Source organism: Zhongshania antarctica (assembly GCF_014202945.1).
Lineage (GTDB): Bacteria > Pseudomonadota > Gammaproteobacteria > Pseudomonadales > Spongiibacteraceae > Spongiibacter > Spongiibacter antarcticus.
In genome coordinates this window covers 115344-171899 of record NZ_JACHHW010000006.1, presented here as the reverse complement: position 1 = coordinate 171899, position 56556 = coordinate 115344, and the positions used below count along the sequence as shown (strand labels likewise).

Below are 56556 nucleotides of genomic sequence, written 5' to 3'. Positions count from 1 at the left end.
GTGCAGCGCTGCAAACGCTCAAGGTAAGCGTGGTGGCAAGCGCGGCTTTAAATAGGGTCATAATGGCCTTTAACCTGATCAAGGAGTTCAACACGTTCATTTTTCATGCTGGCTTTCATGCCTAGCGAGTGGGTTTTGCCATTGCGCAATGACAGGGTCAAGGGCTGGTCAGTGCTCACTTCGCTGCTCTCTAGATTTATTCGCAGTAATTCGGTCGTTATTTGCGCCTGCCGGATTAAATCTTTTACTAGTACGGTGTCGAGCAGGGTTAATTGTTCGCCGTCTTGGGATAGCTTGCCGGTCTTAGCGCTGGCCGTCCACGGTCGCTGGTCTGCGATATTGCCGATATAAAAGGGGTCTTGCAATGAAATTGAGCCATCTGATATTAATCGCTCCGCGCTGCTTGCTCGCCATTTATAGGCGATTTCGCCATCGCGGCTGTATTTGATGCCGTCGACTTGGGTGAGGTGAGAGTCGGCATCGGGAACCGCCTCAAAACGCTCAACAATGCTCAGCTTACCGCTTTCACTGAATTGCGTTAGGTAGACAATAATACCGGCCATGGCGGTGATGGCCGACAGCACGGAGAAGACAGTGAATTTGATTTGCTTCATGTCAGAGGTATTGTTCCAACGCGCTATTGAGCTTGCCTTGAGCGGTAAGGATTAGCTCGCAGACTTCGCGAATAGCGCCGCTGCCGCCGGCGGCGCGGGTTTGCCAGTCGGCGTGGCGAGCGACAAACTCGTGGCCATTGGCAACAGTAATCCCTAGTCCAGCTTTGCGGATAGCAGAAAGATCGGGTAGATCGTCACCAACGTAGGCAATTTCACTCATTTCAAGCCCGAGATCAGCGCGCAGCTCCTCTAAAGCGACGAGTTTGTCCTCGCGGCCTTGATAAATTAGCTCTATTTTGAGTTCACCGGCGCGACGCTTAACCAGTTCTGAGCAGCGGCCAGTGATAATGGCGGGTCTAATACCCGCATCGCGGAGTAATTTAATGCCGAGACCGTCAAGAATGCTAAATGCTTTCATCTCCTCGCCACTATTGCCAAAGTACAGGCTGCCGTTGGTCAACACGCCATCGACATCCATGGCCAAGAGTTTGATGGTTTTTGCTTTCTCAATAACGCTGTTCATGGTGTTGCGGGTTCCTAAGCAACGCCTGCTTTGAGCAGGTCGTGAGTGTGGATGACGCCGACGGGTTGGCCGTCTTCATTGACGGCGACCAATACCGTAATTTTATTGTCTTCCATGATGCGCAGCGCTTCAGCGGCCATGGTGCCGGGTTTAATGGTGCGGCAATTGCGGGTCATAATGTCATCGATGGGACACTTATGTATATCAATACCGCGATCAATGGCCCTGCGCAGGTCGCCGTCGGTGAAGATGCCGGCGAGTACACCAGCTTGGTCAACCACGGTGGTCATGCCTAGTGTTTTACTGCTCATTTCCAGTAGTGCGCCACTGAGTGCACTGCCTAAGCTAATTTTGGGGATGCTGTCGCCGGTGTGCATAATACTGTCGATTTTTAGGATCAGTCTGCGGCCCAGTGCGCCACCGGGGTGAGATAGGGCGAAGTCATTGGCGGTAAAGCCTCTCGCTTCTAATAGGGCTATCGCGAGCGCATCCCCCATCACCAAGGTGACGGTGGTGCTGGAGGTCGGTGCGAGATTTAATGGGCAGGCCTCTTCTGCCACGCCGACGTTTAAATGCACGTCCGCGGTGGTGGCGAGTTCTGAGTTCGGATTACCGGTTAAGGCAATCACGGGGACGGCCAGTAACTTAAGCAGTGGCAGAATAGTGATTAATTCGCCGGTGGTGCCGGAGTTGGAGAGCGCAATCACGACATCGCCAGCGGTGATCATACCCAAATCGCCGTGACTCGCTTCGCCGGGGTGAACAAAAAAGGCCGGCGTTCCGGTGCTGGCAAGAGTGGCTGCAATTTTATTGCCGATGTGCCCCGACTTGCCCATGCCGGTAACCACGACGCGGCCTTTACAGCCCATTAAAATGTCGCAGGCTTGGCTGAAGCTCTCGTCTATGCGGTCGGCGAGGATGGCAACGGCATCGCGTTCCATGCGGATAACGCGCAGCGCTGAGCTGGTATATGATGTGCTTTTGGTCACGAGGGATTACCTGAATTATTGAAATTGCCCGTTAAGCGGGGGCTAATGTTAGCTATGATAATTTCCAATGTGACAAAATAACAGGATTAGCTGACCTCCGATGCGGGAGACATTTCCGTAAAAGAGGGTCGAAGCTAGCAGTTAGCAGTGTTGTGCCGTGTTTGTGCGGTTAAAAATTATTGAGGGAATGATATGTTTAAGCGAATTTTACTGGCGGCATTTATGGCTGTTAGTCTGTCAGCGCAGGTATCTGCGGCGCAGAAGGGCCCCTACGAAGTGGTGGCTGATACTACGCAAGAGTTGGTTAAAGTTATCGAAGGGGCGCGCAGCTATGTCGATAAAGATCCTGAGCGTTTTACGGGTGAAGTGCGCCGGATAATGGATGACGTTGTGGATTTTCAGAGCTTCGCGCGGGGCATTATGGGTAAATATGGCAGCCGCGGTTATTACGAGAGCCTGAAAACCGATGCTGAGCGGGCTAAATTTCGTGACCGGGTGATGCGTTTTACCAATAACTTTAAAGACGGCTTAATAAATACCTACGCTAAAGGCCTGCTTGGTTTTAATGGCAATCGTATCGAAGTGCTGCCGCTAGCCGACGACGCCGATTTGTCGGGTAGCGTTGGTGTTCGCCAAAACATTTATGGTGAGCGCGCCAAGCCCTATCAAGTTATGTATACCCTTCGCCAAGGCTCTGACGGCAGTTGGAAGCTGCGCAATGTGGTTATAGAAGGCTTGAACTTAGGTCGCATTTATCAGAATCAGTTTGATGCTGCGGTTAAGCAGTATAATGGTGATATTGATAAGGTTATTGCCAATTGGACGGTTGCCCCGCAAGCGGTGATGGAAGAGCAGGCGGCAAAATAATTTGGTGTCTTAATGGCGACGGATGAATGCGCGTTTAGGTATTCGTCTCGCCATGTTGACCGCAATTGCGTACAATTCCGCGCTTGATATCGCAAGTGAAGAATACAGGTAGAATTGTCATGCAAACAGACCATATCGAACAGCGCCTTTCAGAGCACTTTCCCGAGAGTGACGTGGCTGTTAGCGGCGACGGCAGTCATTTTGATGTTCGGGTTGTGAGTGCCGCATTTGCTGGCTTGCGCGCTGTTAAGCGCCAGCAATTGGTTTATGCTGCAGTCAACGATTGGATACGCGACGGTTCACTCCACGCCATTAATATTAAAGCTATTACCCCCGAGGAAGCCCAAGCCTGAGGCTGACGGGACTTTCCAGGAGATTTCATGGATAAGTTGCTTATACGCGGCTGCGGCCCTTTGGCCGGAGAGATTCGCGTGTCCGGTTCTAAAAATGCGGCGCTGCCGATTCTTGCCGCCACCTTGCTGTCCAGTGAGCCGGTATTGATCCGCAATCTCCCGCACTTGCACGACGTAACCACCATGATTGCGCTGCTGCGCAGCATGGGTACCGAACTCATTGTTGATGAGCGGCTGGGCGTTGAAATCAATGGTTCTACGACCACTAAAACTACCGCACCCTATGAGCTCGTGAAAACTATGCGGGCATCGATATTGGTGCTGGGGCCTTTATTGGCGCACTTCGGTCACGCCAAGGTGTCTTTTCCCGGTGGTTGCGCGATTGGTAGCCGGCCAGTCGACCAGCATTTGCGTGGCTTTGAGGCGATGGGCGCTATCATCGATATCGACGAAGGTTACATCACTGCGCGGGCACCTGAGGGCGGTTTGAAAGGCGCTCATGTTCTGTTTGATATGGTTACCGTTGGTGGTACTGAGAACGTGATGATGGCGGCGGCGCTGGCTAAGGGCCGCACCGTGCTAGAAAACGCCGCGCGCGAGCCGGAAATTGTCGATTTGGCACATTGTCTGATCGCCATGGGTGCCAAGATAACTGGTCATGGCACGGCGACCATTACTATCGATGGTGTCGAACGTCTTAACGGCTGTACCTACTCCGTGATGCCTGACCGTATTGAAGCGGGAACCTATTTGGTGGCGGCAGCGGCGAGTCGCGGTTCGATCCGGCTGCGAGATATTGGTCCCGAAACGCTGGAAGCGGTATTGGTTAAATTGGAAGAAGCGGGTGCTAAGATCGAAAGCGGCGCCGATTGGATTACACTTGATATGGAAGGTCGCCAGCCCAAGGCAGTGAATATAAAGACGATGCCATATCCGGGGTTTCCTACCGATATGCAGGCTCAGTTCACCGCGATGAATACCGTGGCTGACGGGGTGTCTCATGTTACTGAGACAATTTTTGAAAATCGCTTAATTCAAACCCATGAAATGAACCGTATGGGCGCGAAAATCACCATTGAAGGTAATACCGCGATGATTAAAGGTATTGACCGCCTCAAGGGTGCACCGGTGATGGCCAGTGATTTGCGCGCCTCGGCGAGCCTTGTTATTGCTGGTTTGGTGGCAGATGGCGAAACCTTAGTCGATCGTATTTATCATATTGATCGCGGCTATGAATGTATTGAGGAGAAATTCCTCGCCCTCGGCGCCGATATTCGCCGGGTTGCTAACTAGAATTTATCAGTTCCTGGAGTTTACCTGTGGATCAGCCGGTTACTATCGCCCTTACCAAAGGGCGTATTCTTAAAGAAACCCTGCCCCTGCTTGCCGAAGCCGGCATTGTGCCGCTTGAGGATATTAGCAGCAGTCGCAAGCTGATTTTTGAAACCAATCACGCCCATATTCAGCTTATTGTGATTCGTGGCACCGACGTGCCGACCTACGTGAAATTGGGCTCGGCAGATATCGGTGTGGCTGGTAAAGATATGTTGCTGGAGCTGGGCGCGGTGGATATGTACGAGCCGCTAGACTTAAACATCGCCCGCTGCCGCTTAATGACAGCGGGTCGGGTTGGCGAAGTGCTGCCCCATGGTCGGGTGCGGGTCGCCACTAAATTTGTGAATGTCGCCCGTCGCCACTTTGCGGAGCGTGGTGTCCAGGTAGAGCTGATTAAGCTTTATGGTGCTATGGAGTTGGCGCCCCTGATGAATCTGGCTGATTTAATTGTCGATATTGTTGATACCGGTAATACCTTGCGGGCTAATGGCATGGAGCCGCGGGATATGATTGCCGATGTTAGCTCGCGCTTGGTGGTTAATAAGGCCGCAATGAAGCGGAAGCACCACAGTATTCAGGATATCATCGGCAAATTAACTGCGGCTGTGGAGGCTCGTCAAGCTGCATCGGAGACTGTGTAATGGCAGATATTATTCGGCGCATGAAGTCTGCTGATGCGGGGTTTGATGCTGCGCTGACCGCATTGCTCAACTGGGAAGCCACCACAAACCCTACCGTTTCAAATACGGTGGCGGGGGTTTTGGCGGCTATTCGCCGTGACGGCGATACTGCGTTGCTCGGCTATACCAAGCAGTTTGACGGCGTAAATGCAGATACAGCTGCCGAGCTGGAAATTCCTCAGGCGCGATTGCAGGCGGCTTTGCTTTCGATACCCACCGAGGTGCGTGAGGCTTTAGAAAAAGCCGCCGAGCGCATTCGCAGCTATCACCAGCACCAGCGTCAGGAGTCGTGGTCTTATACCGAGGCTGATGGCACCGTGCTGGGTCAGCAAATCACCCCACTTGAGCGAGTTGGTCTCTACGTGCCGGGTGGAAAAGCGACCTATCCTTCATCAGTATTAATGAATGCGATTCCCGCCAAAGTGGCGGGGGTGGATGAGTTGATTATGGTGTCGCCCACCCCCAAGGGCTTTGTTAACGACATGGTTTTGGCGGCTGCTGCGATTGCCGGTGTTGATCGGGTATTTACCATTGGTGGGGCGCAAGCCGTTGGCGCGTTAGCCTATGGCACTGAGACCATCCCAAAAGTCGATAAAATTGTCGGTCCCGGCAATATCTATGTGGCCACCGCAAAGCGCCAAGTATTTGGCAGTGTTGGGCTGGATATGATTGCAGGCCCCTCGGAAATACTCGTGATCTGCGACGGTAAAACCGACCCCGACTGGATCGCCATGGATTTGTTTTCTCAGGCGGAGCACGACGAAGATGCGCAATCTATATTATTAAGTCCTGACGCCGACTTTTTGGACGCGGTTGAAGCGAGTATTGCTAAGTTGTTGCCGACCTCAGCGCGGGCCGACATTATTCGCCAATCCCTCTCTGCGCGGGGTGCCTTGGTTTTGGTAAAAGACCTTGATGAGGCTATTGCACTTAGTAATCGAATTGCGCCGGAACACTTGGAGTTGTCCTTTGATAATGCTCAGGATTGCTTGCCCAAAATTCGTCACGCGGGCGCGATTTTTATGGGCCGCTATACGCCTGAAGCGCTAGGTGATTACTGCGCAGGCCCCAATCACGTTTTGCCAACCTCAGGCACGGCACGATTTTCGTCGCCGCTGGGGGTTTATGACTTCCAAAAGCGCTCATCTATTATTGGCTGTTCAGCGGCGGGCGCTGCAGAGCTTGCCAAAGTGGCCTCGGTGCTGGCGAGAGGGGAATCCTTGACAGCCCATGCCCGCAGTGCGGAATACCGTTTTTTACCAGCGAATGACGCTGGCCAGGAGTCTGTATGAGCCGGTTTTGGAGTCCTTTTGTTAAGGACTTGGTGCCTTATGTTCCTGGCGAGCAGCCCAAGCTACAAAAGCTGACCAAGCTCAATACCAATGAGAACCCCTATGGGCCGTCGCCACAGGCCTTGGCTGCGATACAACAGGGGCTTAACGACGATTTACGCCGCTACCCTGATCCCAATAGCGATCAGCTTAAGGCGGCAATTGCCGACTATCATGGCGTTGATAGCGCGCAAGTGTTTGTTGGTAATGGCTCGGATGAAGTGCTCGCGCATATTTTTCACGGCTTATTTCAGCATGGCAAACCGCTGCTGTTTCCAGATATTACCTACAGCTTTTACCCGGTTTACTGCGGTTTATACGGCATTCCTTTTGAGGCGATTCCACTCGACGCGTCTTTTCAAATTAGGGTTAGTGATTACACTGGTATGAAGGGGGGGATTATTTTCCCCAACCCCAATGCCCCTACCGGGTGTTTCTTACCACTGGCGGAAATAGAGCGGCTATTGGCAGTGAATACCGAAACTGTGGTGGTGATTGATGAAGCCTATGTGGATTTCGGTGGCGAATCGGCCATTAGTTTAGTGAATCACTATCCGAATTTACTGGTTACTCAGACCCTGTCGAAGTCGCGCTCATTGGCGGGATTGCGAGTGGGCTTTGCGGTAGGTCACCCTGATTTGATTGAAGCCTTAGATCGGATTAAAAATAGCTTTAACTCTTATCCCCTCGATCGCCTAGCTCAGCTTGGCGCGACGGCGTCTTTTGCCGATCAGGCCTATTTTGAGCAGTGTCAGCAGGCGGTAATCACCGAGCGCGAAAATCTGGTGCAGCATTTGGCCGCCTTAGATTTTGAGGTGCTGCCGTCTCTCGCTAATTTTGTGTTTTGTCGGCACCGCAGCCGCGATGCCGCGGAGCTGGCGGCAGGGCTGCGCGAAGATGGTGTTATTGTTCGTCATTTTAAGCAGACCCGCGTAGCGCAATATTTGCGTATTACCGTGGGTCGCCCCGAAGAGAGTGCGGTGTTATTTGAATCGCTCCAACGGGTTCTCGGTACGACGCGCTAAGCATCACGTAATTAGCTTAGCTGCCGAGAAGTGCTTTAACTATTGGGGCGTTCGGCGACTTGGGTCACTATCGTGAGCAGCTCCTCGCCCCGCAATAAGCCGATCCGCACTTGCTGGCCGGGGCGGGTATAGGTGATTAGCTTCATTCCAGCGTGGCCATCGCCAACTTGTTCGCCATTAATTTCAGTGAGAATATCGCCGACTTTTAAGCCGGCTTTTTCGGCTGGGCCGCTACTCGCTAAGGCCGTGATAATGACGCCATTGGTGCCAAGCCCGACTGGCTGCACTTCTATTCCCAGCCAGCCCCGCAGCGGGCGGCCGTAAGTAATTAAGTCGCTCATGGTGCGTAGGGCGAGGTCGGTGGGGATGGCCAGGCCTATGCCGGTGGAGCCGCCGCTCTGAGTGTAAATGGCGGTATTGATACCCAGTAAGCGTCCTTTGGTGTCAATGAGGGCGCCGCCAGAGTTGCCGGGGTTGATGGCGGCATCGGTCTGAATATAGTTTTCGAACTGACTCAGGCCAAGCCCGTAGCGTCCGGTGGCACTGACAATGCCTTGGGTAACGGTTTGGCCGAAACCGTAGGGGTTGCCGATGGCGAGAACGATATTGCCGACCCGGATTTTGCTGGGGTCGCCAATCGTGATGCTGGTGAGATTGCCGAGGTCTATTTTGAGCACGGCGAGGTCAGTGTCGGCGTCACTGCCGATTACGCTGGCGAGCGCTTGGCGGCCGTCGTGGAGCAGGACTAAAATTTCATCAGCGCCGTTAATGACGTGGTAGTTTGTTAGTAGGTAACCGGCATCACTGACAATAACGCCGGAACCCAAACTGCGCTCTAGCTGTTGTTTGGCTTTGCCGTTGCGTTTAAAAAAATGTTTGAATAGTGGGTCGTTGGCTAGCGGGTGGCGTTGTTGCACGACCTTGGTGGTGTAGATGTTGGCTACCGCTGGCGCGGCATGCTCTACCGCATACACATAATCGCGGTCGCGTTGACTGGGCAGGTAGGCGAGTATGCACAGGCCCAGTAATACCCCGCAAAGCGTTGGCCAGATCAGGGTTTTGGGGTTGGGCAGATTCAAAAGCTGATCCTCGCGATGCACTAAATTGGCCGTTTTGGCTAGGCTAAACTGCTGGCGTGCTAGCCTAGCATGATTTACGCCGTTTTCGAATTTCTGGGAGCTTGTATGAGTGTTTCATTGTCTGCTTTGCTTGCCGCTGCAGATGGCCTGTTGGCGCCGCACAATTTTAATGATTATTGCCCCAATGGCCTGCAGGTGGCGGGGCGCCCTGAGGTACACCGTATTGTGTCGGGGGTGACAGCGTCCCAAGCCTTGATTGAAGCAGCGATTGAGGCGCGGGCGGATGCCATTATTGTGCATCACGGCTATTTTTGGCGGGGTGAAGATCCCTGCGTGGTCGGTATGAAGCGCCGTCGCCTTGGCTTGTTGTTGACACATGATATCAGCTTGATTGCTTACCACTTGCCGTTAGATGCGCATCCCGAATTGGGGAATAATGTTCAGCTGGCTAATCAGCTGGGTATTACGGTTGAGGGCGGCCTGGAGCCGGGTAATCCTCGCTCGGTCGGTAATGTTGGCGTGTTGGCGGCGCCGCAATCAGCGCAGGATTTTGCCGACCACGTTGCTAGGGTATTGGGGCGGCGTCCACTATTGGAGTTGGGTCATGATCGGCCGATTCAGCGCATCGGCTGGTGTACCGGCGCGGCACAATCTTATATTGAAAAAGCGGCGGCGCTGGGGCTGGATGCTTTTCTCAGTGGCGAGGTGTCGGAACCGACGATTTTAGCGGCGCGGGAGCTGGGTATTACCTATATTGGTGCCGGTCACCACGCGACCGAGCGGTATGGTGTGCAGGCTTTGGCTGGGGCGCTGGCTGCGCAATTCAATTTGCAGCACGAGTTTATCGATATTGATAATCCCGCTTAGCGGGTGCGCGCTGGTTTGTCTGTGGGGGCAGCGGTGACCCCAGCGTTGTTGCTGGGGCGCGGCGTGCTAGAGGTGCGGTGCGAGTGGCGGGTCGATATGATCTTTGGGTTTTTTCTCAGAGTCCATGCCGAACTCTTCGTGAAGCGCGCCTTTTTTGCCGGGTTGGCGTGGTGCGTAGTCCAGCGGTGGAGCTGAAGGCGTGGCCTTGGTGGATTTGCTCTCTAGTACTGGACGGCCTTCAGGGAGCGCTTGTAGCGGGCTGATACCGGATGCGTGTAAGTTTTGAGCGCCTTCTACGATATGGTTATGGACGCTGCGGTAGCTTTCAGCGAGTTCATTTAGGAGTTCACCCGTGCGGTCAAAATGGGTGCTGACCTGCTGTTGATACTCTTGCTGCTGCTGCTGCATTTCGCCGAACTGCTTTTCTAGCGCCGCGCGATTTTGCTGCTCAGGCTTTAATCGCCCTAGGATGAAGTAGCCGATGGCGGCGCCACTGAGTAGGCAGATGATGGCAACGGTGATCAGGGTGCTTAGGTCTTGCACAGAAACTCCTCCGGTGAGTCGACGTGTATGTCACTCTTGTAGCCCCAAGTATAACTGCTCAGGCGATTGGGTTCAGTATGCCCAGATAAAAAATTGCCAATTCGTGGTTGGGTCGGTAAAGTTGCGCCGACTTAACGAGGGCCTTTATATGGCTACCCCATTACAGCGATATCGACGAGATCTTGAACAGGCTGATTTTTCCTACGATCCAGCTCAAGAGCACGCTGTTACATGTTTGCAGCGTTTGTATGATGACTTGCTTGCCCAGCCTGCGCCTGGCGCGGCGGGGCTGTGGGCGCGCTTGACACGGCGCCCCCCAGTCGTTGCAGAGATAAAAGGTTTGTATTTTTGGGGTGGTGTGGGTCGTGGTAAGACCTATTTGATGGATACCTTTTTCGACACTCTGCCTTTTGAGAATAAACTGCGAGCGCATTTTCACCGCTTTATGCAGCGGGTTCATAAAGAATTGAAATCCCTTTCGGGTGAAAAGAATCCCTTGGTGATTGTGGCTGATCGTATCGCCGATGAAGCGCGGGTAATTTGCTTTGACGAATTTTTTGTCTCAGATATTACCGATGCAATGATTTTGGCGGGATTGTTTGAACGCCTGTTCGAGCGCGGCGTGGTCTTGGTGGCCACGTCGAATATTATCCCTGATGGTTTGTATAAAGACGGTTTGCAGCGCGCGCGCTTCTTGCCCGCCATTGCGCTTATTAATACGCGTACTGAAATTGTTAACGTCGATGGTGGTGTCGATTACCGCCTGCGGGCCTTGGAGCAAGCTGAGTTGTATTACCAGCCATTAGGTGATGCGGCTGAGCAGAGTTTGATGCGCAGCTTTCAGCGTTTGGCGCCAGAGGCGGCGACCGCTGATCAGGGGCTGGATATTGAAGGGCGCCAGATACAGGCCCGCTATGTTGCGGACGACGTGGCGTGGTTTGATTTTGATGAGCTCTGTGACGGCCCTCGCAGCCAATATGATTATATTGAATTGGCGAGGGTGTTTCATGCGGTGGTGATTAGCAATGTGCCGCAAATGGGCGCGGGCCGTGACGATCAGGCGCGGCGCTTCATTAATTTGATTGATGAATTTTACGATCGCAACGTTAAATTGGTTTTGTCGGCTGCAGTATCGCTAGAGAATCTGTATACTGGCGGCCGGTTGGATTTTGAGTTTGAGCGGACTCAGAGTCGGCTTCTGGAAATGCAGTCTGAGGATTACCTCGGGCAAGAGCACCGTCCATGACGGTGTTTGGCGCTATTCATTCAGAAAAGCAAACATTCCGCTTGAAAAACCTGTGGCGCTTATGTAGTATTCGCGCTCTTTGTTCGGTACGGGCCCTATAGGCGAGACACATGAAAACCTTAAGCGCAAAACCCAGTGACGTAATACATGACTGGTACGTAGTAGACGCCGCCGAAAAAACATTGGGTCGTTTGGCCAGTGAAATTGCGCATCGTTTGCGCGGTAAGCATAAGCCTGAATACACGCCTCATGTTGATACTGGCGATTATATCGTTGTTGTTAATGCGGAAAAGATTCGCGTTACCGGCAATAAAGCAAGTGGTAAGATCTATCATCACCACACCGGTTATCCGGGTGGATTGAAGTCGATGAGCTTCGAGAAGTTGATCGAGAAAGCCCCCGAGCGCGTGATCCAGGGAGCGGTAAAGGGTATGTTGCCCAAAAACCCGCTGGGTCGTGCTATGTTTAAAAAATTGAAAGTCTACGCTGGTACTGAGCATCCACATACCGCTCAGCAGCCAGTTGAACTGAATATCTAACGGAAGCGTAATATGTCAGCCACCCAGTATTACGGTACAGGTCGCCGTAAAACCTCGTCAGCCCGTGTATTCCTGAAAGCAGGAACCGGCGCTATTTCAGTAAACGATCGCACTCTTGACCAGTACTTTGGTCGTGAAGTGGCGCGTATGATCGTTCGTCAGCCGTTAGAGCTGGTCGAAATGTCTGAAAAGTTTGATATTTTGGTGACCGTCGCAGGTGGTGGTAGTTTCGGCCAAGCCGGTGCGATTCGCCATGGCATCACGCGCGCTCTGATGGAATACGACGAAGGTCTACGCGGCAGTCTGCGTAAAGCAGGTTTCGTAACCCGCGACTCACGCGAAGTTGAGCGTAAGAAAGTCGGTCTGCGTAAAGCTCGTAAGAAGCCACAATTCTCCAAGCGTTAACCGCTACGGCCTCTGGCCTGTGGAGACTGCCCATTGCGGCTTTCGGAAAACGCCCACGAGCTGCGATGTGGGCGTTTTTTTTTGCCTGAACAAAGTTCTGTACCCAGATCTTTGTAGAGCATAATTATTGTCAGAATGGGTCAAGTTCATTAGTATTTGGCCCATTTGGAATTTTAGAGTGGGTTCTGCTCATCTAGCGGGGCCAGCCTGACTTTTCGTATGTTATGGGGGAATCGTCATGAGTAATGACGGCGTAAATACAGGGCGTCGACGTTTCCTGACGGCCGCAACTTCTGTTGTTGGTGCCGCCGGGGCCGTTGGTATAGCAACGCCATTTGTGGGTTCTTGGAATCCAAGTGCTAAAGCTAAGGCTGCTGGTGCGCCAGTAAAGGCCGATATCAGTAAGCTTGAGCCAGGTCAGATGGTTGTTGTGGAGTGGCGTGGTAAGCCTGTGTATGTGGTGCGTCGCACCCAAGAGCAGATTACGGGCCTGAAAGAGCTTGGCCAATACCTAAAAGATCCTGAGTCTAGCGGTTCCGATCAGCCTGAATATGTCGACGTTGCGACCCGCTCAATTCGACCAGAATATATGGTTCTCGTTGGCTTGTGTACGCATCTCGGTTGCGCGCCAAAGCATCACCCTGAAGTGGGCGTGCCAGATCTCGGCGGCAAATCTTGGTTGGGCGGCTTCTTTTGCCCCTGTCACGGTTCGCGTTTCGACTTGGCTGGCCGTGTCTATCAGGGTTCACCTGCGTCTCAAAACCTCATTGTTCCTCCTTATTCCTTTGAAGGCGACAGTGTGCTTGTTATCGGTATTGATCAGGGGGCTGCGTAATGGTCAAAATGTTAGTGGGTTTGCGCGACTGGGTTGATGCCCGTCTGCCAATCATGCGTGCGTGGGATACCCATATGGGTAAATACTACGCGCCAAAAAACTTTAATTTCTGGTATTTCTTTGGTGTCTTGTCGCTGGTCGTGCTGGTTAATCAGCTGCTGACCGGTGTATGGCTAACCATGAGCTTTACCCCCAGCTCTGAAGAAGCCTTCAACTCCGTTGAATACATCATGCGTGATGTCGACTTCGGGTGGATGATCCGCTATATGCACTCCACTGGCGCCTCGGCGTTTTTTGTCGTGGTCTACCTGCATATGTTCCGCGGCCTGATCTACGGTTCTTACCAAAAGCCCCGTGAATTGATCTGGGTTTTCGGCATGTTCATCTTCCTCGCGTTGATGGCTGAAGCGTTTGTTGGATACGTACTGCCTTGGGGGCAAATGTCCTATTGGGGCGCGCAGGTTATTATTTCACTATTTGGTGCAATTCCAGTAGTGGGTGAAGACATTGTGCAGTGGGTTCGCGGCGACTTCCTGATTTCCGGCGTCACCCTAAACCGCTTCTTTGCGCTGCATGTTGTGGCATTGCCGATTATCTTAATCGCGCTGGTTGTTTTGCACTTGTTGGCCTTGCACGAAGTGGGTTCAAACAACCCAGACGGTGTTGAGATCAAGAAGAACAAAGATGCTAACGGTGTACCTTTAGACGGTGTGGCTTTCCACCCTTATTACACTGTGCATGATTTGACGGCGATTGCGGTCTTCTTGTTTGTGTTCTGTGGCATTGTGTTCTTTATGCCAGAGATGGGCGGCTATTTCCTTGAGCACGCTAACTTTGAAATCGCCAATGGTTTGAAAACCCCTGAGCACATTGCGCCAGTTTGGTATTTCACACCTTTCTATTCAGTGCTGCGCGCAGTGCCGGATAAACTGCTGGGCTTTATGGCCTTCGGCGCTTCGGTAGCTATTTTGTTCCTGTTGCCTTGGCTGGATCGCAGTAAGGTGAAGTCGATTCGCTACAAGGGTAATATCAGTAAAGCGGCCATCCTGATTTTTGTGGCTTCTTTCTTGATCCTTGGTGTGCTTGGTGTCAAGGCGCCTACTGAGGCGCGGACCTTATTGGCCCGGATCTGTTCGGTGCTCTACTTCGCTTTCTTCTTGCTGATGCCGTTCTGGACCAAGTGGGAAGCCACTAAGCCAGAGCCAACCCGCACCACCGACGGTGGCATGGGCTTTTGGAAGAGCATGCTAGTGCTGTTGGCTGTAATTCTGTTAACCGTATTGCCGCTTAAAGCTGCTGGTTCGGAGTCGGCGTTTGATTGCGGCACGATGGCCTGTGATCAAATCGACACTGACGTTACTGATTTGCCGTCGCTGCAAAGCGGCGCAGCCACCTATATGAACTACTGCATGGGCTGCCATTCACTGAGCTATGCGCGCTATCAGCGTACTGCTGACGACCTTGGGATTCCGCTAGAATTGTTTGAGGAAAACCTCAAGTTTGATAGCGACGCCAAGATTGGCTCGCTCATGCATAACTCAATGGCCGCTGCCGATGCAAAAAAGTGGTTTGGCGCTGCACCACCGAATTTGACATTGGTGGCGCGCGCTCGTAGTCCCGAGTGGCTATACACTTATTTGCGTACCTTTTATGCAGACCCTTCACGCCCTTATGGGGTGAACAACAAAGTCTTTAAAGATGTGGGTATGCCTCATGTTATGGCCGAGTTGCAGGGGATGCCCGAGTGCGCACCAGGCCCGGTTCATGCTCACAACGGCGGCATATTACGCGACCCGCTAACCGGCGAAAATATTCTGTTTGGTGATGATGGTAAAGCTTTGAACCCCTGCGGTTCATTTAGCTACCAGACTGAGGGCGCCCTGAGCCCTGCTGAGTATGATAAAGTCGTGTATGACTTGGTTAATTTTTTGGAATACGTCGGTGAACCATCGGCTGCGAAAAGCAGACGGATTGGCGTGTATGTTCTGTTATTTATTGCTGTGTTCTTTGTATTTGCCTTCTTGTTGAATCGCGAATATTGGAAAGACGTGCATTAAACCCCTTTGGCTCGCGCGACGTGTCGTGTGAGTTGGAAAGAGTCAGCGGGCGGTTCTATTTGGAGCTGCCCGTTTCTTGTTTTTAGTTTGATAATTTGAGGTGAGATCAATGGGCGTTGTTGCCAAGCGTTCTACCATGACCTTCTTCTCCGACGCAGCAAGTCATTACTGCCATCGGGTGAGAATTGTATTGGCCGAAAAAGGCGTGACTGTTGATATCGTCGATGTGAAGCCGGGCACTCTGCCGGAAGAGGTCGCCGAGCTGAACCCGTATAATTCGCTGCCTACTTTGGTTGATCGCGACTTAGCATTATACGAATCAAAAGTAATGATGGAGTATCTTGACGAGCGCTTTCCGCATCCGCCGCTATTGCCTGTTTATCCAGTAGCCCGTGGTGAGAGTCGTCAGTATATCTACCGTATTGAGCGTGACTGGTGCCGTTTGGTTGATGAGCTGCTGGTCGGTGGCAATCAAAAGAATGCTGAAAAGGCGCGTAAGGAATTGCGGGACAGTTTATTAACTGTAGCCCCTATTTTTGCTGAGAAGCCGTTCTTTATGAGTGATGAATTCACGCTAGTAGACTGCTGCCTGGCGCCGATTCTGTGGCGTTTGCCTCAGCTGGGTGTGGTTATTCCGCAAACCCGCCAATCTAAGCCTTTGTTCGATTATATGGCGAGATTGTTTGAGCGACCTTCTTTTCAGGAAAGTCTGACTGAAAAAGAGCGTGAAAATCGTAGCGAGGCGTCAGTAGCCTAAACCACTGGCTGTATATTATGGCAATGACATCGAGTCGTCCCTATATGATTAGGGCAATTTACGAATGGGTGGTCGACAATGGTTGTACGCCTTACATTCTCGTGAATGCACTTCATGACAGCGTGTTCGTGCCTCAGCAGTATGTGCAAGACGGTCAGATTGTGCTCAATATTTCGCCGTCTGCGGTGGTGGGGTTGCACGTTGGTAATGATTTTCTGACGTTTAGCGGCCGCTTTGGTGGTGTGCCACAGGAAGTGAGTGCGCCAATCTCGGCAATACTGGGTGTCTACGCTAAAGAGAACGGTCAGGGCATGCTCTTTGATGCTGAAGAGCCGGATGTGCCACCCAAGCCGCCGGGGCCTCGGCCGAGTGCAAGTCTCAGTAAGCTGCCGACCGCTAAGGGCAAGCCGAGTTTGAAAGTGGTTAAGTAATATTGAAAAGCCGGCCGGATGTGAATCCAGGCCGGTTTTTTTATGCCTCAATAATACTCAAATACCCGCACAACTTTCTGTACGCCGCTCGTCTCGCTGACGATTTTTGTTGCGACGTCAGACTCCGATTTTGATACTAGCCCCATTAAATAGACAACGCCGTTTTCAGTGACAACCTTGATTTTTGACGCATCAAGTTTGTCGTCGAGGGAGAGTCGGCTTTTGACTTTGGTGCTGATCCAGGCGTCATTGCTGCGCGCTAACATGCTGACGTCAGCACCAATGGCTAGCTCGTTATGAACTTTGCGAACTTTTTTTACTTCATTGGCCACGTCGCCCGCAACGCCGCTCAATCTGCTGTTGGGTACATTGCCTGTTAATAACACGATACCGTTATGGCTGGTCACTGCAATGCGTGCGCTTTGCAGTGCCGGATCAGTTTTTCGGATATTAACAAGTGCCTTTGTTTCAATGATCTCGTCGTCTAAGTAGCTGCCTAGACTCCGGCTGCCAGGATCTTCGGCGATCGGGGTGTCGGTGGTTGCGGTGAGTATCTGAGTGCAGCCGCTGAGCACGCCGATAAGGAGCAGCGGTAGGGCATAGCGTTGAAATTGGATCATGCGTGAGGGTTTCCAAACAGTTGGCTGTCAATGAGTTCACAGATGCTGTGAACGGCGATTAATTGCATTTCTGTGACTCTGGCGCGGTCTTCTACCGGAAAAGCGAGTTCGACATCTTCTGGCGAGAGTAGTGAGCTGGCATCGCCGCCGCTGAGATTACACAGTGACACGACCCGCATGCCACGCTCGTGCGCGGCCTGAATGGCGCGTAAGGTCGCTGTTGAGCCGTTGCCGTAATAGCAAAGTACCAGGCAGTCGCCCGCTTGGCCTAGCGCGCGAATTTGATTGGCATAAATGTCATTGTAACTGGAGTCTACTGCTATTGCGGTAGCGGCGTCCGCGCTGAGCACCATTGCTGGCAGTGCTGGGCGTTCTTGTTGAAAGCTAGTGAGGAGATTGGTGGCCAGGTGGTGGGCGATGAGTCCGCTAGTTCCTTCGCCACAGCAAATAATCTTATGCTCATGCAACATGCTTTCAGCTAGGCATTCACTGGCTTGAACGATCATGTCGCCGAGCGACTCCATAGTGTACATGCAGCTTTCAATGTGGCGATGAAACAGATCTAGTACTTGCTCGGTATTATCCACGGTGTATGTTTCTCACTCCTGAAAAGCGTTGGGAAGCCAATTTAACTGCAGCTCACCACTGTTGCCAGGGCTTGCTTCAATGACATCAAAGCGGCATGGAAGTTCACTGTACTGCTTGGCACCGGCGTTGCAACTAAGGTAGTGGCGGGCGGTGAGAATAATGCGTTGCTGCTTGGCAAAATTTACGGTTTCAGCAGCGCTGCCGTAGTGTGCCGTGCGGCGGTAGCGAACCTCAACAAATACCAGGTGCTGGTCGCTTAGGCAAACAATGTCGATCTCGCCGAAGCGGCAGCTGTAGTTTTTAGCGATGATTTTTAATTTATGCTTTTGCAAATACCGGCATGCTGCCTGTTCGGCGCGCTTGCCGGTATTGGTGGGTCCAAGTTTGGGCCACATTAGGGCAGCTCAGTTTCCGTGGCTGTAATAGGGTTTACCACGGCGATGCCGTTTTGAATTTCGGCTAGTGAGAGTTCTCGCTCTATTTGGCCAAGCATATTTAAGCTCAGGGTGCCGGTTTCGCCGAATACCTGGTTGCGATCGCCATTGCGCAGCTGTTTAAGGCGCAGGTGTAATCGGAAACTGTCTACGCCGAGGGCGTACATCCGTTGGTAGCCGGGGCTGGACGGTATGCCGTTATTAATCGCTTGGCGAATTTCAAGTTCTTCGTTAAAAATCCAAGGAATATCAATAAATCGCACGCCATTGATGTCCTGGTCTTTGGTTGGGGCCTTGCTGCCGCGGTAAATATGCGAGGTAGCATAGACTGGGATGTCCCCTGCGTAGTGGTAGGCCAGTAGTGGCTTTATCGCGCGGCCTTCATTGGGGCGCGCCAGTAAAAAGATAAAGTCGAGGTCGGTGCGCCGGTAGGGCTCGTAGTTAGGTCTAATGCCAATGATTTGTTGCAGGCGTTGTAAGCGCTGTTGGCTTTTGTCGATGTTTAAAATACTTTTAATTTGCTTAGAGTAATTGTTTTTATTTGAGTCGAAGGTTTGGCTGGCGACAATTTGGCCACCTAATTTCTGCCAGCGATCAGTAAAGGCTACGGCCACCTTGTGCCCCCAAGAGCCTTCTGGGGTAATTACCAGTGCGCGCTTGTAACCCTTGGCTAGTGCGATATCGGCAATTTGCGCCGCCTCGTCCTCGGGGTTAAGGCCAAACTGATACAGCCCACTTGGGAAACGCTCGCCGTCTATGCGGTTGAGTGCCAGAGTGGGCAGCGACATTGCTTGAGGGTGGCTGGCAGTTAGCGCGCTAACATGCTCTTTTTCCAGTGGGCCTATGACGAGCTTGTTGCCATCGTTTATTGTCTGTTGATACAGGGCGTTAATGTCGCCACTATTGCTGTCGTACAGCCGAATTTTAGGAACGCCGCCGCCTTGATTTAAGGTCTCGTAATAGGCGGCAAAAAAACCGTCGCGAATGGCTTTGCCGTACGCGGCGAGGCGGCCGGTCACTGGTAAAATAAGGGCGACTTGGTCTGGTCGCTCGACAATCAAGTCGTCTAATTTATCGAGGCCGCCGGGGAGCGAATAGCGTGCCGGGTGCTGGGGCCAGCGCGCTAGCCACGCGTCGCGTTGGCGAACCTGGGCTTCGATATCGCCTTGATTGTCTTTGGCCACGGACGCGAGTTCCAGCCAGCCAAGATAATCCCTATTTCCGGTGCTGCCAATGTGTTCAATCAGGGTCGCGGTGGGAATTTGCATCAGCGACTGCCAAATCGACTCGCGGTTGGCGCCCTGTTGACTGGGGTTGAGCAGTGGATCGATGAAAATCCACTCTCTCGCGGCGGCGAGGTGATCGCCCTCTATTTGAAAGAGGGATGCCCGCAATTGGCTGTATTGCAGTTGCCGGCGTATAGGCGCGTCAATCACCGCGGCTTCGATGAGGGGGTCAGACAGCTCTGCTAGAGCAGCCGAGAACTCGGCGTGGCCTCGGTGCACCCGCGCGCGAATAATGGCAAGGCGCAAGGCTTGCTCCGCGCTTAATTCCGGCGCAATTAACTCGCCAACCACATCATCTGCACGGGCCAGCTCGCCTTCGCGCAGCAGTACTTCGGCCGCGCGGAGCAGTAAATCTGACGCTTCGTCACTATCGAGTGTCGCGGCGTCAAGCAACCATTGCTCCACTAGTTCGGCGTCGGCTGTTGCAGGATTGAATTCGCCACTTTGCTGAGGCGTTGGCCGCGCTGGTACTTGCGGCTGTCGCGCCTCAGGACGGTTGTAAACTGAGATTGGGGGTGGGTTAGATGCACAGCTAGCCAAGAGGCCGCAAGTGAGTGCAAAAGCAAAAGTTCTTGTCTTCATTGATCAGCCATTGTTAGTCTGCGCGGTCATGCATTGTCAATGAGGCCGCTGTTGTGGAAATTAGCCCCACCCTTTACGTTGTTGCAACGCCAATAGGGAATTTGGCCGATATGGTACCCCGAGCCATAGAGGTCCTACAAACGGTTGCGCTCATTGCGGCGGAAGATACTCGCCACAGTCGTACATTACTGAGCCATTTTGACATTGATACACCCTTAGTGGCTTATCATGATCACAGTAATAATGCCGCTCTGGAGCGCTTGCTCGGGCATTTGCGCAACGGTAAGGATTTAGCGCTTATTTCCGATGCCGGAACCCCGCTAGTATCGGATCCTGGCTATAAATTGGTCGATCTCGCGCTGCGCGAGGGCTTTAAAGTGGTTCCGATCCCCGGCGCCTGTGCGGTGATTGCTGCGTTGAGTGTGGCTGGTTTACCCTCAGATCGCTTTATGTTCGAGGGCTTTTTGCCCGCCAAACAACATGCGCGGCAGGGGGTGTTCAAAGCCCTGCTGCGAGAGCGCCGAACCATGATTTTTTACGAGGCGCCCCACCGCATAAAAGACTGTGTGGCTGACGTCCTTGCCGTCATGGGGCCCGAGCGAGTGGTCGTTCTGGCGAGAGAAATCACCAAAATGTTTGAGACGGTCAAGCGCCTCCCTGCTGCCGAGATGCTGGAGTTTATAAGCGCAGACAGTAATCAGCAGCGTGGTGAATGTGTGTTGTTAATTGCGGGCTTTGCGGGTGACGAGGGTCTGCCTGTCGAAGTCATCGAAATGTTGGATATACTGCGAGAAGACCTTCCGCTTAAGCAGGCGGCGGCGCTGTGCGCAAAAATTAGCGGCATTAAGAAGAATCAGTTATACCAGTATGGAATTGAGCACCCATTGTAAAGGTCTGTGGAAATAGCACTTGCGCCGCCGTTAACTACTGGTTATTCTTACAGGTGAGTCGGCCAGACGATCGCTCGGCAGTTCGCTGCAGGGAGGAAAGTCCGGGCTCCGCAGGGCAAGGCGCCAGGTAACTCCTGGGAGGTGCGAGCCTACGGAAAGTGCAACAGAAAATACACCGCCTACGTAGCGCAAGCTGCCGGTAAGGTTGAAATGGTGCGGTAAGAGCGCACCGCGCGACTGGCAACAGTTCGTGGCATGGTAAACCCCGCCTGGAGCAAGGCCAAATAGGAATCCAATGCTGTGGCCCACAGTGGATTCGGGTAGGCTGCTAGAGGTCTGCGGTGACGCAGATCCCAGATGAATGGTCGTCCAAGACAGAACCCGGCTTATCGGCCGACTCACTTTTTATTCCCCTTCTATTGCATAAAAAAGCCAGAACTTAATGTAGTGCATTAAGTTGGTGCTCTATCCTTTTGTTTCCTCAAATTAAGCTCCTCAAAACCCATCCTCGTTAGCGCGTTTTAGCCGCAAGTTACTGACATTTTTAAGAAAAATCCCTCTATTTAGGTCCCAGTCTCGCTTGACACTAGGGCTTGCAAGTTCCTATAGTGTCGTTTAGTGGGTAGAAGTGGTTTTTTGTGGTGTTTTGGGGTTTTTGAAGCGAAGAAGGTGGGTTTTGTGTTCCTAGGTAGTCATGCAATCACAATGGACAGTAAGGGGCGTTTGGCGATTCCAGCCAAAATACGCGATGCCCTTGTGTCTGCTTGTGATGGCCGCTTGGTGATCACCGCGCATACCGAAGAGCGCTGTCTGTTGGTTTATCCCGAGCCCCAGTGGTTGGATTTACTGCCCAAGATTGAGGCCTTGCCGAATATACATCGCAAGGCGCGGCTGGCTCAGCGGCTGTTGCTGGGTTATGCCACCCCTTTAGAAATGGATGCCAATGGTCGGGTGCTGTTGCCGCCGCCATTACGCGATTACGCTGATCTTGAAAAGAAATTACTACTAGTGGGTCAGGGTAAAAAATTAGAGCTGTGGAGTGAGTCAGGTTGGTTCGACTGGCTCGGTGCAGCGGGAGAGGGTGACGATATGCCGGACGAGATGTTGTCACTGTCACTGTAGAGAGTGAGTCATTTGGAACAGCATTTAACAGTATTGCTCGAGGAGGCCGTTGCGGCACTGGTAACCGATACCAGTGGGCTTTATATCGACGGCACTTTTGGCCGTGGTGGCCACAGTCGGCAGATACTGGAAGGCTTGAGCGCTGAAGGCCGTTTACTCGGGATCGATAAAGACGCCCAAGCATTTTCTGAAGGTCTTGAATTAGCGCAGGCGGATCAGCGCTTCCACATTGCACGAGGTTCCTTCGCTGATTTTGCCGAGCTGGCCGCGTCGAGTGGCTTGGCTGCGCCGTTTACTGGTGTGCTATTGGACTTGGGCGTTTCATCGCCACAGTTGGATCAGGCGGAGCGCGGCTTTAGTTTTATGCGCGACGGCGATTTAGATATGCGCATGGACGTCGATCGCGGCATGAGTGCGGCGCAGTGGATTGCAGTGGCCGACGAAGCAGAGATTACCAAAGTGCTGCGGGATTACGGCGAAGAGCGTTTCGCCAAACGTATTGCTAGAGCGATTATTGCCGCGCGTGAAGAAGAGCCGATTACGCGCACTTTGCAGTTGGCCAAAATAGTTACTGAGGCTAATCCCGCGTGGGAAAAGCATAAGCATCCGGCAACGCGTAGTTTTCAAGCGATTCGAATTTTTATCAATGACGAGTTAACAGATTTAGAAAAGCTGCTGAGCAAGGTTGTTGATAGTTTGGATGTGGGTGGGCGCTTGGTCGTCATCAGCTTTCACTCCTTAGAAGACCGCATAGTAAAGCGTTTTATGCGCCGCCAAGCAGAAGGTGAGCAGGTGCCCGCTTATATACCGGTTACCGAAAGTCAGCGCAATCGCAAGCTGAAGCTGATTGGTAAGGCGGTAAAGGCAAGCGATCATGAAGTCGCTTTGAACCCCCGGTCGCGCAGCGCGGTAATGCGCGTGGCGGAAAAACTCGCGTATGACGAGTGTGCCTAAGGGTGATTTATGTTGGAAGGAAAACAGCGCAATAGCATGAGAAATGCGGTGTCGACGCCGGCACCGTTGGGTGGCGTGTTAGCCCCAGCCTTGCTCATTCTGGTGGTTTTGTCATGTATTGCGGTGATTCAGAGTTCACATAAAAGCCGAAAATTATTTGGTGAGCTACAGGACCTGCGCCGCGATGCAATGTCTCTGGAAGAAGAGTGGGGACGTTTATTGCTAGAGCAGAGTACGTGGGCGTCACCGGATCGCGTGCAAGATGTGGCAATACAAAAATTGAAAATGCAGGCGCCCAAAATGAGGGAAGTCAAAATGGTTCGGGGTTATGGTAAAGCAGGCTAAAGTTCAAATATCGCCCTGGCGCTTCCGAATCGTGGTCGGCAGTCTGCTGCTGCTCGCCTTATTATTGGCGTGGCGAGCGCTAAGTTTGCAGGTCTTGGATGTCGATCGCGGCTACCAATTCTTGCAGGGCCAAGGCAATGCGCGGACCAATCGCACCGAAGTAATCCCTGCTCATCGTGGAATCATTGCCGATCGTAATGGCGAGCCCCTCGCTGTCAGTACGCCCGTGGCGTCTATTTGGGCCAATCCTCAGGAATTGCAGAGTGCGAAAGGCGACTGGGCACGCTTGGCGACGGCGCTCGAGATGTCGTCGAGCGAATTGTCGCGGCGAGTAGAGCGCTATCGCGACAGCCAATTCATGTATTTGCGCCGTCACGTTGCGCCAGCCGCAGCACAAACACTTATGCAAATGAAAATTCCCGGTGTGTATTTGCAGCGGGAATATCGTCGCTTTTACCCCGCCGGTGAGGTCACCGCACATTTGCTGGGCTTTACCGATATCGATGATCGTGGTCAGGAAGGTCTGGAGCTGACCTACGATGAATGGCTTAACGGAACCCCCGGACGCAAGCGGGTGTTAAAGGATTTGTACGGCAATATTATCAGGGAGATCGACGCCGGGGAGGCGGCCAGCCCCGGCAAAGATGTCCAACTGAGTATTGATCTGCGCTTGCAGTATCTCGCTTACCGCGAATTGAAAGCAGCAATAAATCGAACCGGCGCTAAAGCCGGTTCGATCGTTATTATTGACAGTGAAACAGGTGAAGTTTTGGCGCTGGTTAACCAGCCCTCATTTAACCCAAATAATCGCAGCCAGTTAAGCCCGGATGCGCTGCGCAACCGCGCGGTTATCGATATGTTTGAGCCAGGCTCCACCGTAAAGCCTTTGACCATGGTGGCGGCTCTGGAAAGTGGTAAGTACCAGCCCGACACCACCATCAATACTAATCCTGGGTATATCAAAGTCGGTCGGAAAGTTTTAGAAGATCACCGTAATTACGGTGTGCTTACCGTGGCAGAAGTGTTGAAAAAATCCAGCCAAGTCGGTACCACAAAAATTGCGCTCTCCCTTAACGAACATGACGTTTGGGGCGTGTTTGATCGCTTTGGCTTGGGGCGCAGTACTAGCTCAGGGTTTCCTGGTGAAAGCAACGGCATGCTGCCAAATCGGCCTAATTGGCGTGCTATCGAGCGCGCAACGTTTGCCTTTGGCTACGGTATTACGGTTACCAATTTACAGTTAGCCCAAGCTTATTCGGTGTTTGCTAATCGCGGTATTTTTCAGCAAGTATCTTTGCTGAAGCGCACTGAAAAGCCAACTCAGCAGCAAGTTATTTCAGCAAAAATTGCGCGTCAGGTCGTTGATATGTTGGAGGAAGTGACTGAGCTGGGTGGCACGGCTACGCGGGCGCAGGTAGACGCCTATCGCATTGCCGGCAAAACCGGAACGTCGCACAAGGCGATTGCTGGCGGCTATGCCGAAGACCGCTATTTTGCCATTTTCGCCGGTGTAGCGCCGGCCAGTAATCCCAGGATTGTGGCGGTAGTGACCATCGATGAACCTAAGGGTGATTATTATGGTGGTTTGGTTGCTGCGCCGGTCTTTTCCAAGGTGGTATCTGATGCCCTGCGCCTGTTAAATATCGCGCCGGACAATATCGAGGCAGCCGAGCCTAAACCCAAAACTAAGGGAGATGCGGCAGCGTGATGGTAGACCAGCAGAACTACACATTACCGAGATTGTTAGGCGATTTACTACCTGACTTAAGTCAGGAAGTTGCCGCGTTGCCCGTCACTGGTTTGGCAATAGATAGTCGCAAGGTTCAAGCTGGCGATGTCTTTTTGGCGATCAAGGGGCACGAAGTCGATGGCCGTGATTATATTCACGCCGCCATTACGGCGGGTGCTGTTGCCGTTATCGCGGATGCGCCCTTCGATGCCGCGCAATGGTCGCTGCCGGTAGTCGTCATTGAACGTTTAGAAACGCATATCAGTGAAATCGCTGGGCGCTTTTATGGTTTGCCTTCACGGCAACTGCAGCTCATCGGTATCACGGGTACCAATGGTAAAACCTCATGTGCGTGGATGGTGGCGCAATTACTGGAAGCCATTGGTCAGCCCTGTGGGCTCATTGGCACTCTTGGTAATGGTCGCTTTGGTCGCCTAAATAGCGGCAATAACACCACGCCAGATGCCGTGTCAGTGCAGGCATTGCTCAGTGAGTGGCGTGATGGCGGCGCAAATTGGGCGGCAATGGAAGTTTCGTCCCACGGTTTGGCTCAGCATCGGGTGGCAGCATTAAATTTCTCTGCTGCGGTATTTACGAATCTTAGCCAAGACCACCTTGACTACCATGGTTCGATGGAAGCGTACGGCGCGGAAAAAGCGCGCCTGTTGAACTGGCCTAATCTGCCGCTGGCCGTTATCAATCGCGATGATGAATTTGGTCGTAAGCTCATGGCTGAATCCACGGCCGAACTATTAATTGATTTTAGTATTATTGATTCGCAGGCCAAGGTGTATGCCGAAAATACCGTCTGCGATATGCAGGGGATCGCGGCACAAATCTGCAGTCCTTGGGGAAATTTTCAATTGCAGTCACCCCTGTTGGGCGAATTTAATTTGTCCAACCTGGTGGCCGCCGCCGCGGTGTTATTGGGATTGGGTGTCACTGTCGATGCGATAGCCGAGGCGATACCAAAATTAAAACCTGTGCCGGGCCGTATGGAATGCCTGCGCTCCACCGATGGCGTGTTGGCGGTTATTGATTACGCGCATACGCCAGATGCGCTGGAAAAGGTGCTCAAATCCTTGCGGCCAATTACCGCCGGTAAATTGCGTTGTGTAATGGGTTGTGGCGGTGACCGAGATCGTAGTAAGCGGCCACTGATGGGCGCGATCGCCGAAAAATTTTCCGATGCGGTGGTGGTGACCAACGACAATCCCCGCTCGGAATCGGCGACCGCTATTATCGCGGAAATTTGTGCGGGTATGCGCGGTGCTCCACTGGTGGTTGCTGAGCGCGATGCCGCAATCGCGAACGCAATCGCTGCGGCTAAACCGGGCGACGTTGTATTAATTGCTGGCAAAGGTCACGAAGAATATCAAGAAATCGCTGGGCGTCGTTTGCCCTTTAGCGATATTCAGTGTGCTCGGCTGGCACTGGCAGCGAGGTCGGGCTTATGATCGGCGCGCTAAATTTACAGACTATTGCGACGGTTACTGGTGGCGTGCTCACGGGTACAGATACCTCTGTTGAGGTGGTTTGTACTGACAGCCGCAAAGTTCAGGCTGGTGATTTATTCATTGCCTTAAGCGGCGATAATTTTGATGGTAATCAATTTGTTGGCGTAGCGAAGGATGCTGGTGCCGTTGCCAGTGTTGTTAGCGACGCAACGGATCTTCTGCCTAATATTCGGGTCTCAGATACCCGTCGTGCGCTGGGCTTGATTGCTCGCGAAAATCGTCGTCGTTTTACTGGTCCACTTGTTGCCATTACCGGTAGCAGCGGAAAAACCAGTACTAAAGAAATGTTGGCTGCAATTTTTGCTCAGTGTGGTGAGGTTTATGCCACTGTCGGCAATTTAAATAACGAGATCGGTGTGCCGCTTAGTCTGCTGGCGATCTCTGCGCAACACCAGTTTGCGGTGATTGAAATGGGCGCCGCAAAACAGGGTGATATCCACTACCTCTGCGAGTTTGCTGAACCTACTATTGCGGTGCTAACCAATGCTCAGCACGCGCATATTGAAGGTTTCGGTTCGCTGACGGCAGTGGCAGAAACCAAGGGCGGGATATTTCGCGGTTTAGCGAAGGGCGGCCTCGCCATTATCAACGCTGATGATGCGCACTGTTCACTGTGGCAGTCCTATGCCAGCCATGTGCAGCAGCGCCTATTCAGCCTGGTACGGGAGGATGTCGATGTGTTTGCGCGTGATATTGATCTGAGTGAGCCGGGCAAAGTCCGTTTTGAGTTGGTGAGTTTTGCCGGCAGTGCCAAGGTGTGCATGCCCTTGTCCGGGCGGCATATGGTGGCCAATGCCTTAGCGGCCGCTGCAGCGGCTCTTTCGGCGGGTGCGAGTTTAGGCGAAGTGGTGAGTGGCCTAGAGTCGGTACGCGGCGTGAGCGGCCGTCTACTGCGCCGCAATGTCGCCGGAATTGAACTGATCGATGATAGTTACAACGCGAACCCTGGTTCGGTGCGAGCGGCAATTGACGTGCTGGCATCGAGTCATGGCCGAAAAGTTCTCGCCCTTGGTCACATGGCGGAGCTGGGTGCAGAGGCCGCTCAGCAGCATCGGGAAATAGCGGCTTATGCCAGAGAAAATCGACTTGATGCCGTTTTCTTTGCGGGTGAATACGCCAGCATAATGGCGACTGAGTTTGGTCGGAATGCATACGCATTTGACAATAAGCCGGATTTAATCGCGGCATTAAAAAATTATTTAGAAGTAGGGGATACGGTTTTGGTTAAGGGTTCGCGCAGCGCGGAAATGGAAGTGGTTGTCGACGCATTGGCGACCGATTTAGTGCAGAGGGGCAACTGATATGTTGCTGCTACTTGCTGAATATTTAACTCAATACGTTAGCGCATTTGCGGTTTTCCAGTACTTGAGTATTCGCGGCATACTTGGCGTGTTAACGGCGCTGGCCATATCCCTAATGATCGGCCCAGTGATGATCCGCAAGCTTAATTTTCATCAAATAGGGCAATCTGTACGCGATGACGGTCCGCAATCGCACCTCAGTAAATCAGGCACACCGACAATGGGCGGCGCTTTGATATTGGTTGCGATTTTTATTAGCACCTTGTTGTGGTCAGATCTGAAGAACCATTATGTGTGGACTGTATTGATTGTCACCGCGATTTTTGGCGCGGTGGGCTGGGTAGACGATTATCGTAAGGTGATTGAGCGCAATCCGCGTGGATTGCCCGCTCGGTGGAAATATTTTTGGCAAAGTGTGGCCGGACTAGGCGCTGCAATATATTTATACATGACTGCAGACAGCGCCGTAAGCACGCAGTTGTTCTTACCCTTTTTGAAGAATGTTAGCTGGCAAATGGGCCCACTGTTTATTCTGCTGACTTATTTTGTGATTGTCGGTGCCAGCAACGCGGTGAATTTAACGGATGGTCTTGATGGCTTGGCTATTTTACCAACGGTAATGGTGGGTGCTGCGCTCGGCTTGATTGCCTACCTTACCGGCAACGTGAAATTTGCAGAGTATTTGCATATTCCCTATGTGGCGGGCGCGGGTGAACTCATTGTTATTTGTGGTGCCCTAGCGGGCGCGGGGCTTGGCTTTCTGTGGTTTAACACCTATCCGGCGCAAGTGTTTATGGGCGATGTTGGCGCCTTGGCTTTGGGAGCAACGCTGGGAACCATTGCCGTAATTACCCGCCATGAAATTGTATTTTTTATTATGGGCGGCATTTTTGTGTTGGAAACCGTGTCGGTTATTTTGCAAGTTGCGTCTTTTAAATTAACCGGCCGCCGTATTTTCCGTATGGCGCCGATCCATCATCATTTTGAATTAAAGGGTTGGCCAGAGCCACGGGTTATTGTGCGGTTTTGGATTATTACGGTGATGCTGGTGCTATTTGGTCTAGCGACATTAAAACTACGCTAAGAAAAAGGGAGTTATACGTAAGGTGAGTTTGATCGCATCCGACAATAGGCGGGTCATTATCGGTGTAGGTAAAACCGGGCTTTCGATCGCCCGTTATTTTACCCGCCGTGGTCTGTCTTTTGCGATTGCCGACAGCCGCGATGCGCCGCCGGAGCTGGAGTTGTTTCGCGCGGAATTTCCCAATGTAACGCCAATTCTTGGGGCGTTTACCACCGATCAATTTTTATCGGCAACCGAGCTTGTTATCAGTCCGGGTATTTCTTTGGCGGAGCCAGCAATTGCGACGGCGAAAGCCGCTGGTGTTGCAATTACTGGCGATATTGAATGGTTCTGTCGTGAAGCCAAAGCGCCAATCGTCGCCATTACCGGTTCAAACGGCAAGAGTACCGTGACCACGCTCGTGGCTGAAATGGCTGTTAATGCTGGGTGGCGTTGCGCGGTAGGCGGCAATCTTGGCACGCCTGCGCTGGAGTTGTTGGACGATCGAGCCGAGCTCTATGTGCTTGAATTGTCGTCATTCCAATTGGAACGCTGCGCATTTATCGGCGCCGAAGTGGCAACAGTACTGAATGTCAGTGAAGATCATTTAGATCATCACGGCAGTATGATCGCCTACCACCAAGCCAAACACCGTATATTTCGTGATTGTAAAAAAGTCGTTGTTAATCGTGACGACGCATTAAGTACGCCGCTGGTTCCAGATGCTGTTGAAAAATGGAGCTTTGGTTTAGGGCGCTCCGATTTCCGTGCCTTTGGGCTAATGGATGAAGACGGCGAGCAATACCTCGCGTTGGCGAGAGAAGCTTTATTGCCTGTATCGGCGCTGAAAGTTGCGGGCAGCCACAATATTAGCAATGCCATGGCGGCGCTGGCCTTGGGTGCGGCGGCGGGCCTGCCTATGAGCGCAATGCTCAGTACGCTGACAGAATTTACGGGTTTGTCTCATCGCTGTCAGTTTGTTGCGCAGTGGCAAGGCTTGCGATTTTATAACGACTCCAAAGGCACCAATGTTGGCGCGGCAGTGTCTGCGCTACGGGGATTAAGCGGCGAAAGCAAAGTCGTCTTAATTGCCGGCGGTGTCGGCAAGGGCGCAGATTTTAAACCGCTGATTGAAACCCTGCTGAGCGTCGGGCGGGCAGTGGTCTTTATTGGTGAAGCTGGACCCGCCATGCACGCGCTGCTCGATGGCCGCTTGCCTGCACAGTTATGCGCAGATATGCCAGCCGCAGTTCGTGCGGCAACGGCCTATGCTGAGGCCGGTGATGTGGTGTTGCTGTCACCAGCTTGTGCGAGCTTTGACATGTTTAGCAATTACGAGCATCGCGGTGAGGTTTTCGCTGAGTCGGTACTGGCGCTGACCGGGGGGCTGCAATGAGCGGCTACCTTCAGCAGCGCTGGGAAGAATTGGGGCGATTTGATCGGCATTTACAATTGTTGCTGCTCGCGCTGTTGGCGATTGGTTTTGTCGCCATGACATCGGCTTCGGTTGAGCATGCGGCGAGTCGGTATGACGACGCCTTCTTTTTCGCAAAGCGCTATTTTTTCCATTTTAGTTTGGCATTTGTCCTTAGCGTGGTCATGTATTTGACGCCGGTCGATCTCTGGGAGCGCACTGGTTGGCTCTGGCTATTGTTGGGTTTTGTCTTGTTAGCGCTGGTGCTGATTCCCGGTGTAGGCAAAGAAGTTAACGGCAGTCGTCGGTGGTTGGGTGTGGGGCCGCTAACCCTGCAGGCGTCTGAGTTCGTAAAGCTGTGTGTCATTTTTTATCTCGCCGGATATTTAGTGCGGCGTCGCGACGAAGTGCGCCAGAGTTGGTCCGGTTTTGTAAAACCCATGGCTTTACTATTTGCGGTGACCTTACTGCTCATGCTCGAGCCGGATTTCGGCGCGACGGTTGTTACCGCGGGCACAGCTTTTGTGATGATTTTTTTGGGCGGGGTAAAACTCGGTCAATTTTTGCTGGTTATTTTGAGTTGTGTCGCGGGTGCGGTGGCCATGGTCATCTTTGAACCTTATCGCATGAAGCGCTTAACCGCGTTCACCGACCCCTGGGCAGATCAATTCAATACCGGTTATCAGCTCACTCAGTCGCTTATTGCCTTTGGTCGTGGGCAAATAAGCGGCGTGGGTCTGGGGAATAGCGTACAGAAATTATTTTATTTGCCCGAGGCGCACACCGATTTTGTGTACGCCATTTTTGCGGAAGAATTCGGGATTATTGGTAGCTTGTTGGTATTGGTGTTGTTCGCGGGATTAGTTGGCAGAATTTTATTTATTGGTCGCTATGCGGAAATGATGGGCAAGCAATTCCACGCCTTTGTGGCCTATGGCATTGCGGTCATGATTAGCGGGCAGGCCTTTATCAATATGGGTGTAAATACCGGCTTGTTACCAACTAAGGGCTTAACACTGCCGTTTTTTAGTTACGGCGGCAGCAGCTTAATAGTGTGTATGGCAATGGTGTCTCTGGTGGCGCGAATCGAACTGGAATGTCGGAGGCAAGATGGCCGCTGATCAGACCGTACTAATGATGGCCGGTGGTACCGGCGGGCATGTGTTCCCCGCATTGGCGGTTGCTTCGGCACTGGCCGAACGCAATGTCAGCGTGCATTGGCTGGGCACCGCGGCAGGTATTGAGGCGCGCTTAGTACCGGCAGCCGGTCTGCCGCTGCACTGTTTAAATATGGCGGGCGTACGAGGCAAAAACCCCTTGTTTCGTGTACTGGCAATTGCCAAAGCTATGCTCGCGGTTGTGCAGAGCATGCGCTTGATTTGGAAGTTAAAACCATTTTGCGTGGTGGGCATGGGTGGTTATGCCTCTGGTCCTGGTGGTTTGGCGGCAAAGCTGCTGGGCGTGCCGGTATTGATTCAAGAGCAAAACGCGGTAGCGGGCACAACCAATCGTTTATTGGCAAAAATTGCCCGGCTTTGCCTGACTGGCTACCCCATCGCCTTGGGTGGTGAGCGCAATCGTTATATTGGCAATCCGGTGCGTCGCGAGATTGCCGAGCTTGCGCTGCCAGCGACTCGCTGGGCAGAGCGCAGCGACAATTTGCGGGTGTTAGTTTTAGGCGGCAGTTTAGGCGCCAAGCCAATAAATGATGTGGTGCTAGCTACGTGGCAGAAGCTTGGCGAGGCGCAGCGGCCGACCTTATGGCATCAGACTGGCCGCGCCCACGAAGAACAAGTACAGCAGGCGTATCAGAACGCCGGAATAGCGGTTCGCGCCGAAGCGTTTATTGAGGATATGGCGGCCGCTTATAGCTGGGCCGATGTGGTTATTTGTCGTGCAGGGGCATTGACGGTAGCCGAACTCGCGGCGGCAGGCGTGCCAGCACTGTTAGTGCCGTTGCCCCATGCCATTGACGATCATCAGCGCGCAAATGCGCAGTGGTTTGTGGATGGCGGCGCCGGTGAAATTATTGATCAGTCAGTTTTTAATGCTGACGTTTTATGTAAATGGTTGGAAAGCGATAGTGCGAATCGGGAGTCATTGTTGAATAGCGCGGAGGCCGCAAGACGGCTCGCCAAAATAGATGCCGCTGACGTTGCCGCAAATTATTGTATGGAGTTTGCCAATGAGTCCTAAGCACCCCTTTGTGGTTCCAGAAATGCGCAGAGTCAAACGCATACATTTCGTTGGTATTGGCGGTGCCGGTATGTGCGGTATTGCCGAGGTGCTACTGAACCTGGGTTATGTGGTTTCAGGTTCTGATCTAAAAGCTTCGCCCAGTACTGCGCGGTTGCAGCAATTGGGCGCGCGAGTTGCTTTTGGCCATCGCGGCGAGAATATTGGCGACTCCGATGTAGTGGTGGTGTCCAGTGCGGTTAATGAGAGTAACCCAGAAGTGGCCGCTGCCCGCCAGTTGCGGGTGCCTATTGTGCGTCGCGCTGAAATGCTGGCTGAGCTAATGCGTTATCGTCACGGCATTGCGGTGGCTGGCACCCATGGTAAAACCACCACGACTAGTTTGATTACGGCTATTTTTGCGGAGGCGGGTCTTGATCCTACCTTTGTTATCGGCGGCCTGGTTAACAGCGCAGGCACCAATGCGGCATTAGGCGAGAGTCGCTACTTGGTGGCGGAGGCCGACGAGAGCGATGCTTCCTTCTTGCATTTGCAACCCATGGTGTCGGTGATTACCAATATTGAAGCCGATCATATGGCGACCTATGACGGTGATTTTAGCAAGTTGAAACGTACCTTTATCGAGTTTCTGCACAACTTACCTTTTTACGGTATGGCGGTGGTTTGTGTGGATGACCCAGTGGTGCGCGACATTATGCCGGACATTGGCCGCCCCACATTGACCTATGGCTTTAGTGAAGACGCGGATTTTCGTATTCACTCGCTGCAAAAACTGGGTATGCAGAGCCGCTTTAATGTAATGCGGCCAGATGGCAGTGATATTGAGTTGAGTATTCAGCAGCCCGGTGTGCATAACGTACTTAATGCGACTGCAGCTGTGGCGGTGGCCACCGACGAGGGCTTGCCGGTAGAGGCTATTTGCAATGGCATTGCCAATTTTCAGGGTGTCGGTCGTCGCTTTCAGCGCTATGGCGAACTGCCATTGGCCGACGGCGAATTTATGTTGGTGGATGACTATGGTCACCACCCGACTGAAGTGGCGGCAACCATATCGGCGGCGCGCCAAGCCTGGCCAGATCGTCGCCTAGTGATGCTGTATCAGCCGCATCGTTATAGTCGCACCAAAGATTTATACGAGGATTTTGTTCGGGTGCTGTCTACCGTCGACAGCCTGTTGCTGTTGGATGTGTATTCGGCTGGTGAAGAGCCGGTGCCGGGCGCCGACAGCCGCAGCCTGTGTCGGAGTATTCGTTTGCAGGGCAATTTGGAGCCGGTATTTGTTGAAAATACTGAGGCCGCCTTTGAAATATTAAAACCCCGTATTCGCCCCGGTGATGTTTTGCTCACTCAAGGCGCGGGCAATATCGGCGCGGTAGCGTTGCAATTAGCTAATCAGGATTGGGTGTAGGTCGCGGCAATGAGTGACATGACGGTAGCAAACATAAATCAGGCGATTGGCGGCAAGCTAGCTGTGCTGTTGGGCGGCCGCTCGGCAGAGCGTGCAATTTCCCTGAAAAGCGGCGCAGCAGTGATGGCGGCATTTGAGCGTCAAGGCATTAGGGTTGAAGGCATCGATGTGGCCGATGCCGATTGGATGCAGCGTCTCAATGGCGAGTTTCGTCAGGTGTTTATTGCACTGCATGGCCCTGGCGGCGAAGACGGCACCGTGCAAGGCGCACTGGAATGCATGGGCATTGGCTATACCGGCAGCGGTGTAATGGCCTCGGCACTGGCGATGGATAAATTCCGCTGCAAGCTGCTGTGGTTGGGCTTGGGTTTGTCGACTCCGCGCTTTGCCGAGTTAACGGCGAATAGCGATTGGCAGGGCATTATTGATGACTTCGGTCCGGTCATTGTTAAGCCTGCCTGCGAAGGGTCGAGTATTGGTATGGCCCGCGCGCAGAGTGCGGCAGAGTTGGCTGCCGCGTGGCAAAACGCCCAGGCCTATGGCCGCGTGTTCGCTGAGCAGTGGATTAGCGGCAGCGAATACACCGTTGCGATATTAAATGGCAAGGCCTTGCCCGCCATTAAATTGGAAACCGATGCCGCGTTTTACGATTTTAACGCCAAGTATATTTCTGATGAGACCCGCTATTTATGTCCCTGTGGCTTGAGTGCGGCGGAAGAGCAAGAGCTGAGCGAATTGGCATTGGCGGCGTTTACTAGTCTGGGCTGTGCGGGTTGGGGGCGGGTCGATGTTATGCGCGATGCGGCAGGTAAGTTCTACTTATTAGAAGTGAATACCGTGCCTGGCATGACCGACCACAGTTTGGTGCCGATGGCGGCCAAGCAAGCAGGCTTGGATTTTGAGCATTTGGTGGTAGAAATTTTGGCGGGCAGTATCACGGCGGATGCTAACTGAGATGCAATTAATGAGCGGCAAGCAAAATCGCCTCAAAACGCGCAAGTCGGCGGCCCCAAAAGGGCCGCAGGCGCAGCGCGAATGGGGTCGTATTTTGAACCGCTTGGTGTTGATCGCGGTTGTCATCGCTTTTGTTTATGGCGTTGAGCAGTTAGGGCGTCAACTGGATGCCATACCCGTCGATCGCGTGGTGTTTGCCGGTGATTTGCAGCACGTTAGTCGCAATGTCTTGGTCGACCGCGTGACCGGTCATTTGGCAGTGGGTTATGTCGGTTTGGATCTGGAAGCGATCCAAAGTGAATTAGAACAAGAGCCTTGGGTTTATCGGGCGATAGTAGAGCGGGTTTGGCCTCGGGAATTGAAAATCACCATTGTTGAAGAGGCGCCTATTGCTGCGTGGGGCAGCGGTGGATTGCTAAACCATCGCGGCAAAATATTTTTGCCAGCGAAGGGCGTGGCCGACGACGCCGGTTTACCGCTGCTGAGTGGGCCTGATGGTAGCGCCATAGAAATAATGCGCCAGTACCGCTTGATGAGTCAGTTGCTTGGTGATGAAGAATTAATTTTACAGCGCCTTGAAATGAATGATCGCGGGGCGTGGACGGCGACCTTAAATGGCGGCGCGGTATTGGTATTGGGCCGCTACGAGCCGCTGGAGAAGCTGCGGCGCTTTATGTGGGTGTATCGCCATCAATTGGCGGCGGATTTTGATCGCGTTAAGCGTGTGGATACACGTTATATCAATGGTCTAGCGGTGGCGTGGGATGAAACAAAAGGTGCAAAAGGTAATGGCTAAGGAAATTGCTCTGGCAATGGAGTTGCCGCAGCACAATAGATCGCAAACTTGGGAGAAGCAAAGCAATGGCTAGTTCACACGCAAGCCGGATGATTGTCGGCCTTGATATCGGCACCTCAAAAGTGGTGGCTATCGTTGGCTCGAGCAACGAAGACGGCAAGCTGGAAATTATAGGCATTGGCTCGCACCCGTCTCGCGGTCTGAAAAAAGGGGTGGTGGTCAATATTGAATCCACTGTGCACTCCATTCAGCGCGCGATAGAAGAAGCTGAATTGATGGCTGGCTGCGAAATCCACAGCGTGTATGTGGGTATTGCGGGCAATCACATTCGCAGTCTTAACTCCCACGGCATTGTCGCAATTCGCGATCGCGAAGTGTTTCAGTTGGATTTGGACCGGGTTATCGACGCCGCCCAAGCGGTAGCGATACCTGCCGACCAAAAAGTACTGCACATCTTGCCGCAAGAATTTGTGATCGACGAGCAAGAGGGCATTAAAGAGCCGCTAGGCATGTCTGGGGTCCGCCTAGAAGCCAAGGTGCATTTAGTGACCTGCGCAGTAAATGCGGTGCAAAACATCGAGAAATGCATTCGCCGCTGCGGCCTGGAAGTCGAGGACGTCATTTTGGAACAGCTGGCCTCGAGCTACGCGGTATTGACTGAAGACGAGAAAGAGCTGGGTGTGTGCATGGTGGATATCGGCGGTGGCACCACCGATATCGCGATCTTTACCGACGGTGCGATTCGCCACACCGGCGTGATCCCGATTGCCGGCGATCAGGTCACCAATGACATTGCCATGGCGCTGCGCACCCCGACTCAGTACGCAGAAGAGATCAAAATTAAATACGCCTGCGCGCTGACCCAGCTCGCGGGTGAAGGCGAAATGATTAAGGTGCCCAGTGTTGGCGAGCGCGCCCCGCGGGAATTGTCTCGCCAAGCGCTGGCGGAAGTGGTGGAGCCTCGCTACGACGAATTATTCACGCTAATCCAAGCCGAATTGCGCCGCAGTGGCTACGAAGATTTGTGCGCGGCAGGTATTGTCCTGACCGGCGGCACCTCGAAGATGGAAGGTGTTGTTGAATTGGCAGAAGAGATTTTCCATATGCCGGTGCGAATCGGTGTACCGCAGGATGCACGGGGTTTAACCGATATCGTGCGCAATCCAATTTATTCAACCGGCGTAGGCTTGCTGCATTACGGCATTAAGCATCAAGCGGAGCACGGCGGCCGTGGGCGAGTGAAGCGCAACGGCTTCTTGGCCAGTATGAAACAATGGGTTCAAAACAATTTTTAAGGTGTAAGGCGGCCGTGCCGGCAGCACGGTCAAATATGCAAAAGGGAGAAAACCAATGTTCGAACTAGTAGATAACGTTCCTCAGAACGCAGTAATTAAAGTGGTGGGTGTCGGTGGTGGCGGCGGTAACGCTGTTAAGCACATGATCGCCTGTAATGTTGATGGTGTTGATTTTATCTGCGCCAATACTGACGCTCAGGCGCTGACCAATGTCGCGTCTAAGACGGTATTGCAGCTGGGCACCACTATTACCAAGGGCTTGGGCGCAGGTGCAAACCCTGAAATCGGTCGCCAGTCGGCGATGGAAGATCGCGATCGCATTGCTGAAGCACTGCAGGGCGCCGATATGGTGTTCATTACCGCCGGTATGGGCGGCGGCACCGGCACCGGAGCAGCACCTGTTGTGGCTCAGGTCGCCAAAGAGCTGGGTATTTTAACCGTAGCGGTAGTCACCAAGCCTTTCCCTTTCGAGGGTAAAAAGCGTATGGCTGTGGCGCTAGAGGGCATGAAAGAGTTGCGTCAGCATGTTGACTCGCTGATCACCATCCCCAATGAAAAGTTGCTACCTGTCTTGGGTAAAAACACCAGTTTACTCGATGCCTTTAAAGCGGCTAACGATGTATTGTTAGGTGCAGTACAGGGTATTGCCGATCTAATTATTCGTCCGGGTATGATAAACGTCGATTTCGCCGACGTGCGTACCGTGATGTCAGAGATGGGCATGGCGATGATGGGCAGTGGTGTGGCTACCGGTGAAAACCGCGCTCGCGAAGCTGCAGAGGCGGCCATTCGCAGCCCCCTCCTTGAAGATGTGAATTTGCAAGGGGCGCGCGGGATTTTGGTTAATATTACCGCAGGTCTGGATCTGTCCCTAGGCGAGTTTAACGATGTCGGTGATACTATCGAGGAATTCGCTTCCGAGAACGCAACAGTTGTTGTCGGAACGGTAATTGACCCCGATATGGTCGACGAATTGCGCGTCACAGTGGTTGCCACCGGCCTAGATGGTATTGGTGCAGATATACCGCTGAAAGTTGTTGAATCACGGCCCATAGAGCCGCGTTCCAACGATTACCGCAAGCTCGATCGGCCAACCGTTATGCGCAATAGTGCCAGCCAAGCGGCGGTTGCGCGAGAAGTGGCGCCGGCGCCAATGGCAGATAAAGATATGGAATATTTGGATATTCCTGCGTTTCTGCGGCGTCAGGCTGATTAATTAGTAGTAGCCGGTACAGCAACGGGCGGCGTGTCAGTAATTTGCTGGCACGAAGATAAGTACGCCCTTGTAAATGTAGCCGTCCGGCCCATAGAGTGAGTGTGAAGATGATTAAACAACGTACCTTGCGCAACACTATCCGTGCTACGGGCATTGGTTTGCATACAGGGGAAAAGGTCTACCTGACGCTGAAGCCAGCGCCAGCGGATACCGGTGTGATTTTCCGTCGCACCGATTTAAATCCGGTTGTTGAAATCCACGCTCGTGCGGAAAATGTGGGTGATACCACTTTGTCGACCACGCTGATGAATGGCGATGTAAGGGTATCAACGGTTGAACATTTATTGTCGGCAATGGCGGGTCTGGGTATTGATAATGCCTATGTCGAAGTCAGCTCATCGGAAGTGCCGATTATGGATGGCAGCGCCGGTCCGTTTGTTTTTCTTATTCAGTCTGCCGGGATTGAAGAACAAAATGCACCGAAAAAGTTCATCCGTATTAAGCGTCCGGTGACGGTAAAAGATGGTGATAAAGTCGCGAGTTTCCTCCCTTTTGACGGCTTTAAAGTGTCTTTTACTATCGACTTTGACCACCCGGTTTTTAAAGACCGGGTTGGCCATGCCGAGTTGGATTTTTCCAGTACCTCCTTTGTAAAAGAAGTGAGTCGGGCGCGGACCTTTGGGTTTATGCACGAAATCGAATACCTGCGCTCCAAGGGCTTGGCCCAGGGTGGTAGTGTCGATAATGCGATTGTGGTTGATGAATACCGTATTCTTAACGAAGAAGGTCTTCGTTATGAAGATGAGTTTGTTAAGCACAAGGTACTCGACGCGATTGGCGATTTGTATTTGCTGGGCACCAGCTTGATCGGCGAATTCAAAGCCTTTAAGTCTGGTCACGGTCTCAACAATGCGTCCTTGCGGACCTTGATTAAAGACACTGACGCGTGGGAATGGGTAACGTTTGACGACGCAGCTGACGCGCCAATTAATTACGCTGCTGCTGTAGCGGCAGTCTGATTATCTCTTCCTACCATGCTTGGCCGAGATTCGTCTAAGCATGGTAATATCCCCCTATCTATGCGATATTGCGCCTCGGTGTTACGGTATTGCCCACGTCTTGCCATTAGGTAAAAGTACGGCATTTTCGGGATCATTCTCCGCAGTGATTACCCGGCCGTCATCAGAATTTCATTCGTACAATGTAGCTTGGTGCGGCTTTAGAGCCTTCATTGATTAGGGACTTTTGCTCCCGGGAACAGTAACGAATTAATCATGATTAGAGCAGTAGTTAAAAAAGTCTTCGGCAGTAAAAACGATCGCGAATTAAAGCGCATGCGCAAAGTCGCGAGCAAGATCAACAGTTTGGAAGAGGCTATGGCGGCGCTCGACGATGCCGCCCTCAGTGCCAAAACTGGTGAGTTTCGCGAGCGAATTGCAGCGGGAGAAAGCCTCGATCAGCTGCTGCCAGAAGCCTTTGCTGTGTGCCGCGAGGCCAGTCGCCGCGTTATGGGCATGCGCCATTTTGACGTGCAGCTTATCGGTGGTATTAGCCTGCACGAGGGCACCATTGCTGAAATGCGCACAGGTGAAGGTAAAACGCTCGTTGCGACTTTGGCTGTGTACCTCAACGCGTTGCCTGGCAACGGCGTATTTGTTGTTACGGTTAACGATTACCTCGCCGCGCGCGATGCTAATTGGATGCGCCCCCTCTATGAGTTTCTCGGTCTGAGCGTGGGTGTTATCCGTTCCGGTCAAGATTCTGAGGAGAAGCGTGCCGCTTACGAGTCGGATATCACCTACGGCACCAATAATGAATTCGGTTTTGATTATTTGCGTGACAATATGGCCTTTGCCATTGAAGAGCGCTATCAACGTAGCTTGAATTTCGCGATCATCGATGAGGTGGATTCCATCCTGATTGATGAGGCCCGTACGCCACTGGTTATCTCCGGTCCAGCCGAAGACAGCTCTAAGTTGTACAAGCAAATCAATTTGTTTATTCCTTCGCTAAAAGAAGCGCAAGTTGACGAAGCAGGGCAGCTCATCGAAGCCGATGACGAGGGACAAGCCGTCGCTGAGCAAGGCCACTACACTATTGATGAAAAAATGCGACAGGTCGAATTGACTGAGTATGGGCACCAGCAAGTTGAAGATATGCTTATTCAGTCTGGTTTGCTAACGGAAGGCGACAGCCTGTATTCCGCTGGTAATTTGAACCTGCTGCACCACGTGAATTCTGCGCTGCGCGCTCATATTTTGTTCCATAACAATGTCGAATACATTGTTCAGAATGACCAAGTGGTCTTGATAGATGAACACACTGGTCGGACCATGGCGGGTCGGCGTCTGTCAGAAGGCCTGCATCAGGCCATCGAAGCCAAAGAGGGCGTGACGGTTCAGGCAGAAAGCCAGACCCTGGCCTCAACCACCTTCCAGAACTATTTTCGTCAGTTTGAGAAATTGGCGGGCATGACCGGTACGGCCGATACCGAGGCCTTTGAATTCCGCCAGATCTACGGCTTAGACGTGGTAGTTATTCCGACCAATAAGCCCAGCGCTCGCCGCGACGCCAATGACCTCGTATACCTGACCAAGGAAGAGAAATACGACGCCATCGTTGAGGACGTTAAAGCCATTATGGAAAGTGGCGCGCCGATACTGGTGGGTACTGCCTCGATTGAAACCTCCGAGGAAATGTCTTCACGTTTCAAGGCCGCGGGCATTCCCCATAAGGTACTCAACGCCAAATACCACGAGCAAGAAGCAGAAATTATTGCTCAGGCCGGTAGCCCCGGTGTAGTGACCATCGCTACCAATATGGCGGGCCGCGGTACTGACATCGTGCTGGGTGGTAATGTCGACGTTGAAATTGCCAAACATGAAAACCCCTCCGACGCATTAATAAACGAATTGCGGGACGCGTGGAAAGTGCGCCACGAAACAGTTATGCAGGCCGGCGGTTTGCATATTGTGGGTACCGAGCGCCACGAGTCGCGTCGCATTGATAACCAGTTGCGTGGCCGAGCTGGTCGTCAGGGTGACCCTGGCGCATCACGCTTCTATCTGTCCTTAGAAGACAGCCTAATGCGGATTTTTGCCTCAGATCGCGTGCGCGGCATTATGCAGGCGCTGGGTCTTGAAAAAGGCGAAGCGATTGAACATCGCATGGTGTCTAACGCCATCGAAAAAGCCCAGCGTAAAGTAGAAGGTCGCAACTTCGATATGCGTAAGCAATTGCTTGAATACGATGATGTGGCTAACGATCAGCGCCAAATCATCTATCAGCAGCGCAATGAATTGATGGAAGCGGATGACATTAGCGATATGCTCACCGCGATTCGCCAAGATGTTGTCGGCGATGTGGTGCGGGAATATATACCGCCGCAGAGTCTAGAAGAACAGTGGGATGTCGCTGGCTTGGAGCGCCGCCTGCACAAAGATTTTGAAGTGGAGTTGCCACTGCAAACCTGGTTGGACGAAGACCGCTCAGTAAATGAAGATGTACTGACTGAAAAAATTAATCAGGCGATCGCTGATGCGTATGAAGCTAAATGCGCATTGGTCGGGCCAGATATGCGTAAAATTGAGCGCCATATCATGCTGCAAGTATTGGATACACTGTGGAAGGAGCACTTGGCGACCATGGATCACCTCCGCCACGGTATTCACCTGCGCGCCTTTGCCCAGAAAAACCCCAAGCAAGAATATAAGCGTGAAGCGTTTGAGCTATTTCAGGAAATGCTCGACAGTCTGAAGTTAGAAGTTATTCGTTTCCTCTCGCATTTACGGCTCCAGCAAAACGAAAATGCCGAAGAGTTAGCGCGTCAGCGTCGCGAAGAGCAGGCTAAGCGCGCAATGGAATTTCAGCACGCCGAGTCCAGTGGCCTCACATTAGATGACGAAATGAGTGATGAGGCTGCAGAAGCCACCCCTAGTACCCCAGAAACCTTTGTGCGCGACGGCCGCAAGGTCGGCCGCAATGAGGTTTGCCCTTGCGGCTCGGGTAAAAAATACAAGCAGTGTCACGGCAAATTAGACTGAGGTAGGCAAGAGCATGGCGGTAGGTTCTGGTGAGTTACCGGTTTTACACCCAATAGACGGTGTAAAAATAGGCGTGGCAAGTGCCGGTATTAAAAAAGTTGGTCGTATCGATACCGTGGTATTTGAGTTGTGTGAAGGCGCCTCGGTCGCGGGGGTTTTTACCCTTAATGCCTTTTGCGCTGCACCAGTGACGGTGGCCAAAGAACATTTGGCCAGCACATCGCCACGCTATTTACTGATTAATACGGGTAATGCCAATGCGGGTACCGGCCAAGCCGGCTTACTCAATGCTCGCAATTCCTGCGCAGCGTTGGCTAAGGAAGTTGGCGTCGAGGCTTCGGCGGTGCTGCCTTTCTCAACTGGTGTTATCGGCGAAAAACTACCCGTAGATAAATTGGTTGCCGCCATGCCAGCGGCGATTGCTGCACTTTCTGCAGATAGCTGGGAGCGCGCGGCGAACGGCATCATGACCACCGACACCCGCCCGAAAGCGACGTCTCGGCAAATTGAGATTGCCGGCCGCAGAATTACCGTCACCGGCATATCCAAAGGCGCGGGCATGATTAAGCCCAATATGGCGACTATGCTGGGTTATGTCGCGACGGATGCCGATATTGCGCCAAATGTTTTGCAGGCGATGTTGGATCAGTCCGCTGATGCCTCGTTTAATCGGATTACAATTGACGGCGACACCTCGACCAATGACGCCTGTGTGCTGGTCGCAACAGGTCGCGCCGGCGGTGAGCAGCTAACAGAAGCTAGCGGCCCAGTATTCGATGCGCTTCAGCAGGTCTTTAACGAGGTGTTTTTAGAGCTGGCTCACGCCATTGTGCGCGACGGTGAGGGTGCCACTAAGTTTGTCGCGGTTGAAGTGACAGGCGCCAAAGACGTCAGCGAAGCCCTTAAGGTTGCTTATGCGGTGGCAGAATCACCACTCGTGAAAACGGCTTTATTTGCCAGCGACCCAAACTGGGGGCGTATTCTGGCCGCAATTGGTCGGGCTGGGGTGGAGTCACTCGACGTGGCGGCGCTAACCGTTCACCTTGACGACGTCTTGATTACCGAACACGGCGGCCGTGCAGAATCCTATACCGAGGCGGCCGGTGCTGCTGTAATGAAGCAGGCTGAAATCCGCATTCGCATTAACCTGAATCGTGGTCAGCATGCAGAGACGGTATGGACCACTGATTTCTCCTACGACTACGTCAAAATTAATGCCGAATACCGCAGTTAACAAGCGCGTTCACGTTGCCGTTGGGGTTATTGTTAATTCGCTGGGCGATATTCTTATCGCCCGCCGCGCGAACGAAGCCCATCAAGGCGGCTTGTGGGAATTCCCCGGCGGCAAAGTGGAGGCGGGTGAAACGGTGTCTCAGGCGCTCGCCAGAGAGCTACACGAAGAGCTCGGTATTAATATTGACGCCGCGAGCTGCCGTTCACTGATCGAAATCAATCATGACTATGCCGATAAAACAGTGTTTTTGGATGTGTGGTTGGTGACTCGTTTTCGCGGTGAAGCCCTTGGACGAGAAGGCCAGCCGCTGCGCTGGGTGAGCCCGCAATCACTTTCTGATTATGTATTTCCGGCGGCAAATGCGGCAATCGTTAACGCGATTCAGTGCGCCGACGTCATCTAAAGTCGCTTTGACTATCCCTTCGTTCTCTTAAAAATCTTGCTCTAAATCTCTGCTTAAAACGTCGTCGTGCAGCGAGTCGCCGGGGATATTGTGCTCTTCGTTTGCCCACGCAATTAAGTCGTGGTTTTTGCAGGAGTCAGAGCAAAAAGGACGAAAAGGGTTGCCGCTGTCCCACACGAGTTCCGTTTTACAGTGTGGGCAGGGGACGGTGATGGCAGACGCTTTATTCATAGCAAATGGTTTCCAAATTTTTCAAAAGACCCGCTAGGCCTTGCTGGCGGCGAGTTTGAGGAATCGCTGATGTAATTCGCTAACTCGCAGGTCTAGTTGAGGTAAGCCCAGCGTATTATCAATAACATCGCTTGCGGCGGCCAAGCGCACTTGGCGGCCTACTTGGCTGGCAATAATGCGTTCCACCTGGGCTTGCTCGTTATTGTCCCGGAGCATGGTGCGGCTTAACTGAACAGACTCAGGCACATCGACCACCACAAGCCGATCACACATCGCTTTTTGCTGGCTTTCCACCAGCAATGGCGACACAAAGAGCGCGTAAGCGCTGTTTACGTTTTGCAGTTGGCGTAGCGTCTCGCTGGCGATGAGAGGGTGAAGCAAGGACTCCAGCCACTGCTTGGCGGGGGGATCGGCAAAAATAGTTTGGCGCAGGGCGGCGCGATTTAACTGCCCATCACTGAGTAGATGCGAGTCGCCAAAGTGGGCCGCTATTTTTTGCAGGGCAGGGCTGCCAGGCTCAACCACTTCGCGGGCAATAACATCGGCATCGACAATACCAATGCCCAGTTTTGCAAAGCGGTTCGACGCGGCGGTTTTGCCGCTACCAATACCGCCGGTAAGTCCTACGATGAATTTGCTCATAATCTTAATAAGGTAATGTATTGGGGCTAGCGAATGCCAGCAAGTTGAAGGTAGCCGTCAATCAGAGCTTCACCCCAGAACAGGGCGATCCAGCCAGCACCGGCCAAATAGGGACCAAATGGCATTGGCATGGAACTGTCGCTGCGACGCAGCAGCATTACTAAACCGCCAAACACGGCGCCGACAACAGAAGACAATAAAATAATTAGCGGCAAATACTGCCAGCCCAGCCAAGCGCCCAGTGCGGCGAGTAATTTAAAATCGCCGTAACCCATGCCCTCTTTACCGGTCAGTAATTTAAACAACCAAAATACGGACCATAGCGACAAATAGCCGCCAATGGCGCCCCATACTGCATCCTGTAATGGAATGCTGCCGGTAACGCTGTTAAATAAAAGGCCCAACCAAATGAGGGGTAAGGTTAGTTGGTCTGGCAGTAGCTGGTGGTCAATATCAATGACCGTGAGAATCAGCAAAATCCAGCTAAACAAAATAGCGGCAGCGGCATAGGTCGTGAAACCAAATATTAACAGCGGGAATACGGTAAGCAGCGCGGTCATTACCTCAACCGCAGGGTAGCGCAGGCCGATCGGTGCCTTACAAGAAGCGCAGCGCCCGCGCAGCAGCACATAGCTGACCACAGGGATGTTCTGCCATGCCTTTACCGGCGCATCGCACTTAGGGCAGTGGGAGTTTGGAAAGGCCAAATTAAACTGAGGTGGTGCGATTTCTTCAGCGGCAGCGTCGTCATCGCTGAGCAGAATTTCGCACTCATACTTCCACGTAGATTCCATCATCTTGGGTAGGCGGTAGATGACGACATTGAAAAAACTGCCAAAGAGAAGGCCAAAGAGACCTAATAAGGTAATGAGAAGCAGCGGGTAGTTCGCGGCGGCTTCGAAGAACGACATAAACTATACTCGTGTGTAAGCGATGAGGCGCGCCGTTAAATGGCGGAGCCAAGCATGAATATGGGGAGGTACATAGCGATCATTAGGCCGCCGACCATCACGCCTAGGATAGACATAATAAAGGGTTCGAGCAGGGATGTTAAAGTGTCAACGGCATTATCGACAGCATCTTCGTAATGATTCGCAACCTTATCGAGCATATCGTCGAGTGAGCCGGATTCTTCACCAATAGAGACCATTTGGAGAAGCATGCTGGGAAATAAATTGGTGAATTTAATTGATGAATAGAGAGTTTGACCGGTGGTTACGTCGTCGCGAATTTGAATTATTGCTTTTGAATAAACGGCATTACCGGCGGCACCAGCCACTGAGTTCAGGGCGTCAACCAGCGGAACGCCAGCACCAAATGTTGTTGCTAGTGTGCGGGAAAATCGTGCAATAACCGAATTGAAAACTATATCCCCGACAACGGGTATTTTTAGCATCATCTTATCCACCCAATCAGAAAAAGGTTTGGATTTTTCCCTTGCCTTCCCAAAAGCAGCGCTAAAAATTACAGCAGCCCCCAAAAGGATGTACCAGTTAGCTTGCATCCATTCAGACATGGATACGACCATTTTTGTGAAAGCAGGTAGATCTGAGCCAAAGTTTTCAAATGTGGCAGCGAATTGCGGCACCACTTTAATAAGCAAAATACTGGTGACGACGACAGCAACGACAATTACTGCTATTGGATAAGTAAGCGCTTTTTTGATCTTGGCCTTAAGAGCTTCAGTTTTCTCTTTATAAGTTGCGACTCTGTCGAGCATTAGTTCTAAAGTACCTGAAGACTCTCCAGATGCAATTAAACTACAAAATAGATCGTCAAAATATTTTGGGTGTTTGCTGCAAGCTACGGCGAAGCCTCCGCCGGATGCGACTTCATTCTTAATGTCGGTGACTAGTTCCTGCATCGTTGGGTTTTCAACGCCTTCAGCAACAATATCGAAGCTCTGTACTAGGGGGACGCCAGCTTTCAGCATTGTGGCCATTTGGCGAGTAAAAATAGCGATATCGGCAGGCTTAATCGCCTTTTTGCTGCTGAAAAGTGGCTTTGCCTTCTTTTTGACGTTTTTGGCAGCGATGCCTTGCTTGCGAAGATGAGCTTTAACAATAGCCGAAGAGGGAGCGTTTAACTCGCCTCGAGTTTTCCGGCCCTGTTTGTCTACGCCCTGCCAGACAAAAGTATCAGTTTTAGCTGCTGCCATCGTTAATCCTTGGTAACCCGGTTGACTTCTTCAAGACTGGTAACGCCTTGTGCGCATTTCATTAGCGCAGATTGGCGTAAATTATTAAAACCTTCTGCTTGTGCTTGAGCGGCAATGGCTAATGAGTTGCCATTTTCCATAATAATACGAGATATATCGGGGGTGATGCGAATTACTTCATAAATACCGACGCGGCCTTTATATCCGTTATTGCAGTGATCACAGCCTACCGGGTGCATGATTTTGGCAGTTTCTAATAGCTTTTCTGAGAAACCTTCATCTAACAGTGTTTGCTTTGGTATGTCATCGGCAGGTTTCGCGCATTCTTTACAGAGGCGCCGCGCCAAGCGCTGGGCAATAATTAGGCTAACCGAGGTAGCCACGTTAAAGGCAGGGACCCCCATATTGAGTAAGCGGGTCAGGGTTTCTGGCGCGCTATTGGTGTGTAGGGTCGATAACACCAAATGACCGGTTTGTGCGGCTTTAATCGCGATTTCAGCTGTCTCTAAGTCACGAATTTCACCCACCATGATAATGTCGGGGTCTTGTCGTAAAAAGGAGCGGAGCGCTTCAGGGAAGCCGAGACCGACTTTGGCATTGACGTGAACTTGGTTAATGCCTTCTAAGTTAATTTCGACTGGGTCTTCTGCAGTGGAAATATTCCTTTCTGGGGTGTTGAGAATGTTCAGGCCCGTATAAAGCGATACAGTTTTACCTGAACCAGTGGGCCCTGTGACCAAAATCATACCTTGGGGCTGATTGAGGGCTTTCATGTACAGATCTTTCTGTACTGGCTCATAGCCCAAGGCGTCGATACCCATCTGCGCTGATGATGGGTCTAGTATCCGCAACACCACTTTTTCGCCCCAGAGGGTAGGTAGTGTGTTAACCCGGAAGTCGATAGCTCGGGTCTTCGACAGCTTCATTTTAATCCGGCCATCTTGGGGTACGCGCCGCTCTGAGATGTCCATCTGTGACATAACCTTTAAGCGTGCTGCAAGCCGATAGCCGAGACTTGACGGTGGGCGGGCAACTTCCTGCAGTATGCCATCGGTACGGTAGCGGACTCGGTAGATCTTCTCATAGGGTTCAAAGTGAATGTCCGAGGCGCCACCCCGAATCGCATCTAGCAGTACCTTATTTACAAATTTCACCACAGGGGCTTCGTCGGCGCCCTTTAGGTCGACATCTCCGCCCGCGTCTTCATCAACAGCTTCGATATCGAGGTTTTCAAGGCTGATATCGTCCATATCGCCAAGACTGTCGGCAAGGGACTCCTCTTGAGCGGCAATATACTTATCAATAGCGGTATTGAGGGCGGCCTCTTCGACAACAATAGGTTCAGTCGTTAGGCCGGTATGGAATTTAATTTGGTCTAGTGCATGGAGGTTGGTGGGGTCAGACATGCCGATGAAGAGGCGCTTGCCTCGCTTCCATAGGGGCAGCGCGCGGTGTGTCTTGATTAGCTTGTTGTCTACGATCTTTTGTGGCGCTAATTCGGTCGTGTATGAGCGCAGGTCAATGAAGGGAATGCCGAATTCATCTGCGGCAATCTCCGCAATACGGACTCCATCAGCGAGCTTTTTGTTAACTAAATGCGTTACTAAGCTTTTCTTGTCTTTTTGGGCTGCGTCAATAGCCTTGCGTATCGTGTCCTCGTCGAGGAGCTCATCGTACACAAGCCGCCTAGCTAGGCCATTTAAAGGAATTACAGAGCTATTCATGCCGTCGATCACTTAGAAAATGTATAAAAAACAGTATAGTGCCTACCTTAATATAAAGCATTACATCAAGGCAGGGAGGAGTGAATAATATTGGATGAACTGGACCGAGCCTGATCTTCATGTAATTCTAATTTGGAAGTATCTGACATTTTTTGTCAGTATTGTGTGCTGAGATGCTTCGGTTGAGGTGGAGTTCTTGCTGGTTGAGTTTGCGATTTTCTTGTAACGTATTAATAAATAGGAAGTTATATTTATTTTTCTTTCTGGGTTTTGTTGTTGGAGGTCTTGGTATGAATTCTGCTGCGTAGCAATTTAGTGATGCGTTTTATCACGGCACAAAATGATTGCCTTATTCTTTGGAGATTTACATGAAAAAATTACAACAAGGTTTTACCCTAATCGAACTAATGATTGTTGTTGCGATCATTGGTATTTTGGCTGCAGTAGCACTGCCTGCGTATCAGGATTACACCACACGAAGCCGCGTATCTGAAGGCTTGGTTATTGCCGCTGAAGCAAAAACAGTTGTTATGGATAATGCAGCGGCTGTTAACCCTGCTGCATCTGCTGGTTTAGGTGGCGGCTACCCAACTAATGCTAGTTACGGTGCGGTAATTGCTCCGTGTGCAGGCGCTGTTGCAACTTGTACTCAGTTCTTGTCGGATAATGCCGGAACTGTAGGTTCGCCCAATGTACAAGATTTAACTATTAATACTGCAACTGGTGAAGTCACGCTTACCTACACGACTCGTATTTCTGCCGTTGGTGCTAATGAGACCTTGGTTTTAGTTCCTACCGCGAATGGAGCTGCTTTGGCTGCTGGTAACCGCCCTATTGGTACTATCGTGTGGACCTGTCATGCGTTGGGTCGTACTACTGGTCCGGTTTTGCCGACAGTAGCGGCTACAATTCCTGCTAACGTTGCACCATCAGAATGTCGCGGTTGATATAATCGTGTAGTAGTAAAAAGGCCTCTTTTAAGAGGCCTTTTTTATATCTGAGGAACGATGGATTTTGGGTTTATTAAGGTAAAGTTTTCGCAATGAAATTAGGTACTTTGAGTGTTACGTGGCAAATCTTAAAAGCGAAAATTCGGGCGACGGTTGTTCACGCTATTGTAACGATTGTTATAGCCCTTTTAAGTGCTGTATTGGTTTTTTGCCTTTGGTACCCCGACCAACTTGCTTTTTTAATGGAAGGGGCAAATTTATATCTCTTAATTTTGGCGGTAGAGGTTTGTCTTGGCCCTCTCATGTCTTTGGTGGTCTATAACCCCGAGAAGTCAACGCGTGAATTATGGGTGGATTATACATTGGTAGTGTTAGTTCAATTAGCGGCGTTAAGCTATGGTTTATACTCAACTTTTAATTCTAGGCCTGTATACCAAGTTTTAGTCATTGATCGCTTTGAAATGGTCGGTGCTTTGGAATTAAATGACGCGGATTTAAATGAGGCAGCGGCGGACTTCTCGAAGCTTCCTATTTCTGGGCCAATTACCATTTGTGTGGACCGTCCTACTGGAGCCGTGGAAAAAAATGCGCTTCTCTTGTCAGCTTTAAATGGGCGAGATATTGAGCTGTTGCCGAAGTATTATCGGCATTGCCATGAGGGCGAGGTCCTTACTGTCGCCTACGATAGGCAAAGATTGCTGTCGGCACTTTCGGCGTTAAACCGTTTAGAAGATTTCGCTTCTAAGCTACCTGTTGGGGAGTTTTCGTGGATTCCAGTAAAAAGCAGGATTGGGGTCTGGGTGCAAATATTCCCAAATGAAAGTCCTCGTAAGCCGTATTATTTGGATTTCAACCCGTTCATGTAATTGGTGTGCTGGTACTTACGTGTGTGGGTAAATTCGTATTTTTGTGATGCGTCAAATAAACCGCATCGACAAATCCACCGCCTGCGCGTGCTTGGTCAGCGCGCCTATCGAAATATAATCAACCCCAGTCTCTGCAATACCCGCCAAGGTTGAAGTATCGACATTCCCAGATGCCTCCAATTTGGCTCTTCCTGCAGTAAGCTCAACGCCAGTTTTCATGTCTGCCAAGCTAAAGTTGTCGAGCATGATGATGTCGGCATTACCCGCTAGGGCAATCTCTAGCTCTGCTATACTCTCTACTTCTACTTCTACGGGTTTGCTGGGGGCGATTTCTTTGGCGGCGCTGATGGCGGCGGGGATGCCGCCGCAGGCGGCGATGTGGTTTTCTTTGATAAGGAATGCATCGTAGAGGCCAATACGGTGGTTGTGGCAACCACCACAGGTGACGGCGTATTTTTGGGCGGTGCGTAGGCCGGGTATGGTTTTGCGGGTATCGAGCAGGCGCACTTGGGTGTGGGCGACGATATCGGCATAGCTTTTACAGATAGTTGCGGTGCCAGAGAGTAATTGTAAAAAATTCAGGGCGGTGCGCTCGCCAGTGAGTAGTGAGCGCGCCGAGCCTGCTAGTTCAAAAAGCAGCTGATCGGGTTTTACGGCATCGCCGTCGGCAACGTGCCAGTGAATTGTGACGGAGCTATCAATTTGGCGAAAAACCTCGTTCACCCATTCGGTGCCACAAATCACGGCGTTTTCGCGGGTAATAATGCGAGCTTTGGCGGTCTGCGTGACGGGAATAAGCTGGGCGGTGATGTCGCCGCTGCCAATGTCTTCTTTAAGGGCGAAGGCCACGGTTTCTGTGATGTCGCGCTGTAATTGAGTTGTGAACTGCATGGTGATTTTCCGGGGTTATTGGCAAGATAATTCGGAGCGCCGCTATTCTACCAGCACATGCCTTGGCCTGCCTATGTTCATGGTGTTTTGCTTGGGCTTGTAAGTAGTTGTAACAGTAGTGCCCTGGGGGGTATTTGCCGTATAACTATTTCATTCAAGTGAATTATGCGTCATTGTTGAGCTTTTGCTCGACAGTTCAGGGGCTTACGTTCTATATTTCCAACGTTTACATTGAGATTTTGGCGAAAGTATTATGGTAGATCAGTCACCTAAGGTAGTGGATTTACAGTCGCGGCGCGAGTCGGTGTCGACTGGCGCCGCCTTGCCGGTGGCGATAGCCGCAATTCGTGATAAGTGTGTATTGTATTTAAATGACCGTCTTTGCAGTTTGCTAGACGATGTCGACGATGCCTTATTTGAATTGGCGGACGACGCGAGTAATGCCCGTGAGCAGCATGTGTATTTTGATGCGATGCGCGAAATTCGGGTGAATAGGCAGTCTATTGAAATGGGCTTTGCCGAGGCTTTTGGCCAAGGTTTCAATCTCGCCAGCGGCACTAAAGCCAGTTCCCGAGAAAATGGTCAGGCGAAGTTGCGCTTGCTGGAGTCTGAGGCGCTGGAAGAACTGGTCGCGCTGGAGGGTATGGCAAAAAAGGCTGAACGTCGCTTTTTGAAAGAAGTTTGGGTGCTATGCACCGCGTGGCAGCAGGCGACGAATGGCCCAGTGCTGGCGGCCAAAGAGTTGCCAGTGGGCCCGGCAAAAATTGCCGAAGCACTGGGCTCGGCATGCCGCGGTTTAGATATTGATATCAAGGCCCGCTTGGTCTTGTTTAAGCTGTTTGATACGCAGATTATTAGTGCATTTGGTGAGTTCTATAAGGCCTTAAGCCCCGTACTTGAGGCCAATGGCCTGCCTGTTGAGTTGCTGGCAAACAAGCCTAGCGCCTCAGGCGAAGCCCAAGATCAGGCCAGTGGCGAAACGTTGTCTAGCGAGGCGCCTGCTGAAGAACGTTCCCAGTCAACGGAGTTGGTTACCCAATTATTTGATGCCTTCGACACCATGCTCAGCGCGAATGACGCTGAGTTAGATGCCTCAAAGGCGGCAGTTTCTAAGCCCTCGTTTATGGTCGCGTTGCAAGATATGCAAAACGAGCAGTTTACGCATTTTAATGTGCAGATCTCGATAAACGGTGGTGATAGTGTTGATTTTAGCGCTATTGCTCAGAAGTTGATTGCGCGCTTATCTCAGGTGATGCGGGTTGCCAGTACCGATGCCTCGGCGCTGAGCTACCAGCGAGACCAAGACACCATTAATTTTGTTGGCGCCTTATTTCAGTATATTTTAGAGGGCGACAGTTTGGCTGAGCCCTTAAAAGGCTTAATTGCTAGGCTGCAGATACCTGTGCTGAAAATGGCCATGCTCGATAAGGGTTTTTTCGGTCATGAAGAGCACCCCGCCCGCAAGCTACTCAGTGCCTTGGTTAGTGCGGGTATTGGCTGGTCGCCGGTCGCTGGGGTGGACAAAGATCCACTGTACCGCGAGATTGAAAAAGTCGTTATGCGGGTGCTGCGTGATTTTGGTGTCGATACCCAGGTGTTTGTTGACGCCCATGCGGAATTCCTCACCTTTAATGAAAAGGCTAAGCGGCGGGCCGAGCTGGTTGCTCAGCGCACGGTCGACACCGAAGATGGCAAGGCAACTGCAGAAACTGCGCGGATGCATATTGCCGGTGTGTTGGAGTCGCGTTTGGCGGGAGTTGATTGCCCACCAGTGCTAAGTAAAATATTGCAGCTGGGTTGGAGTAAAGTGTTATTCCTAAGCTATATTCAGCATGGTCGCGATAGCGAACGATTTGCTGAAGATGCCGGCTTAATTGAGCGTTTACTTTGGAGTGTGCAGCCCTCTAGCGACCCAGGTCATCGCAATGAATTGATCTCAGCACTTCCGGTATTGATTGAAACCCTAAGATTAGGCTTCAACCGGGTATCATTGAATAGCTTTGAGACTAGCCAGTGGCTAGATCAGCTTGAGCGTTTACACCTTGCCAAGTTGAGCCGCAAAGACGCGCCCCCCGCGCCAACGGTAAAGCCCGAGACTGCAGCGGACTCAGATATTGCCTCCTTAGATGCGGTGTTGGAGCAAAGCTTTGGTGCTAATAACGACAAATCGGAGCTTGCTGCTGACGATGAGCTTGCTAATGATATGGCCTCTGCCGAGCTAAATCCGATGCGGGCTGAGGACGAAGCGCAATTAACCGCGCGTTTGCAGTCCTTACGGGTTGGCAATTGGGTTGATCTGCGCCAAGACGACGGCAAAATGCTGCGGTGTCGATTGGCTGCTGTTATTAACGGTATTGGGCGCTATATTTTTGTAAATCGCTCCGGTATTAAAGTGGCGGAATTCAATCGTGACGAGCTGGCCGCAGCCCTTATGCGTAAGTCAGTGTTGTTGATTGACGAAGATCGTCAATTTGATCGTGCTTTAGAATCAGTGATTAGCAATTTGCGGGATATGAAAGACAAGCCTCTGTAATTAGGGGCTCGTCGTATTCCTTTTTAATTTGCTTATTTATAGCAATGTTTTACAGTCCCACCGCTTCCCGTGTAATCTTGCCTCACCCCTTGCTGTAACGAGTGCGGAAGTAGCATGTACTTCATCGATTCGGCTGGCTGGCTAACGTCAGTCGCCAAGCATCCATCGCCAAACTTTAATACCAGACCGCCAGCTACCGAGATTAGCCTTTTGGTTATTCACAATATTAGCCTGCCAGCGGGGCAATTTGGCGGTCAGTATATTCATGACCTATTTGCCAACTGTCTCGATTGCAATGCCCATGAGAGCTTTGCTGATTTGCGTGGGCTTGCGGTTTCCGCCCACTTATTGATAGACCGCGATGGCGCCGTGAGCCAGTTTGTGTCTTTTGCCGACCGCGCATGGCATGCGGGAGTCTCCCAATTTGAAGGGCGCGAGAACTGTAATGACTTCAGTATTGGCATTGAGCTTGAAGGTTGTGACGAAGTTGCCTATACCAATGCTCAGTACCGTGCGTTAATTGCCATTAGTCGCGCGCTGCGCAATTCATACCCGGCGATTACAGCCGCGCGTATAGTGGGGCATAATGATATCGCGCCGGGGCGGAAAACGGACCCTGGCGCGGCTTTTGATTGGGCCTATTTTAAAAACGCATTGGAATAAAACATGGATTTTTTTGCCATTTTAATTGCTTGGGCGGCCGTACAGTTTTGGGGCAGCGGCGGGGTGATCCAAAAAGACGAGTGGTTTGAGCGCTTGCAACTGATGGCGCTTAAAATACCGGCCAGCAGCGCTAGGCTATTTGTAGTATTTGCTTTGCCGGTAATCCTCGTGTTTGCCGTCTTGTGGCTAATTAGCCCTATCTTGTTTGGTTTGCCCCTGTTTATTTTAAGCGTGGCAATTTTGCTTTACAGCTTGGGGCGGGGTGACTTCCAGATTCTTTTAAAACTGTATTTAAATAGCTGGCAGCGCGGCGATCTTGAAGGGGCATATCAGCATGGCCGGGGATTTAGCACCGAACTCTGTGATAGCGGTGTTGATAACGCGTCGGAGCTGCATCTGAGTGTGCGCAAGGCCGTTTTCTATCAAGGTTTTGAACGTTGGTTTGCGGTGGTGTTTTGGTTTGTATTGCTGGGGCCAGCAGGGGCTTTAGCCTATCGCCTGTTGTTTATGTTGGCGGCCAGCCGCAGCCTGCCGCAGCAAGATCGCGATACGGCGGCTAACGGCCTGTTTTATTTGGAATGGGCGCCAGTGCGTTTATTAGGCTTGGCCTTTGCTATTGTCGCCAACTTCGATACCTGTATTGGCGTATGGCGACAGCATTTAAGCAGTGACCAGCCCAGCGCCGAGGTGTTAGACAGCATCGGCATGAAATCCCTGCCAAACTATATTCCCGATGGTCAGATAGACGGTGAGCAGTTTGTGAAGTCGGCTGCAGATGAACTTACCGCCGTGCAGCTGCTGCTGTCGCGCAGCCTGTTGTGTTGGGTGTGTGTGGTCGCGGTATTGCAGCTGGTGTAAGGGGCTTTTTGAAAAGGGCTGGGCATGAAGTTAGGTATTGATCTTGGCGGCACCAAAATTGAAGGTGTGGTGCTATCTGCCAGCGGCCTTGTGCTCGCCAAGGAGCGAGTTGCGACGCCGCAGACTTACCCCGCAATTATCGATGCGATTACGGATTTGGTTGGCCGCCTAGAAGCGACCGCCGGTGGTCACGCGAGTGTTGGCGTTGGTGGCCCAGGTGCCGAATCGGCCCTTACTGGCCGCATGAAAAACAGCAATACCCAATGTATCAATGGCGAAGCCCTGCGCGAAGATCTAAGTATTCAGCTGGGACGGCAAGTTCGTTTTAGTAACGATGCTAATTGCTTTGCGCTATCCGAGGCTGTGGATGGCGCTGGCGCGCCCTATAGTTCGGTGTTTGGCGTGATCCTCGGTACTGGCACTGGCGGCGGCCTTGTGTTTAATAAGCAGGTGCTGAGCGGCGCCAATGGTATCGCCGGGGAGTGGGGGCACACCCCAATGCCAAACATGACAGAAGGGCGGCCGTGCTACTGCGGGCGAAAAGACTGCATAGAAACCTATTTATGCGGCGCGGGCTTGGTTCATAGCTATCGCAATGCCACTGGCGAGGCTTTGTCCGCACCAGAAATTGTAAAGCGCGCCACAGCGGGCGACGCACAGGCTGCGGCAGTTCTCGATAATTACTGCCGACAACTCGCATCGGCCCTCGCCGTCGTAATTAATATTGTCGACCCCGACGCAATTGTGCTGGGTGGCGGGCTTTCTAATATCGCGATGCTTTACGAAACCGTTCCGCAGTATTGGCGCAATTACGTTTTTAGCGATCAATGCGTCACCAAGCTACTACCCGCAAAATACGGTGACAGCAGTGGCGTGCGCGGCGCGGCCTGGTTGTGGGGGTAGTTGAGTCGAGTGCCTGATGCGGGAAGGCTAATGCTTAGGGCGTCCGCTTAATGCTGGACGGGAGATACGTCACTCCTGCGAAGGCCGAGCACCGCCCCTGCGAAGGCAGGGGTCCATTTTTGTAACGGAATGTAGGTTTAGGCGTTGGCGTAATAAGGCATTCGCTACGCTGACATGGATACCTGCCTGCGCAGGTATGACAAAAAAGAAAAAGGTATGACGGGAATAAGCTAGCCGGTTTGACTTGGTCGGTAGCTGCGCGCTGGGGCGA

General features: G+C 52.0%; 56 protein-coding genes and 1 other RNA gene (1 of these 57 cut by a window edge). 41 read left to right on the top strand and 16 right to left on the bottom strand.

The window, feature by feature from the left end; translation table 11 throughout:
- The 4 genes in view from lptA to HNQ57_RS11945 are tightly spaced (at most 14 nt apart) and all read right to left on the bottom strand, a layout consistent with a single transcriptional unit that may run on beyond the window.
- Positions 1-61, bottom strand: the 5' end (the start) of a protein-coding gene (lptA, locus tag HNQ57_RS11960; RefSeq protein ID WP_184463254.1) for a lipopolysaccharide transport periplasmic protein LptA. The gene continues 518 nt to the left of window position 1, outside the view; 61 of the gene's 579 nt are visible here — the first part of the coding sequence; it begins with the start codon at positions 59-61; the stop codon falls past the left edge of the window.
- Complete coding sequence (lptC, locus tag HNQ57_RS11955; RefSeq protein WP_184463252.1) at positions 48-614, bottom strand: LPS export ABC transporter periplasmic protein LptC; 567 nt, start codon at positions 612-614, stop codon at positions 48-50. The genes lptA and lptC overlap by 14 nt, the downstream gene beginning before the upstream one ends.
- 1 nt (position 615) lies before the next feature.
- The gene (locus HNQ57_RS11950; protein ID WP_184463251.1) at positions 616-1137 is read right to left on the bottom strand and encodes a KdsC family phosphatase; all 522 of its coding nucleotides are present in this window, start codon (positions 1135-1137) and stop codon (positions 616-618) included.
- Positions 1138-1151: 14 nt separating this feature from the next.
- Complete coding sequence (locus HNQ57_RS11945; protein ID WP_184463249.1) at positions 1152-2126, bottom strand: KpsF/GutQ family sugar-phosphate isomerase; 975 nt, start codon at positions 2124-2126, stop codon at positions 1152-1154.
- Between the two features lie 192 nt (positions 2127-2318).
- Here HNQ57_RS11945 and HNQ57_RS11940 point away from each other — a divergent pair, with 192 nt between their 5' ends.
- The 6 genes from HNQ57_RS11940 (at position 2319) to hisC (ending at position 7717) form a co-directional block, all read left to right on the top strand.
- Positions 2319-2993, top strand: coding sequence for an MlaC/ttg2D family ABC transporter substrate-binding protein (locus HNQ57_RS11940; protein WP_184463247.1), 675 nt, complete (start codon positions 2319-2321; stop codon positions 2991-2993).
- Between the two features lie 119 nt (positions 2994-3112).
- Positions 3113-3346 carry a BolA family protein gene (locus HNQ57_RS11935; RefSeq protein WP_008251626.1) on the top strand — a complete coding sequence of 78 codons (234 nt, stop codon included), beginning with the start codon at positions 3113-3115 and terminating at the stop codon, positions 3344-3346.
- Positions 3347-3373: 27 nt separating this feature from the next.
- Positions 3374-4639, top strand: a complete 1266-nt coding sequence (murA, locus tag HNQ57_RS11930) for a UDP-N-acetylglucosamine 1-carboxyvinyltransferase (RefSeq protein ID WP_184463244.1) — start codon at positions 3374-3376, stop codon at positions 4637-4639.
- Positions 4640-4665: 26 nt separating this feature from the next.
- Positions 4666-5322 (top strand): ATP phosphoribosyltransferase, encoded by a 657-nt coding sequence (gene hisG / locus HNQ57_RS11925; protein ID WP_184463242.1) that lies wholly within the window; start codon positions 4666-4668, stop codon positions 5320-5322.
- Positions 5322-6653, top strand: coding sequence for a histidinol dehydrogenase (hisD, locus tag HNQ57_RS11920; RefSeq protein WP_184463241.1), 1332 nt, complete (start codon positions 5322-5324; stop codon positions 6651-6653). Before hisG ends, hisD begins: the two co-directional genes overlap by 1 nt.
- Positions 6650-7717, top strand: a complete 1068-nt coding sequence (gene hisC, locus HNQ57_RS11915) for a histidinol-phosphate transaminase (RefSeq protein ID WP_184463240.1) — start codon at positions 6650-6652, stop codon at positions 7715-7717. Before hisD ends, hisC begins: the two co-directional genes overlap by 4 nt.
- A gap of 35 nt (positions 7718-7752) precedes the next feature.
- Here the strand turns inward: hisC and HNQ57_RS11910 are convergent, their stop codons facing one another.
- Positions 7753-8796, bottom strand: a complete 1044-nt coding sequence (locus HNQ57_RS11910; protein ID WP_221301689.1) for a trypsin-like peptidase domain-containing protein — start codon at positions 8794-8796, stop codon at positions 7753-7755.
- Between the two features lie 105 nt (positions 8797-8901).
- Between HNQ57_RS11910 and HNQ57_RS11905 the strand changes: the two genes are divergently transcribed.
- A complete protein-coding gene (locus HNQ57_RS11905; protein WP_226968342.1) occupies positions 8902-9663 on the top strand; it encodes a Nif3-like dinuclear metal center hexameric protein in 762 nt (253 codons plus the stop codon).
- A gap of 66 nt (positions 9664-9729) precedes the next feature.
- Here the strand turns inward: HNQ57_RS11905 and HNQ57_RS11900 are convergent, their stop codons facing one another.
- Positions 9730-10206 carry a Z-ring associated ZapG family protein gene (locus HNQ57_RS11900; protein WP_008251613.1) on the bottom strand — a complete coding sequence of 159 codons (477 nt, stop codon included), beginning with the start codon at positions 10204-10206 and terminating at the stop codon, positions 9730-9732.
- 148 nt (positions 10207-10354) lie between these two features.
- On the opposite strand from HNQ57_RS11900, the gene zapE reads away from it, so the two are divergent.
- From zapE to HNQ57_RS11865, 7 genes are all read left to right on the top strand, one after another.
- The gene (gene zapE, locus HNQ57_RS11895; RefSeq protein WP_184463238.1) at positions 10355-11452 is read left to right on the top strand and encodes a cell division protein ZapE; all 1098 of its coding nucleotides are present in this window, start codon (positions 10355-10357) and stop codon (positions 11450-11452) included.
- Positions 11453-11562: 110 nt separating this feature from the next.
- Positions 11563-11991 (top strand): 50S ribosomal protein L13, encoded by a 429-nt coding sequence (gene rplM, locus HNQ57_RS11890; RefSeq protein WP_008251607.1) that lies wholly within the window; start codon positions 11563-11565, stop codon positions 11989-11991.
- A 12-nt stretch (positions 11992-12003) separates the two neighbouring features.
- Positions 12004-12396 (top strand): 30S ribosomal protein S9, encoded by a 393-nt coding sequence (gene rpsI / locus HNQ57_RS11885; RefSeq protein ID WP_184463237.1) that lies wholly within the window; start codon positions 12004-12006, stop codon positions 12394-12396.
- A gap of 238 nt (positions 12397-12634) precedes the next feature.
- The gene (petA, locus tag HNQ57_RS11880) at positions 12635-13231 is read left to right on the top strand and encodes a ubiquinol-cytochrome c reductase iron-sulfur subunit (protein WP_184463236.1); all 597 of its coding nucleotides are present in this window, start codon (positions 12635-12637) and stop codon (positions 13229-13231) included.
- Positions 13231-15288: a ubiquinol-cytochrome c reductase gene (locus tag HNQ57_RS11875; RefSeq protein WP_184463234.1), complete on the top strand. Its 2058-nt coding sequence runs from the start codon at positions 13231-13233 to the stop codon at positions 15286-15288. The genes petA and HNQ57_RS11875 overlap by 1 nt, the downstream gene beginning before the upstream one ends.
- A gap of 109 nt (positions 15289-15397) precedes the next feature.
- Complete coding sequence (locus HNQ57_RS11870) at positions 15398-16045, top strand: glutathione S-transferase N-terminal domain-containing protein (RefSeq protein WP_008251603.1); 648 nt, start codon at positions 15398-15400, stop codon at positions 16043-16045.
- 17 nt (positions 16046-16062) lie between these two features.
- A complete protein-coding gene (locus HNQ57_RS11865; RefSeq protein WP_184463231.1) occupies positions 16063-16476 on the top strand; it encodes a ClpXP protease specificity-enhancing factor in 414 nt (137 codons plus the stop codon).
- A 47-nt stretch (positions 16477-16523) separates the two neighbouring features.
- Here the strand turns inward: HNQ57_RS11865 and HNQ57_RS11860 are convergent, their stop codons facing one another.
- Genes HNQ57_RS11860 through HNQ57_RS11845 form a run of 4 tightly spaced genes read right to left on the bottom strand, consistent with a single transcriptional unit; the run spans position 16524 to position 19986 of the window.
- Positions 16524-17096: a BON domain-containing protein gene (locus HNQ57_RS11860; protein WP_184463230.1), complete on the bottom strand. Its 573-nt coding sequence runs from the start codon at positions 17094-17096 to the stop codon at positions 16524-16526.
- Positions 17093-17683 (bottom strand): D-sedoheptulose-7-phosphate isomerase, encoded by a 591-nt coding sequence (locus HNQ57_RS11855; protein ID WP_184463228.1) that lies wholly within the window; start codon positions 17681-17683, stop codon positions 17093-17095. Before HNQ57_RS11855 ends, HNQ57_RS11860 begins: the two co-directional genes overlap by 4 nt.
- Before the next feature lie 12 nt (positions 17684-17695).
- Entirely contained in the window at positions 17696-18079 is a 384-nt protein-coding gene (locus HNQ57_RS11850; RefSeq protein ID WP_184463226.1) for a YraN family protein, read from the bottom strand.
- Positions 18079-19986, bottom strand: a complete 1908-nt coding sequence (locus HNQ57_RS11845) for a penicillin-binding protein activator (RefSeq protein WP_184463224.1) — start codon at positions 19984-19986, stop codon at positions 18079-18081. The genes HNQ57_RS11850 and HNQ57_RS11845 overlap by 1 nt, the downstream gene beginning before the upstream one ends.
- 53 nt (positions 19987-20039) lie before the next feature.
- Here HNQ57_RS11845 and rsmI point away from each other — a divergent pair, with 53 nt between their 5' ends.
- The 21 genes from rsmI (at position 20040) to mutT (ending at position 43866) form a co-directional block, all read left to right on the top strand.
- Positions 20040-20876, top strand: coding sequence for a 16S rRNA (cytidine(1402)-2'-O)-methyltransferase (rsmI, locus tag HNQ57_RS11840; protein WP_184463222.1), 837 nt, complete (start codon positions 20040-20042; stop codon positions 20874-20876).
- Positions 20877-20930: 54 nt separating this feature from the next.
- Positions 20931-21281, top strand: an RNA gene (gene rnpB / locus HNQ57_RS11835) — RNase P RNA component class A.
- A gap of 273 nt (positions 21282-21554) precedes the next feature.
- Positions 21555-21998: a division/cell wall cluster transcriptional repressor MraZ gene (gene mraZ, locus HNQ57_RS11830; protein WP_040804143.1), complete on the top strand. Its 444-nt coding sequence runs from the start codon at positions 21555-21557 to the stop codon at positions 21996-21998.
- Between the two features lie 12 nt (positions 21999-22010).
- Positions 22011-22952, top strand: a complete 942-nt coding sequence (rsmH, locus tag HNQ57_RS11825; RefSeq protein ID WP_184463220.1) for a 16S rRNA (cytosine(1402)-N(4))-methyltransferase RsmH — start codon at positions 22011-22013, stop codon at positions 22950-22952.
- Between the two features lie 9 nt (positions 22953-22961).
- Positions 22962-23297, top strand: coding sequence for a cell division protein FtsL (gene ftsL / locus HNQ57_RS11820; RefSeq protein ID WP_184463218.1), 336 nt, complete (start codon positions 22962-22964; stop codon positions 23295-23297).
- Positions 23281-25005 carry a peptidoglycan D,D-transpeptidase FtsI family protein gene (locus tag HNQ57_RS11815; RefSeq protein WP_184463216.1) on the top strand — a complete coding sequence of 575 codons (1725 nt, stop codon included), beginning with the start codon at positions 23281-23283 and terminating at the stop codon, positions 25003-25005. The genes ftsL and HNQ57_RS11815 overlap by 17 nt, the downstream gene beginning before the upstream one ends.
- Positions 25005-26483: a UDP-N-acetylmuramoyl-L-alanyl-D-glutamate--2,6-diaminopimelate ligase gene (locus tag HNQ57_RS11810; protein WP_184463605.1), complete on the top strand. Its 1479-nt coding sequence runs from the start codon at positions 25005-25007 to the stop codon at positions 26481-26483. The genes HNQ57_RS11815 and HNQ57_RS11810 overlap by 1 nt, the downstream gene beginning before the upstream one ends.
- Positions 26480-27844, top strand: a complete 1365-nt coding sequence (locus HNQ57_RS11805) for a UDP-N-acetylmuramoyl-tripeptide--D-alanyl-D-alanine ligase (protein ID WP_184463214.1) — start codon at positions 26480-26482, stop codon at positions 27842-27844. Before HNQ57_RS11810 ends, HNQ57_RS11805 begins: the two co-directional genes overlap by 4 nt.
- A 1-nt stretch (position 27845) precedes the next feature.
- Positions 27846-28928: a phospho-N-acetylmuramoyl-pentapeptide-transferase gene (gene mraY, locus HNQ57_RS11800; RefSeq protein ID WP_008251590.1), complete on the top strand. Its 1083-nt coding sequence runs from the start codon at positions 27846-27848 to the stop codon at positions 28926-28928.
- Positions 28929-28950: 22 nt separating this feature from the next.
- Positions 28951-30303, top strand: a complete 1353-nt coding sequence (gene murD / locus HNQ57_RS11795) for a UDP-N-acetylmuramoyl-L-alanine--D-glutamate ligase (RefSeq protein ID WP_184463212.1) — start codon at positions 28951-28953, stop codon at positions 30301-30303.
- Positions 30300-31442 carry a putative lipid II flippase FtsW gene (ftsW, locus tag HNQ57_RS11790; protein WP_184463211.1) on the top strand — a complete coding sequence of 381 codons (1143 nt, stop codon included), beginning with the start codon at positions 30300-30302 and terminating at the stop codon, positions 31440-31442. Before murD ends, ftsW begins: the two co-directional genes overlap by 4 nt.
- On the top strand, positions 31432-32517 hold the full coding sequence (gene murG, locus HNQ57_RS11785) for an undecaprenyldiphospho-muramoylpentapeptide beta-N-acetylglucosaminyltransferase (RefSeq protein WP_184463210.1): 1086 nt from the start codon (positions 31432-31434) through the stop codon (positions 32515-32517). The genes ftsW and murG overlap by 11 nt, the downstream gene beginning before the upstream one ends.
- Positions 32507-33925 carry a UDP-N-acetylmuramate--L-alanine ligase gene (gene murC / locus HNQ57_RS11780; RefSeq protein WP_184463209.1) on the top strand — a complete coding sequence of 473 codons (1419 nt, stop codon included), beginning with the start codon at positions 32507-32509 and terminating at the stop codon, positions 33923-33925. The genes murG and murC overlap by 11 nt, the downstream gene beginning before the upstream one ends.
- Positions 33926-33934: 9 nt before the next feature.
- The gene (locus HNQ57_RS11775; RefSeq protein ID WP_221301688.1) at positions 33935-34879 is read left to right on the top strand and encodes a D-alanine--D-alanine ligase; all 945 of its coding nucleotides are present in this window, start codon (positions 33935-33937) and stop codon (positions 34877-34879) included.
- A gap of 10 nt (positions 34880-34889) precedes the next feature.
- Positions 34890-35675 (top strand): cell division protein FtsQ/DivIB, encoded by a 786-nt coding sequence (locus tag HNQ57_RS11770; protein WP_184463208.1) that lies wholly within the window; start codon positions 34890-34892, stop codon positions 35673-35675.
- Between the two features lie 65 nt (positions 35676-35740).
- Positions 35741-36970, top strand: coding sequence for a cell division protein FtsA (gene ftsA, locus HNQ57_RS11765; protein WP_184463207.1), 1230 nt, complete (start codon positions 35741-35743; stop codon positions 36968-36970).
- A 55-nt stretch (positions 36971-37025) separates the two neighbouring features.
- Positions 37026-38186 (top strand): cell division protein FtsZ, encoded by a 1161-nt coding sequence (gene ftsZ / locus HNQ57_RS11760; RefSeq protein WP_184463206.1) that lies wholly within the window; start codon positions 37026-37028, stop codon positions 38184-38186.
- Between the two features lie 107 nt (positions 38187-38293).
- Positions 38294-39205 carry a UDP-3-O-acyl-N-acetylglucosamine deacetylase gene (lpxC, locus tag HNQ57_RS11755; protein WP_008251576.1) on the top strand — a complete coding sequence of 304 codons (912 nt, stop codon included), beginning with the start codon at positions 38294-38296 and terminating at the stop codon, positions 39203-39205.
- 255 nt (positions 39206-39460) lie between these two features.
- Positions 39461-42229, top strand: coding sequence for a preprotein translocase subunit SecA (gene secA, locus HNQ57_RS11750; protein ID WP_221301687.1), 2769 nt, complete (start codon positions 39461-39463; stop codon positions 42227-42229).
- A gap of 13 nt (positions 42230-42242) precedes the next feature.
- The gene (argJ, locus tag HNQ57_RS11745; RefSeq protein ID WP_184463204.1) at positions 42243-43463 is read left to right on the top strand and encodes a bifunctional glutamate N-acetyltransferase/amino-acid acetyltransferase ArgJ; all 1221 of its coding nucleotides are present in this window, start codon (positions 42243-42245) and stop codon (positions 43461-43463) included.
- Positions 43444-43866, top strand: coding sequence for an 8-oxo-dGTP diphosphatase MutT (gene mutT / locus HNQ57_RS11740; protein ID WP_184463202.1), 423 nt, complete (start codon positions 43444-43446; stop codon positions 43864-43866). Before argJ ends, mutT begins: the two co-directional genes overlap by 20 nt.
- Before the next feature lie 27 nt (positions 43867-43893).
- Here mutT and HNQ57_RS11735 read toward each other — a convergent pair whose 3' ends face one another.
- Genes HNQ57_RS11735 through pilB form a run of 5 tightly spaced genes read right to left on the bottom strand, consistent with a single transcriptional unit; the run spans position 43894 to position 48621 of the window.
- Positions 43894-44097, bottom strand: coding sequence for a DNA gyrase inhibitor YacG (locus HNQ57_RS11735; protein ID WP_184463200.1), 204 nt, complete (start codon positions 44095-44097; stop codon positions 43894-43896).
- Positions 44098-44130: 33 nt separating this feature from the next.
- Positions 44131-44739, bottom strand: a complete 609-nt coding sequence (coaE, locus tag HNQ57_RS11730; protein ID WP_184463198.1) for a dephospho-CoA kinase — start codon at positions 44737-44739, stop codon at positions 44131-44133.
- Between the two features lie 26 nt (positions 44740-44765).
- Positions 44766-45650, bottom strand: coding sequence for a prepilin peptidase (locus tag HNQ57_RS11725; RefSeq protein ID WP_184463196.1), 885 nt, complete (start codon positions 45648-45650; stop codon positions 44766-44768).
- 35 nt (positions 45651-45685) lie between these two features.
- Entirely contained in the window at positions 45686-46897 is a 1212-nt protein-coding gene (locus HNQ57_RS11720) for a type II secretion system F family protein (protein ID WP_184463195.1), read from the bottom strand.
- A gap of 2 nt (positions 46898-46899) precedes the next feature.
- Positions 46900-48621: a type IV-A pilus assembly ATPase PilB gene (gene pilB, locus HNQ57_RS11715; RefSeq protein WP_184463193.1), complete on the bottom strand. Its 1722-nt coding sequence runs from the start codon at positions 48619-48621 to the stop codon at positions 46900-46902.
- Positions 48622-48989: 368 nt separating this feature from the next.
- On the opposite strand from pilB, the gene HNQ57_RS11710 reads away from it, so the two are divergent.
- Positions 48990-49568: a pilin gene (locus HNQ57_RS11710; RefSeq protein ID WP_184463191.1), complete on the top strand. Its 579-nt coding sequence runs from the start codon at positions 48990-48992 to the stop codon at positions 49566-49568.
- Positions 49569-49663: 95 nt separating this feature from the next.
- On the top strand, positions 49664-50437 hold the full coding sequence (locus HNQ57_RS11705) for a hypothetical protein (RefSeq protein ID WP_184463189.1): 774 nt from the start codon (positions 49664-49666) through the stop codon (positions 50435-50437).
- A 51-nt stretch (positions 50438-50488) separates the two neighbouring features.
- On the opposite strand, the gene nadC is transcribed toward HNQ57_RS11705, so the two are convergent.
- Complete coding sequence (gene nadC / locus HNQ57_RS11700; protein WP_184463187.1) at positions 50489-51328, bottom strand: carboxylating nicotinate-nucleotide diphosphorylase; 840 nt, start codon at positions 51326-51328, stop codon at positions 50489-50491.
- A gap of 253 nt (positions 51329-51581) precedes the next feature.
- Here nadC and HNQ57_RS11695 point away from each other — a divergent pair, with 253 nt between their 5' ends.
- The 4 genes from HNQ57_RS11695 to HNQ57_RS11680 all read left to right on the top strand — a co-directional run bounded on the left by HNQ57_RS11695 (position 51582) and on the right by HNQ57_RS11680 (position 56285).
- Positions 51582-53861 carry a DUF1631 domain-containing protein gene (locus HNQ57_RS11695; protein ID WP_184463185.1) on the top strand — a complete coding sequence of 760 codons (2280 nt, stop codon included), beginning with the start codon at positions 51582-51584 and terminating at the stop codon, positions 53859-53861.
- Between the two features lie 114 nt (positions 53862-53975).
- The gene (ampD, locus tag HNQ57_RS11690) at positions 53976-54524 is read left to right on the top strand and encodes a 1,6-anhydro-N-acetylmuramyl-L-alanine amidase AmpD (RefSeq protein WP_008251548.1); all 549 of its coding nucleotides are present in this window, start codon (positions 53976-53978) and stop codon (positions 54522-54524) included.
- 3 nt (positions 54525-54527) lie between these two features.
- Positions 54528-55382, top strand: a complete 855-nt coding sequence (gene ampE / locus HNQ57_RS11685; RefSeq protein WP_184463183.1) for a regulatory signaling modulator protein AmpE — start codon at positions 54528-54530, stop codon at positions 55380-55382.
- Between the two features lie 24 nt (positions 55383-55406).
- Positions 55407-56285 carry an ROK family protein gene (locus HNQ57_RS11680; protein WP_184463181.1) on the top strand — a complete coding sequence of 293 codons (879 nt, stop codon included), beginning with the start codon at positions 55407-55409 and terminating at the stop codon, positions 56283-56285.
- The last annotated feature ends 271 nt before the right edge of the window (positions 56286-56556 follow it).

Bases quoted from the DNA above. Each gene is read 5' to 3' on its own strand.
- HNQ57_RS11870 (WP_008251603.1), top strand. From the start codon at position 15,398: ATGGGCGTTGTTGCCAAGCGTTCTACCATGACCTTCTTCTCCGACGCA.
- HNQ57_RS11805 (WP_184463214.1), top strand. From the start codon at position 26,480: ATGATCGGCGCGCTAAATTTACAGACTATTGCGACGGTTACTGGTGGC.
- pilB (WP_184463193.1), bottom strand. From the start codon at position 48,621: ATGAATAGCTCTGTAATTCCTTTAAATGGCCTAGCTAGGCGGCTTGTG.
- hisC (WP_184463240.1), top strand. From the start codon at position 6,650: ATGAGCCGGTTTTGGAGTCCTTTTGTTAAGGACTTGGTGCCTTATGTT.
- murG (WP_184463210.1), top strand. From the start codon at position 31,432: ATGGCCGCTGATCAGACCGTACTAATGATGGCCGGTGGTACCGGCGGG.
- HNQ57_RS11860 (WP_184463230.1), bottom strand. From the start codon at position 17,096: ATGATCCAATTTCAACGCTATGCCCTACCGCTGCTCCTTATCGGCGTG.
- HNQ57_RS11810 (WP_184463605.1), top strand. From the start codon at position 25,005: ATGGTAGACCAGCAGAACTACACATTACCGAGATTGTTAGGCGATTTA.
- HNQ57_RS11875 (WP_184463234.1), top strand. From the start codon at position 13,231: ATGGTCAAAATGTTAGTGGGTTTGCGCGACTGGGTTGATGCCCGTCTG.
- secA (WP_221301687.1), top strand. From the start codon at position 39,461: ATGATTAGAGCAGTAGTTAAAAAAGTCTTCGGCAGTAAAAACGATCGC.
- HNQ57_RS11680 (WP_184463181.1), top strand. From the start codon at position 55,407: ATGAAGTTAGGTATTGATCTTGGCGGCACCAAAATTGAAGGTGTGGTG.
- hisD (WP_184463241.1), top strand. From the start codon at position 5,322: ATGGCAGATATTATTCGGCGCATGAAGTCTGCTGATGCGGGGTTTGAT.
- murA (WP_184463244.1), top strand. From the start codon at position 3,374: ATGGATAAGTTGCTTATACGCGGCTGCGGCCCTTTGGCCGGAGAGATT.
- HNQ57_RS11710 (WP_184463191.1), top strand. From the start codon at position 48,990: ATGAAAAAATTACAACAAGGTTTTACCCTAATCGAACTAATGATTGTT.
- HNQ57_RS11695 (WP_184463185.1), top strand. From the start codon at position 51,582: ATGGTAGATCAGTCACCTAAGGTAGTGGATTTACAGTCGCGGCGCGAG.
- lpxC (WP_008251576.1), top strand. From the start codon at position 38,294: ATGATTAAACAACGTACCTTGCGCAACACTATCCGTGCTACGGGCATT.
- HNQ57_RS11935 (WP_008251626.1), top strand. From the start codon at position 3,113: ATGCAAACAGACCATATCGAACAGCGCCTTTCAGAGCACTTTCCCGAG.
- ampE (WP_184463183.1), top strand. From the start codon at position 54,528: ATGGATTTTTTTGCCATTTTAATTGCTTGGGCGGCCGTACAGTTTTGG.
- HNQ57_RS11770 (WP_184463208.1), top strand. From the start codon at position 34,890: ATGAGCGGCAAGCAAAATCGCCTCAAAACGCGCAAGTCGGCGGCCCCA.
- coaE (WP_184463198.1), bottom strand. From the start codon at position 44,739: ATGAGCAAATTCATCGTAGGACTTACCGGCGGTATTGGTAGCGGCAAA.
- murC (WP_184463209.1), top strand. From the start codon at position 32,507: ATGAGTCCTAAGCACCCCTTTGTGGTTCCAGAAATGCGCAGAGTCAAA.
- HNQ57_RS11940 (WP_184463247.1), top strand. From the start codon at position 2,319: ATGTTTAAGCGAATTTTACTGGCGGCATTTATGGCTGTTAGTCTGTCA.
- HNQ57_RS11705 (WP_184463189.1), top strand. From the start codon at position 49,664: ATGAAATTAGGTACTTTGAGTGTTACGTGGCAAATCTTAAAAGCGAAA.
- HNQ57_RS11845 (WP_184463224.1), bottom strand. From the start codon at position 19,986: ATGAAGACAAGAACTTTTGCTTTTGCACTCACTTGCGGCCTCTTGGCT.
- mraY (WP_008251590.1), top strand. From the start codon at position 27,846: ATGTTGCTGCTACTTGCTGAATATTTAACTCAATACGTTAGCGCATTT.
- nadC (WP_184463187.1), bottom strand. From the start codon at position 51,328: ATGCAGTTCACAACTCAATTACAGCGCGACATCACAGAAACCGTGGCC.
- zapE (WP_184463238.1), top strand. From the start codon at position 10,355: ATGGCTACCCCATTACAGCGATATCGACGAGATCTTGAACAGGCTGAT.
- ftsL (WP_184463218.1), top strand. From the start codon at position 22,962: ATGTTGGAAGGAAAACAGCGCAATAGCATGAGAAATGCGGTGTCGACG.
- mutT (WP_184463202.1), top strand. From the start codon at position 43,444: ATGCCGAATACCGCAGTTAACAAGCGCGTTCACGTTGCCGTTGGGGTT.
- lptC (WP_184463252.1), bottom strand. From the start codon at position 614: ATGAAGCAAATCAAATTCACTGTCTTCTCCGTGCTGTCGGCCATCACC.
- ampD (WP_008251548.1), top strand. From the start codon at position 53,976: ATGTACTTCATCGATTCGGCTGGCTGGCTAACGTCAGTCGCCAAGCAT.
- HNQ57_RS11725 (WP_184463196.1), bottom strand. From the start codon at position 45,650: ATGTCGTTCTTCGAAGCCGCCGCGAACTACCCGCTGCTTCTCATTACC.
- HNQ57_RS11950 (WP_184463251.1), bottom strand. From the start codon at position 1,137: ATGAACAGCGTTATTGAGAAAGCAAAAACCATCAAACTCTTGGCCATG.
- ftsW (WP_184463211.1), top strand. From the start codon at position 30,300: ATGAGCGGCTACCTTCAGCAGCGCTGGGAAGAATTGGGGCGATTTGAT.
- argJ (WP_184463204.1), top strand. From the start codon at position 42,243: ATGGCGGTAGGTTCTGGTGAGTTACCGGTTTTACACCCAATAGACGGT.
- ftsA (WP_184463207.1), top strand. From the start codon at position 35,741: ATGGCTAGTTCACACGCAAGCCGGATGATTGTCGGCCTTGATATCGGC.
- rplM (WP_008251607.1), top strand. From the start codon at position 11,563: ATGAAAACCTTAAGCGCAAAACCCAGTGACGTAATACATGACTGGTAC.
- HNQ57_RS11850 (WP_184463226.1), bottom strand. From the start codon at position 18,079: ATGTGGCCCAAACTTGGACCCACCAATACCGGCAAGCGCGCCGAACAG.
- rpsI (WP_184463237.1), top strand. From the start codon at position 12,004: ATGTCAGCCACCCAGTATTACGGTACAGGTCGCCGTAAAACCTCGTCA.
- petA (WP_184463236.1), top strand. From the start codon at position 12,635: ATGAGTAATGACGGCGTAAATACAGGGCGTCGACGTTTCCTGACGGCC.
- HNQ57_RS11735 (WP_184463200.1), bottom strand. From the start codon at position 44,097: ATGAATAAAGCGTCTGCCATCACCGTCCCCTGCCCACACTGTAAAACG.
- HNQ57_RS11865 (WP_184463231.1), top strand. From the start codon at position 16,063: ATGGCAATGACATCGAGTCGTCCCTATATGATTAGGGCAATTTACGAA.
- HNQ57_RS11815 (WP_184463216.1), top strand. From the start codon at position 23,281: ATGGTAAAGCAGGCTAAAGTTCAAATATCGCCCTGGCGCTTCCGAATC.
- HNQ57_RS11905 (WP_226968342.1), top strand. From the start codon at position 8,902: ATGAGTGTTTCATTGTCTGCTTTGCTTGCCGCTGCAGATGGCCTGTTG.
- HNQ57_RS11775 (WP_221301688.1), top strand. From the start codon at position 33,935: ATGAGTGACATGACGGTAGCAAACATAAATCAGGCGATTGGCGGCAAG.
- ftsZ (WP_184463206.1), top strand. From the start codon at position 37,026: ATGTTCGAACTAGTAGATAACGTTCCTCAGAACGCAGTAATTAAAGTG.
- HNQ57_RS11720 (WP_184463195.1), bottom strand. From the start codon at position 46,897: ATGGCAGCAGCTAAAACTGATACTTTTGTCTGGCAGGGCGTAGACAAA.